The sequence below is a fragment of the Rahnella sp. WP5 genome (genome assembly GCF_000745615.1).
GTDB classification, from domain to species: domain Bacteria; phylum Pseudomonadota; class Gammaproteobacteria; order Enterobacterales; family Enterobacteriaceae; genus Rahnella; species Rahnella aceris.
Window position 1 is genome coordinate 57,672 of record NZ_JQJR01000011.1, and the last position, 57,671, is coordinate 115,342.

At 54.2% G+C, this 57,671-nt stretch carries 46 protein-coding genes and 2 pseudogenes (1 of these 48 only partly in view); 31 read left to right on the forward strand and 17 right to left on the reverse strand.

Annotation, left to right across the window (positions count from 1 at the left end):
• Positions 1-78 carry the start of a hypothetical protein gene (locus EX31_RS10700; RefSeq protein ID WP_037034705.1) on the reverse strand. It extends 249 nt beyond the left edge of the window, so the window shows 78 of its 327 coding nt (coding positions 1-78); the start codon lies at positions 76-78; its stop codon lies off the left edge, out of view.
• A gap of 330 nt (positions 79-408) precedes the next feature.
• On the opposite strand from EX31_RS10700, the gene EX31_RS10705 reads away from it, so the two are divergent.
• The 4 genes from EX31_RS10705 to wrbA all read left to right on the forward strand — a co-directional run bounded on the left by EX31_RS10705 (position 409) and on the right by wrbA (position 3,138).
• Positions 409-1,545, forward strand: coding sequence for a YadA C-terminal domain-containing protein (locus EX31_RS10705; protein ID WP_037034708.1), 1,137 nt, complete (start codon positions 409-411; stop codon positions 1,543-1,545).
• Positions 1,546-1,594: 49 nt separating this feature from the next.
• Positions 1,595-2,011, forward strand: coding sequence for a hypothetical protein (locus EX31_RS10710; protein ID WP_013575299.1), 417 nt, complete (start codon positions 1,595-1,597; stop codon positions 2,009-2,011).
• Positions 2,008-2,232, forward strand: coding sequence for a hypothetical protein (locus EX31_RS10715; RefSeq protein ID WP_013575298.1), 225 nt, complete (start codon positions 2,008-2,010; stop codon positions 2,230-2,232). Before EX31_RS10710 ends, EX31_RS10715 begins: the two co-directional genes overlap by 4 nt.
• 306 nt (positions 2,233-2,538) lie before the next feature.
• On the forward strand, positions 2,539-3,138 hold the full coding sequence (gene wrbA, locus EX31_RS10720) for an NAD(P)H:quinone oxidoreductase (protein WP_037034914.1): 600 nt from the start codon (positions 2,539-2,541) through the stop codon (positions 3,136-3,138).
• 55 nt (positions 3,139-3,193) lie between these two features.
• Here the strand turns inward: wrbA and EX31_RS10725 are convergent, their stop codons facing one another.
• Positions 3,194-3,382: a type II toxin-antitoxin system CcdA family antitoxin gene (locus EX31_RS10725; protein ID WP_013575291.1), complete on the reverse strand. Its 189-nt coding sequence runs from the start codon at positions 3,380-3,382 to the stop codon at positions 3,194-3,196.
• 98 nt (positions 3,383-3,480) lie between these two features.
• Positions 3,481-5,586 (reverse strand): elongation factor G, encoded by a 2,106-nt coding sequence (fusA, locus tag EX31_RS10730; RefSeq protein ID WP_037034710.1) that lies wholly within the window; start codon positions 5,584-5,586, stop codon positions 3,481-3,483.
• A gap of 237 nt (positions 5,587-5,823) precedes the next feature.
• Between fusA and EX31_RS10735 the strand changes: the two genes are divergently transcribed.
• Positions 5,824-6,177, forward strand: coding sequence for an ArsR/SmtB family transcription factor (locus EX31_RS10735; RefSeq protein WP_013575288.1), 354 nt, complete (start codon positions 5,824-5,826; stop codon positions 6,175-6,177).
• Here the strand turns inward: EX31_RS10735 and EX31_RS10740 are convergent.
• Positions 6,174-7,099: pseudogene (locus EX31_RS10740) on the reverse strand (LysR family transcriptional regulator). The gene EX31_RS10735 and the pseudogene EX31_RS10740 overlap by 4 nt on opposite strands.
• Positions 7,100-7,247: 148 nt before the next feature.
• Between EX31_RS10740 and EX31_RS10745 the strand changes: the two are divergent.
• The 3 genes from EX31_RS10745 (at position 7,248) to EX31_RS10755 (ending at position 10,379) form a co-directional block, all read left to right on the forward strand.
• Positions 7,248-7,805: a chromate transporter gene (locus EX31_RS10745; RefSeq protein ID WP_173362069.1), complete on the forward strand. Its 558-nt coding sequence runs from the start codon at positions 7,248-7,250 to the stop codon at positions 7,803-7,805.
• A complete protein-coding gene (locus EX31_RS10750; protein WP_013575285.1) occupies positions 7,805-8,323 on the forward strand; it encodes a chromate transporter in 519 nt (172 codons plus the stop codon). The genes EX31_RS10745 and EX31_RS10750 overlap by 1 nt, the downstream gene beginning before the upstream one ends.
• A gap of 94 nt (positions 8,324-8,417) precedes the next feature.
• The gene (locus EX31_RS10755; protein WP_037034713.1) at positions 8,418-10,379 is read left to right on the forward strand and encodes a glycoside hydrolase family 3 protein; all 1,962 of its coding nucleotides are present in this window, start codon (positions 8,418-8,420) and stop codon (positions 10,377-10,379) included.
• Positions 10,380-10,385: 6 nt separating this feature from the next.
• Here EX31_RS10755 and EX31_RS25320 read toward each other — a convergent pair.
• Positions 10,386-10,565 (reverse strand): annotated as a pseudogene (locus EX31_RS25320) (methyltransferase); the annotation flags it as partial.
• Between the two features lie 407 nt (positions 10,566-10,972).
• Between EX31_RS25320 and EX31_RS10760 the strand changes: the two are divergent.
• Positions 10,973-13,084 (forward strand): TonB-dependent siderophore receptor, encoded by a 2,112-nt coding sequence (locus tag EX31_RS10760; protein ID WP_037034916.1) that lies wholly within the window; start codon positions 10,973-10,975, stop codon positions 13,082-13,084.
• A gap of 152 nt (positions 13,085-13,236) precedes the next feature.
• Here EX31_RS10760 and EX31_RS10765 read toward each other — a convergent pair whose 3' ends face one another.
• Positions 13,237-13,827, reverse strand: a complete 591-nt coding sequence (locus tag EX31_RS10765) for a TetR/AcrR family transcriptional regulator (RefSeq protein WP_037034716.1) — start codon at positions 13,825-13,827, stop codon at positions 13,237-13,239.
• Positions 13,828-13,864: 37 nt separating this feature from the next.
• Positions 13,865-14,989, reverse strand: a complete 1,125-nt coding sequence (locus EX31_RS10770) for an HlyD family secretion protein (protein WP_037034719.1) — start codon at positions 14,987-14,989, stop codon at positions 13,865-13,867.
• An 80-nt stretch (positions 14,990-15,069) separates the two neighbouring features.
• Between EX31_RS10770 and EX31_RS10775 the strand changes: the two genes are divergently transcribed.
• The 3 genes from EX31_RS10775 to phoA all read left to right on the forward strand — a co-directional run bounded on the left by EX31_RS10775 (position 15,070) and on the right by phoA (position 20,069).
• Positions 15,070-16,623: a DHA2 family efflux MFS transporter permease subunit gene (locus EX31_RS10775; protein ID WP_037034720.1), complete on the forward strand. Its 1,554-nt coding sequence runs from the start codon at positions 15,070-15,072 to the stop codon at positions 16,621-16,623.
• 261 nt (positions 16,624-16,884) lie between these two features.
• Positions 16,885-17,805, forward strand: coding sequence for a L,D-transpeptidase family protein (locus tag EX31_RS10780; protein WP_015689872.1), 921 nt, complete (start codon positions 16,885-16,887; stop codon positions 17,803-17,805).
• 833 nt (positions 17,806-18,638) lie between these two features.
• Complete coding sequence (phoA, locus tag EX31_RS10785) at positions 18,639-20,069, forward strand: alkaline phosphatase (RefSeq protein ID WP_037034722.1); 1,431 nt, start codon at positions 18,639-18,641, stop codon at positions 20,067-20,069.
• Between the two features lie 170 nt (positions 20,070-20,239).
• On the opposite strand, the gene EX31_RS10790 is transcribed toward phoA, so the two are convergent.
• A complete protein-coding gene (locus EX31_RS10790; protein WP_037034724.1) occupies positions 20,240-21,151 on the reverse strand; it encodes a cation diffusion facilitator family transporter in 912 nt (303 codons plus the stop codon).
• Between the two features lie 279 nt (positions 21,152-21,430).
• On the opposite strand from EX31_RS10790, the gene EX31_RS10795 reads away from it, so the two are divergent.
• Genes EX31_RS10795 through EX31_RS10805 form a run of 3 tightly spaced genes read left to right on the forward strand, consistent with a single transcriptional unit; the run spans position 21,431 to position 25,852 of the window.
• The gene (locus EX31_RS10795) at positions 21,431-22,621 is read left to right on the forward strand and encodes an HlyD family secretion protein (protein WP_013575275.1); all 1,191 of its coding nucleotides are present in this window, start codon (positions 21,431-21,433) and stop codon (positions 22,619-22,621) included.
• The gene (locus tag EX31_RS10800; protein ID WP_037034726.1) at positions 22,618-24,186 is read left to right on the forward strand and encodes a DHA2 family efflux MFS transporter permease subunit; all 1,569 of its coding nucleotides are present in this window, start codon (positions 22,618-22,620) and stop codon (positions 24,184-24,186) included. The genes EX31_RS10795 and EX31_RS10800 overlap by 4 nt, the downstream gene beginning before the upstream one ends.
• A complete protein-coding gene (locus tag EX31_RS10805; RefSeq protein WP_037034728.1) occupies positions 24,170-25,852 on the forward strand; it encodes an efflux transporter outer membrane subunit in 1,683 nt (560 codons plus the stop codon). Before EX31_RS10800 ends, EX31_RS10805 begins: the two co-directional genes overlap by 17 nt.
• A 7-nt stretch (positions 25,853-25,859) precedes the next feature.
• Here the strand turns inward: EX31_RS10805 and EX31_RS10810 are convergent, their stop codons facing one another.
• Complete coding sequence (locus EX31_RS10810) at positions 25,860-26,801, reverse strand: AraC family transcriptional regulator (RefSeq protein ID WP_037034730.1); 942 nt, start codon at positions 26,799-26,801, stop codon at positions 25,860-25,862.
• Positions 26,802-26,964: 163 nt separating this feature from the next.
• Between EX31_RS10810 and EX31_RS10815 the strand changes: the two genes are divergently transcribed.
• The 7 genes from EX31_RS10815 (at position 26,965) to EX31_RS10845 (ending at position 35,599) form a co-directional block, all read left to right on the forward strand.
• A complete protein-coding gene (locus tag EX31_RS10815) occupies positions 26,965-27,798 on the forward strand; it encodes an oxidoreductase (protein ID WP_037034731.1) in 834 nt (277 codons plus the stop codon).
• A 118-nt stretch (positions 27,799-27,916) separates the two neighbouring features.
• Complete coding sequence (corA, locus tag EX31_RS10820) at positions 27,917-28,924, forward strand: magnesium/cobalt transporter CorA (protein WP_013575270.1); 1,008 nt, start codon at positions 27,917-27,919, stop codon at positions 28,922-28,924.
• A 177-nt stretch (positions 28,925-29,101) separates the two neighbouring features.
• Positions 29,102-29,521, forward strand: coding sequence for a hypothetical protein (locus tag EX31_RS10825; protein WP_037034733.1), 420 nt, complete (start codon positions 29,102-29,104; stop codon positions 29,519-29,521).
• 177 nt (positions 29,522-29,698) lie between these two features.
• Positions 29,699-29,959, forward strand: a complete 261-nt coding sequence (locus EX31_RS10830) for a copper-binding protein (protein WP_231576048.1) — start codon at positions 29,699-29,701, stop codon at positions 29,957-29,959.
• A gap of 14 nt (positions 29,960-29,973) precedes the next feature.
• Positions 29,974-31,227 carry a TolC family protein gene (locus tag EX31_RS10835; RefSeq protein WP_037034737.1) on the forward strand — a complete coding sequence of 418 codons (1,254 nt, stop codon included), beginning with the start codon at positions 29,974-29,976 and terminating at the stop codon, positions 31,225-31,227.
• The gene (locus EX31_RS10840) at positions 31,227-32,471 is read left to right on the forward strand and encodes an efflux RND transporter periplasmic adaptor subunit (protein ID WP_037034741.1); all 1,245 of its coding nucleotides are present in this window, start codon (positions 31,227-31,229) and stop codon (positions 32,469-32,471) included. Before EX31_RS10835 ends, EX31_RS10840 begins: the two co-directional genes overlap by 1 nt.
• A complete protein-coding gene (locus EX31_RS10845) occupies positions 32,468-35,599 on the forward strand; it encodes an efflux RND transporter permease subunit (protein WP_037034742.1) in 3,132 nt (1,043 codons plus the stop codon). The genes EX31_RS10840 and EX31_RS10845 overlap by 4 nt, the downstream gene beginning before the upstream one ends.
• Before the next feature lie 212 nt (positions 35,600-35,811).
• Here EX31_RS10845 and EX31_RS10850 read toward each other — a convergent pair whose 3' ends face one another.
• The 4 genes from EX31_RS10850 to EX31_RS10865 all read right to left on the reverse strand — a co-directional run bounded on the left by EX31_RS10850 (position 35,812) and on the right by EX31_RS10865 (position 41,291).
• Positions 35,812-38,238 carry a DUF3772 domain-containing protein gene (locus tag EX31_RS10850; protein WP_013575264.1) on the reverse strand — a complete coding sequence of 809 codons (2,427 nt, stop codon included), beginning with the start codon at positions 38,236-38,238 and terminating at the stop codon, positions 35,812-35,814.
• A gap of 232 nt (positions 38,239-38,470) precedes the next feature.
• A complete protein-coding gene (locus tag EX31_RS10855; protein WP_037034743.1) occupies positions 38,471-39,286 on the reverse strand; it encodes a hypothetical protein in 816 nt (271 codons plus the stop codon).
• 24 nt (positions 39,287-39,310) lie between these two features.
• Positions 39,311-40,972, reverse strand: a complete 1,662-nt coding sequence (locus tag EX31_RS10860; RefSeq protein ID WP_037034745.1) for a multidrug ABC transporter permease/ATP-binding protein — start codon at positions 40,970-40,972, stop codon at positions 39,311-39,313.
• 79 nt (positions 40,973-41,051) lie between these two features.
• Positions 41,052-41,291 (reverse strand): hypothetical protein, encoded by a 240-nt coding sequence (locus EX31_RS10865; protein WP_037034746.1) that lies wholly within the window; start codon positions 41,289-41,291, stop codon positions 41,052-41,054.
• A 13-nt stretch (positions 41,292-41,304) separates the two neighbouring features.
• Between EX31_RS10865 and EX31_RS10870 the strand changes: the two genes are divergently transcribed.
• Both EX31_RS10870 and EX31_RS10875 read left to right on the forward strand, forming a co-directional pair.
• Complete coding sequence (locus tag EX31_RS10870) at positions 41,305-41,886, forward strand: LysR substrate-binding domain-containing protein (protein ID WP_037034747.1); 582 nt, start codon at positions 41,305-41,307, stop codon at positions 41,884-41,886.
• Complete coding sequence (locus EX31_RS10875) at positions 41,886-43,172, forward strand: DUF445 domain-containing protein (RefSeq protein ID WP_037034748.1); 1,287 nt, start codon at positions 41,886-41,888, stop codon at positions 43,170-43,172. Before EX31_RS10870 ends, EX31_RS10875 begins: the two co-directional genes overlap by 1 nt.
• A 224-nt stretch (positions 43,173-43,396) precedes the next feature.
• On the opposite strand, the gene EX31_RS10880 is transcribed toward EX31_RS10875, so the two are convergent.
• Complete coding sequence (locus EX31_RS10880; protein ID WP_013575258.1) at positions 43,397-44,494, reverse strand: glycerol dehydrogenase; 1,098 nt, start codon at positions 44,492-44,494, stop codon at positions 43,397-43,399.
• Between the two features lie 390 nt (positions 44,495-44,884).
• Here EX31_RS10880 and EX31_RS10885 point away from each other — a divergent pair, with 390 nt between their 5' ends.
• On the forward strand, positions 44,885-45,067 hold the full coding sequence (locus EX31_RS10885) for a hypothetical protein (RefSeq protein WP_037034750.1): 183 nt from the start codon (positions 44,885-44,887) through the stop codon (positions 45,065-45,067).
• Between the two features lie 283 nt (positions 45,068-45,350).
• On the opposite strand, the gene EX31_RS10890 is transcribed toward EX31_RS10885, so the two are convergent.
• Positions 45,351-47,009, reverse strand: coding sequence for a glucan biosynthesis protein D (locus EX31_RS10890; protein WP_037034752.1), 1,659 nt, complete (start codon positions 47,007-47,009; stop codon positions 45,351-45,353).
• A 418-nt stretch (positions 47,010-47,427) separates the two neighbouring features.
• Here EX31_RS10890 and EX31_RS10895 point away from each other — a divergent pair, with 418 nt between their 5' ends.
• Positions 47,428-48,810: a CoA transferase gene (locus tag EX31_RS10895; protein ID WP_051931016.1), complete on the forward strand. Its 1,383-nt coding sequence runs from the start codon at positions 47,428-47,430 to the stop codon at positions 48,808-48,810.
• Here EX31_RS10895 and EX31_RS10900 read toward each other — a convergent pair.
• A complete protein-coding gene (locus EX31_RS10900) occupies positions 48,807-49,658 on the reverse strand; it encodes an AraC family transcriptional regulator (protein ID WP_037034755.1) in 852 nt (283 codons plus the stop codon). The genes EX31_RS10895 and EX31_RS10900 overlap by 4 nt on opposite strands.
• Before the next feature lie 260 nt (positions 49,659-49,918).
• On the opposite strand from EX31_RS10900, the gene EX31_RS10905 reads away from it, so the two are divergent.
• The 5 genes from EX31_RS10905 to EX31_RS10925 all read left to right on the forward strand — a co-directional run bounded on the left by EX31_RS10905 (position 49,919) and on the right by EX31_RS10925 (position 57,215).
• Positions 49,919-51,757, forward strand: coding sequence for a DUF2264 domain-containing protein (locus tag EX31_RS10905; protein WP_037034756.1), 1,839 nt, complete (start codon positions 49,919-49,921; stop codon positions 51,755-51,757).
• Positions 51,758-51,784: 27 nt separating this feature from the next.
• Positions 51,785-53,074, forward strand: a complete 1,290-nt coding sequence (locus tag EX31_RS10910) for an oligosaccharide MFS transporter (protein ID WP_013575252.1) — start codon at positions 51,785-51,787, stop codon at positions 53,072-53,074.
• A complete protein-coding gene (locus EX31_RS10915) occupies positions 53,071-54,261 on the forward strand; it encodes a glycoside hydrolase family 88 protein (protein ID WP_037034758.1) in 1,191 nt (396 codons plus the stop codon). Before EX31_RS10910 ends, EX31_RS10915 begins: the two co-directional genes overlap by 4 nt.
• Before the next feature lie 389 nt (positions 54,262-54,650).
• The gene (rcsA, locus tag EX31_RS10920; RefSeq protein WP_015689856.1) at positions 54,651-55,265 is read left to right on the forward strand and encodes a transcriptional regulator RcsA; all 615 of its coding nucleotides are present in this window, start codon (positions 54,651-54,653) and stop codon (positions 55,263-55,265) included.
• 249 nt (positions 55,266-55,514) lie between these two features.
• The gene (locus EX31_RS10925; RefSeq protein ID WP_037034760.1) at positions 55,515-57,215 is read left to right on the forward strand and encodes a methyl-accepting chemotaxis protein; all 1,701 of its coding nucleotides are present in this window, start codon (positions 55,515-55,517) and stop codon (positions 57,213-57,215) included.
• A gap of 102 nt (positions 57,216-57,317) precedes the next feature.
• On the opposite strand, the gene dsrB is transcribed toward EX31_RS10925, so the two are convergent.
• Entirely contained in the window at positions 57,318-57,515 is a 198-nt protein-coding gene (dsrB, locus tag EX31_RS10930) for a protein DsrB (RefSeq protein WP_013575248.1), read from the reverse strand.
• Positions 57,516-57,671 lie beyond the last annotated feature (156 nt).

The window sequence follows — 57,671 nt, forward strand, 5'->3', positions numbered from 1 at the left end:
CAACAGGATACACAACGCGGGCTGGTCGATATCCAGCCTCCGGACATAGTCCAGGAACTCATTTGCGTTATCTGCCATAAACTTATCTCCAATTTATATAACCCTGCTCATTGTACAGGAATCTCATAGAGATTCCATCCCGTCGCTATTCGCTACGAAAATTACTGATTTTCAGTGTCACTGACACAAAGATTAGTGTCTGCTAGCTACAAACAAACAAGCTAAGTGAAACAAATTCATGTAGCGCTATAACTTTACGTTTCTTGACATAAGTCAAACGTTCGTTGAATGCGTGAAGCAAGTCACATTCACCGCATGTATGATTTTCGTAAAGAGACAGAAAGAGCGTTCTGATAATGCTTCTTATTTGTCGCTAACAGATACTTATTTCAATATCGGAAAAAACAAATGACTGCACAAGTTTCAGAACGAATTCAACATAGCGCCGCTGCAAATCGCAAAGTTAATCGCGAGAATAAGATCCTCACGAAGCCATTTGGAATCTCTGCTGCTACGTTTTGCAGGATGCTTGCAGGGTCGTTACTGATGGTTAGTTCTGTAACTTTCATACAATCAGCCAGTGCGGCCTTCACATCGCAAGAAACGGATGCAGTTAATCAGTATCTTTCTGCGCATCAGAGTTACCCAAATTACATAAAACAGGGAATTGAAAGCGCCACCAGTTTCCAGCAGGTACACGACTACCTGTTGAACAATACTTACTACAACGGAACCTCGACAGTTCCGGTAGACCAAATTTCGATGGCTGAGCCAATAAAAACAGAAACCGTGCCGTTAATTACTTTAACCCCCGCAGAACCCGCTAAAGATGGCGTTGTTATAAATGACCCTACCGGGAACCCTGTGCTGATCACTCCGCCTAAAAATGACCCTACCGGGAATCCTGTACTGATCACTCCGGCCAAAAATGACCCTACCGGGAATCCTGTACTGATTACTCCGGTCAAAAATGACCCTACCGGGAATCCTGTGCTGATCACTCCGGCCAAAAATGACCCTACCGGGAATCCCGTTAGTGTTAACACGACAGAGCGGCAGAATCCTGTTATTCCCAAAAAACAGGGGATTACATCGCAGCCCGGCTCCTCCCCCTATTCACAAGATATAAGGGTTCGTTCAAGCTATTACGACCAACAGATCACTGCCCTGAATGCCGAAGCTGAACAAAATCACGCCGAAATTCTCTCTGAATCTCACAGCCGTGCTGCCGCAGATGCTCAGGTGTTGCAGAAGTCTCAGGACTACACCAACTCAAAATTCTCCGCGTTAAAATCTGAGGTTGATGACAACAAAAAAGAAGCCGCTGCCGGATCGGCTTCCGCTATGGCGCAGGCCAATATCCCTCAGGTGCAGGAATCCCAACAGTTCGCGGTGGGTGCCGGTGTCGGCGGTTATGATTCGCAAAACGCCCTGTCCATTGGCGCTTCATTCCATGCCAGCAGACCCACCATTGTCAAAATGTCAGTCTCCGACGACACGCAAAGTAACTTTGGTTATGGCACTGGCGTGAGCGTTGGCTGGTAAATCGTTCCGGGGGCTCCGTCCCCCGTTCTTCCCTTTCAGGTAAATCTCAATGAAAAAATTTATCGTTTTTGCAGCCATTATCCTGCTTTCCGGTTGCTCTACTCAGGCTTCAAGAATGGCTGACTGCCAGTCACAGGGCGTCTCCAAAGATACCTGTTATATGGCTGAACAAAATCGTCAGACCGCCATTCAGAGTGTTGCCCTTAAGCAGGCAATGGAAAATGCCTCCACGCAATATGCCCAGGCCGCTAAAAAGATCGTGCATGCGCGCATTAAAGGTATCGACGTCAAAATCTTTCCTGCGGATAAACAGGGATATATCGAAGGGACCGCCGCATATCTTGATGAAGATAACGCAGATGCTCAGGTCTATCGCAAAGGCGTTTTCACAGCGATTTATTACAAGCGCACGCACAAGCTGGTTCTGATGCGTGACGGGCAAATTTATGGAAGGACGCCGATATGAAAAAGCACCACACCGATCAGTTCAGACATCTGCCACCGGGGCAGCAATATACCTGCCTGAAAATGTTACAGCGCGTCGAGGAAACCCCGCTGACCGACGGGGTGACCGGCGTCGCGGTATCGGTCATGATGAAAGACGGTCATACTGCCACACTCAGTAAATTCATCGCGCAACCTGATGAAATCTCAATTCTGGTCAGTTGGGAAAAAGAAAGAGAATAATGCACTCTGACTACGTTTTTATATCTCCTGCCCTTCTCTCCCGCCAGTCCCGCACTTCTGTTCTAGTATATAGAGGTGCGAAACCCACCTTCTCTGCACCTTTGCCCTAATTAATTGATGAGTCTGTTCAAAAATTTGCGTTTGTAACTCAGTGCTGATGCGCGGACGATGGACTCTCTTGCTCATGACTAACGCCTTACAGGCGCAGGAGTAAACGTGGGATTTTTAAGCGAATTTTTCGCCCGTATTACCGGCTCTAAAACCGGGCAGGATACGGTAAAAACATCACCTCAACAGGAGTTAAAGATGGCAAAAGTACTGGTTCTCTATCATTCCATGTATGGTCATATTGAAACGATGGCGCAAAGTGTTGCAGAAGGGGCACGCAGCGTTCCAGGTGTTGAAGTCACAATAAAACGCGTCCCTGAAACCATGCCTGAAGAAGCCTTTAAGGCTGCCGGTGGTAAAACCGGTCAGACGGCAGAAATCGCTTCCCCCGCAGAACTCGCTGATTACGATGCCATCATCTTCGGCACACCGACCCGATTCGGTAACATGACTGGCCAGATGCGCACTTTCCTTGATCAGACCGGCGGCCTGTGGGCCAAAGGCGCACTGGCAGGCAAAGTCGCCAGTGTATTCAGCTCAACCGGCACCGGCGGCGGTCAGGAAATGACCATTACGTCAACCTGGACCACCCTCGCCCACCACGGCATGATTATCGTTCCAATCGGTTACACCACACCTGAACTGTTCGATATTTCTCAGGTTCGCGGCGGTACGCCTTACGGTGCCACCACCATCGCCGGTGGCGACGGCTCGCGCCAGCCGAGCGCAGAAGAGCTGCGCATTGCCGTACATCAGGGCAAACATGTGGCGACCATCGTCAGTAAACTGGTCAGCTAAATAACCGCGAAAAATAAGGCGCAGAATTCTGCGCCTTAAATTCCTTACAGGCCTGTTAAAGCACGCCACGCCCCTCTGAAAACAGCCCTGCTCTACTTGTAAATTCATTACAAGTATCAATAGCTTCTGCGTTTTCTGATTGTTCCCAGGAATCAGTTTGGAGACTTTGGTTTGTTTCTAAACTGTTAGCGTCTTTTACAAAAATCGCCGGGTTTTCTTTAATTCCTTTTACTAAGCACGTCATCACAAGTTCCTTTAGTAATTTCAGCTGTCTTTTCTACGACCAAAAAAAACGGCCCTTGCGGACCGTTTTGTCTCTGACGGAGATTACGCCGGTTTTGCTTATTTACCACGCGACGCAATAATGTTTTCGGCCACATTGCGCGGTGCCTCGGCATAGTGATTGAACTCCATGCTGTAGGTTGCACGACCTTGCGACATCGACCGCAAAACGGTGGAATAACCGAACATTTCAGACAGCGGCACTTCGGCTTTGATAATTTTACCGCCACCGCCCGCGATTTCTTCCATGCCCTGCACCGTACCGCGACGCGACGATAAATCGCCCATCACGCCACCGGCATACTCTTCCGGCGTTTCCACTTCCACTTTCATCATCGGTTCCAGAATCACCGGATCGGCACGTTTCGCCGCTTCTTTGAAACCAAAGATCGCCGCCATTTTGAACGCCATTTCCGAGGAATCGACCTCGTGATAGGAACCAAAGGTCAGCGTCACTTTCACATCGACCACCGGATAACCGGCCAGAATGCCGTTGTTCAGCGCTTCCGTGACCCCTTTTTCAACCGCAGGGATATAGTCGCGCGGCACCACGCCACCTTTGGTCGCATCCACAAACTCAAAACCTGTGCCTGCCGGCAATGGTTCGAGCGTGAAGACCACGTGGCCGTACTGACCTTTACCGCCGGACTGACGCACAAACTTGCCTTCGACATCTTTCACCGTTTTGCGCACCGTTTCACGGTACGTGACCTGCGGTTTACCGATGTTGGCTTCCACACCGAACTCCCGTTTCATACGGTCGACGATGATTTCCAGATGCAATTCGCCCATACCGGAAATGATCGTCTGGCCGGATTCCTCATCGGTGCGGATACGGAACGACGGGTCTTCTGACGCCAGCCGTGACAGCGCGATGCCCATTTTCTCCTGATCGGCTTTAGTCTTTGGCTCGATGGCCTGCGAAATCACCGGATCCGGGAACTCCATGCGCACCAGCGTAATGATGTCCGAAGGATCACACAGTGTTTCACCCGTCGTCACATCTTTCAGCCCCACACAGGCGGCGATATCACCAGCACGAATTTCGTCAATCTCGATACGGTCATTGGCATGCATCTGCACGATACGGCCAATACGTTCCTTCTTGCCGCGCACCGGGTTATACACGCTGTCGCCTTTTTTCAGCACGCCGGAATAAACACGGACAAACGTCAGCTGGCCGACATACGGGTCAGTCATCAGTTTGAATGCCAGCGCCGAAAACTTCTCGTTGTCATCAGAGTGACGGAAAACGTCGTTACCGTCTTCGTCTGTACCCGCCACCGGTGGAATATCCAGCGGAGAAGGCATCAGTTCGATCACGGCATCGAGCATACGCTGCACGCCTTTATTCTTGAACGCACTGCCGCACAGCATCGGCTGGATTTCACCGGCGATAGTGCGCAGACGCAGCCCTTCGGTAATTTCATCCTCAGTCAGCCTGCCTTCTTCGAGATATTTATCCATCAGCGCGTCATTAGCTTCAGCGGCTGCCGACACCATTTTCTCGCGCCATTCTTCTGCCAGCGCCTGCAATTCTGCCGGGATGGCTTCATAGGTAAAGGTCATACCTTGTGTCGCGTCATCCCATAAAATGGCGCGCATTTTGCGCAAATCCACCACGCCGGTGAAATGCTCTTCTTTACCGATCGGAATGACAATCGGCACCGGATTGGCTTTCAGCCGGTCCACCATCATCTGGCGGACACGGAAGAAATCTGCGCCCTGACGGTCCATTTTGTTGACGAACGCCAGACGCGGCACTTTGTATTTATTGGCCTGACGCCAGACGGTTTCAGACTGTGGCTGCACGCCGCCCACGGCGTCGTACACCATCACCGCACCGTCGAGAACGCGCATGGAACGCTCCACCTCAATGGTGAAATCCACGTGCCCCGGGGTGTCGATAATATTAATGCGGTGCTCATCGAAGGAGTGATCCATCCCGCGCCAGAAACAGGTCACGGCGGCTGACGTAATGGTAATGCCGCGTTCCTGTTCCTGAGCCATCCAGTCTGTGGTCGCACCGCCGTCATGCACTTCTCCCAGCTTATGATTCATGCCGGTATAGAAAAGAATACGCTCGGTGGTGGTGGTTTTACCTGCGTCGATGTGTGCTGAGATACCGATATTGCGGTAGCGCTCGATTGGCGTTTTGCGAGCCATATAACGTCCTTACTGGTTGATGGCTAAGTTGGCGGAGAGTGGTTTTCACGTCCCGTCACAAAGTAATGAGTACTAAACTTCTTAATGCGGAGAGTATACTACAATTGTACGTGTATATTCGTACAACAAATTTATTCTATCGATGAAATTGGTCAGACGCCGTCGCGTTGTACAGCAGCAGAGGGATAGGCTATATTGCGCGGCCGCCGATGAGCGTCGTTAAAGTAAAGGAACAATATGATAGCCAACCATCCTGAGCGCGAGCAGATCCGCCTCGAAAATGTTCTGACTGCGCTGGGTAATCCGTTACGTCTGGCCGTGGTGCGTACCCTGGCAAAAGGTGGCGAGCATCCTTGCGGAACCTTATTACAGGGCCTGTCAAAATCGACGCTGACGCACCACTGGCGCGTATTGCGTGACAGCGGCGTGATCTGGCAGCGCCCTGACGGTCGTGCCAATTTGCTTTCGCTGCGCCGCGAAGATCTGGATGCCCGCTTCCCCGGCCTGCTCGATTCCCTGCTCAGCGCCATCGAATCCGACGGCATTACACTGGAATCCACCCAGAAACACATTTCCGAGCAGCACCTTTAATGAGCCGTCAGTTGCGATTTTACAAGATCGCAAAACGTATTGATTATAGCCGATGAATGGCTGTCTTCACGCCGCGCGAGATATAACGGTGCGCTGAGTTGTGTGGCGGCGTCCAGCGGCAAAAATATCACCCCGTCCCCGCCCAGCCGGGTCATGGATTCCGGCACAATAGAAATCCCCAGTCCGGCGCCGACCAGGCTCAGACAAGAGGTTAAACGTGGCGCTTCCTGCACGATATGCGGGCTGAAACCGGCGCGCACATACGCTGCCAGTATGGCATCGTACAATCCCTGACCGGCGCGACGGCGGTATAATACAAAAGGCTCGTTACTCAGATCTTCGAGTCTGAGTGGCTGACTGGCTGACTGGCTGGTTGCGACGCCAGTTTGTGTCCGGCCGGAACCGCCACCCACATCGGTTCCTCCAGCACCTTTTCCATCTCTAATTCCGGCATATCTTTGACCCGCATGCGCACAAAGGCGACATCCAGCTCGCCCGCCACCACGGCGGCCAGCAATTCTCCACTGCCACTTTCCTCAAGCTGAGTGCTGACGGCCGGATAAATTTCCCGATAACGGCGCAACAGCGCGGGCACAAAAGTATGCAGCGCGGCGGAACTGGTGAAACCGATGCGGATCCGACCCTGTTCGCCCTGCGCGGCACGGTGCATGGCAGCGCTGAGCTGAGCAGCCCGTGCCAGCACAGCACGGGCTTCCTGCACTAACACTTCGCCCGCTTCGGTCGGGATCACCCCGCGCGGCAAGCGTTGTAATAAAGGGATGCCAAATTCCTGCTCCAGTCCCTGTAACAGGCGCGTCAGCGGCGGCTGTTGAATAAAAAGCAGTTCTGCGGCGCGGGTAATGCTGCCCGCTTCCACCACGGTAACAAACGCATTCAGACGTTTCAGTTCAATCATAACCATACCTTCAGGGTATCTTTAGCCATTAATAAATGCATTAGACATCATGGCACATCCACGCGCATGATCCTTAACAGAATTTACGCCTCTGCGGCTTTGGATTATTTTGAGGGAGAGTGTGAAAATGTCAGCGCAAACGCAGGAAAAATTAATGCCTGAGACAGAAGAAAATACCGCGCCACAACCCGATTGCAGGCAACTGTTTATGGGCTTTTTCGTCCTTGGCCTGACCGGTTTCGGTGGCGTGCTGCCGATGGCGCGACACATGCTGGTGGATAAACGCCACTGGCTGACCGCCGCTCAGTTCACCGAGTTGCTCGGGTTGTGCCAGTTTTTACCCGGCGGCAACATCATTAACCTGTCGGTCGCGCTGGGGATGGAGTTCCGCGGATTACGCGGCGCATTATCGGCGCTACTCGGGCTTATTCTCGCGCCGACGATTTGTGTGGTGCTGCTCGGCCTGGTGTATGCACGTTATCAGAATGAACCACTGGTGGAACATCTGTTCGCCGGAATGGCGGCGGCGGCGGCCGGTTTACTGCTCTCGACCGGCATCAAAATGCTCGCTCCTTTGCGGGGGAAATGGCTGCAACTTTTGCTGGTTGCCGTCGGCGTAATGGCAATTGCCGTGTTCCGGATCCCGATGCTGCCGGTCATGCTCGTGCTGGCCCCGGTCAGTATTTTCATCTGTGCGAGGAGTAAATTCTGATGCCGGTTTTACTTTCTCTTGCCCTGTTATTTACCGAACTTTCCGTGCTGGCATTTGGTGGCGGAAATACCATTCTGCCCGAGATGCAACGTGCAGTGGTGCAGGTGCATCACTGGATGAGTGCGCAGGAGTTCAGTGCGCTGTTCGCCCTGGCACAGGCCGCTCCCGGCCCGAATATGATGATCGTGCCGCTGATTGGCTGGCAGGTTGCCGGATGGTCAGGATTGCTGGTGTCTTCTCTGGCAAAATTTGGTCCGTCGTCAATCATTACACTTGTCGTGATGGGCGGCTGGAAACGTTACAAAGACCGTCCGTGGCGGCAGATAGTGCAACGCGGGCTGGTGCCGGTGACGGTCGGGCTGGTGGTGTCGAGCGGATTACTGATCGCCAAAGCCTCAGCCACCACGCTGACGCTTGCGGGGGTGATCGCCTTGTGTACCCTGCTGGCGCTCAGTAAGCGTATCCACCCGTTATGGGTACTGGCCGTTGGCGCGGTGCTCGGACTGGCATTCGGCTGACATCATTGCGAAGCAGATCGCAACATTCAACAGGCAAATAGGTTATTGATTGGGAATTGAGTTCTTCTATAGTTATCAACCATTAAGGACGATGATGAAAATCAAACCTCTGAGCCTTGCTGTCGCTGCCCTGCTGCTTTCCTCACCTTCTGTTTTTGCCGCCGATAATCAACCGGAACTTAGCCAGCGCGAAGTGACGCTGCTGACTGTCGACGGCTTACAGTTCAAAGATCTCGATCATTCCGGGAAACTGGAACCTTATGAAGACTGGCGACTGACGCCGGAAGAACGTGCAGCGGATCTGGTGAAACGCATGACGCTGGAGGAAAAAGCCGGGGTGATGATGCATGGCTCGGCACCGACGGCCAACAGCCCGATCGGCGCAGGCACGCATTATGACATGGCAGCGGCGGAAAAGATGATTACCGGCGCGAAGGTCAACAGCCTGATCACCCGGCTTTCGGCGAACGACCCCGCCATGATGGCGGAAGAAAACAATAAACTGCAGCAGATTGCCGAAAAGACGCGCCTGGGTATTCCGGTCACCGTCAGCAGCGACCCGCGTAACTCATTCGAGTATCTGGTCGGTGCGAGTACCTCTTCCGGTAAATTCACCCAGTGGCCGGAAACCTTAGGACTGGCGGCGATTGGCAATGAGAAACTCACCCGCCGTTACGCCGATATCGTCCGTCAGGAATATCTGGCCGTCGGTATCCGTGAGGCACTTTCACCGCAAGCCGATCTGGCAACAGAGCCGCGCTGGGCGCGTATCAGTGGCACCTTCGGCGAAGATCCGACACGGGTGCATAACATGGTGCGCGGGTATATCGAAGGGATGCAAAACGGTCCTGACGGGTTAAATCAGGGCAGCGTGATTTCCGTGGTCAAACACTGGGTCGGCTATGGCGCGGCTGAGAACGGTTTTGACAGCCATAACGTCTACGGCAAAAACGCGGTCTTCCCCGGCAATAATCTCAAAGAACACATCTATCCGTTTACCGGCGCGTTTGAAGCCAAGGTCGCCAGCGTCATGCCGACATATTCAATCCTGAAAAATGTTTCCGTGGACGGCAAACCGCTCGAACAGGTCGGTGCCGGATTCAGTCATCAGTTGCTGACCGACATTCTGCGCGGACAATACGGTTTCAAAGGCGTCATTCTCAGCGACTGGCTGATCACCAGCAATTGCGAAAACGAATGCCTGAACGGTTCGCCGGAAGGTAAAGAACCGGTGCCCGGTGGCATGTCCTGGGGTGTCGAAAATCTGACGCCGCAGCAGCGTTTCGTGAAGGCCGTGCTGGCGGGTGTCGATCAGTTTGGCGGCGTGACCGACTCACAGTTGCTGGTCAGCGCAGTGCATGAAAAGCAACTGACTGAACAGCGCCTGGATGAATCTGTTGTGCGTATTCTTGAGCAAAAATTCCAGACCGGACTGTTTGAAAATCCGTATGTCGATGTGCAGAAAGCCACCCAAACCGTCGGGCGCGCAGACTGGCAAAAAGAAGCCAATTCGGCGCAGGGACATTCACTGGTATTGCTGCAAAACACCGATGATGTGTTACCGCTGAAAAAAGGCAAAAAGATCTGGCTGTACGGTATAGCACCGCAGGCCGCGACGGCGGCCGGTTTTACCGTGGTGGATGCGCCGGAGAAAGCCGATATTGCGCTGATCCGCGCCCATGCCCCGTACGAGCAACCGCATAAAGCCTGGTTCTTTGGCAAGCGCCATCACGAAGGCTCACTGGCCTTTACCGGTGACAACGCGGATTATCAGGCGATCGTGAAAGCCAGCAAAGCAGTGCCGACAATCGTCACCGTTTATCTCGACCGTCCGGCGATCCTGACCAACGTGAAGGACAAAGCGAAAGCGATTATCGGCAATTTCGGTGTCAGCGATACCGTTTTGTTTACGCGCCTGACCAGCACCGAAGCCTATACCGGTAAGCTGCCGTTTGAACTGCCATCGTCTGAAGAAGCCGTGCTCAAACAACAGTCCGATATGCCACATGACAGCGAAAATCCGCTGTTTGATATTGGCTTTGGTCTGGCGCGTTAAGCCCTGTTAACCGGTGACCCGCGCCAGCACAAAACCGTCCCAGCCTTTGCTGCCGACGGTTTGCAGCGCGGTCGCTGATAAACGCGGTTCCTGTTCAATCATCTCAATAAAGCGACGCACACCCTGCACCCGGGCGTCGTCGCTGTACGGATCCACCACCGCGCCGTCCCTCACTGCATTATTTCCCGATCTCCGTCGTGAACTTTTTCGATTTTAAAAAACTCATTCTTAAAGCTAATCCGTAACTGCGATTTTGTCTGCGTTTTCAAGGGAATTCTTCAGATTTCACGATGCGGTAATCACATCCGATATCCATTGCCTGAGTAGGGTTGTTCGTAAAACAATCAAAAAGACCCTGTTTTTCATCATGATAAACATGCGTCACTTCACAATTTTCGAAGAAAACCCCCTTGAATTTGTAAAATAATAATGATAACAATTATCATTAAGTTTAACATTCGTCACGTTTCGGTTAAGTGACTGCCCTTCGCGCGTCACGCTTTTGTGCGGAACACATGTTGGCTTTTGGGTTTATTACACACGCATCAATTAATCACTCAATCATTATTGAGTTATTTATAGGGATTATGAATATGTTGTTGGCTTTCCCCCTCAAACGCTCGGTGCTCATGTGCGCGCTGGCAATGCCGGTTGCCTCAATGGCTGCTGAAGACACCGTCATTGTCAAAGCCGCGCCTGCGGATACCGCCGATGCTCCGACGCAGGGTTACAGCGCGAAAACCAGTAAAAGTGCGACCAAAACCGATCAGCCGCTGATCACCACCGGTCAGGCCGTTTCTGTTGTGACCCGTCAGCAAATGACTGACCAGAACGCCACCACGGTTAACGCTGCACTGAACTACACGCCGGGCGTCTTCACCAACTTTGCCGGCGGCGCAACGCGTTATGACACCATTTCCCTGCGCGGTTTCCACGGCGGTGACGTCAACAACACCTTCCTCGATGGCCTGCGTATTCTCAGCGATGGCGCGACCTACAACTCCATTCAGGTTGATCCGTGGTTCCTGGAACGTATTGATGTGGTGAAAGGACCGTCTTCTGCGCTTTACGGCCAGAGCATTCCCGGCGGTGTGGTAGTGGAATCCACCAAGCGCCCGCAGTTTGCTGAAGAAGGTCATTTCCAGCTTTCCGGTGGCACGCAAAATACCAAAGGTGGTGCGTTCGATTACACCAACGCCATCAACGATCAGCTGGCATTCCGTCTGACCGGGATGACCCGCAGCAGCGATACGCAGTACGATCACCAGCGTGAAGAGCGTTACGCGATTTCGCCACAGTTGCTGTGGACGCCGGATGAAAATACCTCGCTTTTACTGCGCGCATATCTGCAAAAAGATCCGTCCGGTGGCTACCACGCCGCGGTTCCGGCTGACGGCAGCCTCTACGGGCAGAAACTGAGCCGGGGTTTCTTCGATGGCGAAAGCACCCGCAATCAGTTCAAACGCTGGGAGCAAATCTACAGCTACGAATTCCAGCACGCATTTAACGATGTCTGGTCATTCCGCCAGAACGCCAACTACACCCATTCCAACACCGAACTGGATCAGGTGTATCAGGCGGGCTGGAATGCGGACCGTACCGAGATGAGCCGTTACTATTCCGGTGAAAAATCGTCTCTGGATACCTTCGCGATTGATAACCAGCTCGAAGCGGATTTCGCGACCGGCGAACTGGCACATAAAGTGGTGATCGGTTTCGATTACTCCCACTTTATCAATGACGTGAAATCTGACGGTGCCTACGCAGAAAACCTCAACCCGTATACCGGTGTGGGCGGTGATGCTCTGGATTATTACAGCCTTAAGCGCGGTAAAAACCGTTATGAGCAGATGGGCACCTATCTGCAAGATGAGATGAACTGGAACAAATGGTATCTGACTCTGTCAGGCCGTTACGACACGCTAAAAACCTCCAGCCGCAGTTACGAAAGCATCTACGGCACCACCAGCAACAGCGAACGTAAAGACAGTCATTTCAACAGCCGCGCTTCCCTGCTGTACGCCTTCGACAGCGGCATTTCACCGTACGTCAGCTACAGCCAGGCGATGACGCCATCTGCCCTGCCAGGCGCTGACGGCACGCTGCTGAAACCGATGCAGAGTGAGCAATACGAAGCCGGGATCAAATACCAGCCGGTCGGCACTTCCGATATGTACACCGCAGCGCTGTATGATCTGACGCAAAAAGACGTGGGTAACCGCGTGGTGGTCGGCAGCTACTACGAGCCGGCAGGTAAAATCCGCTCACAGGGTCTGGAGCTGGAAGCTAAGAAACAGGTTACTGAACGCTTTAACGTGATGGCCGGTTACACCTACAACAAAGTGCGTATCCGTGATGCGGCTGAGAACAACGGCAACACGCCGTATGTGACGCCAAAACAAATGGCTTCCATCTGGGGTCAGTACAACACGCCGATTGGGGTGGATATGGGTGCAGGTGTGCGTTACATCGGCACACAATGGGCGGATAACGAAAACACCCGCCACATGCCTTCTGCCACGCTGGTTGATGCGTCACTGCGTATGAATCTGGTGCAGTTCAATCCGCAACTGAAAGGCGCGTATGTGCAGCTGAATGCTAACAACCTGTTCGACAAGAAATATGTCGCAGCCTGTTACGGCACCAGCTACTGCTACTGGGGTCAGGAACGTACCGTGGTTGCTACGGTAGGGTATGATTTCTGATAGATTTTTCAGCGCCTCCCCCTGAGAAGGGGGAGGCTGGGAGGGGGTTTTAAGGGCTAACACCTTGTTTAAGAAAACCTTAACTTTTGATTTAGAACTTAATACCCCACCCCAACCCTCCCCTTCGCAGGGGAGGGAGCGATTCTGAGAGTTTATTCTTCTGCAAGATTCAGCCGCGCCTTCAGCGCTTTCTTCGCACTTTCCAGCAACGCATCTGAAACTTCACGATCAGGCTCACAACGTGCCAGCGACAAACTGCCCATCAGTTCCGCACTGACCGATATCGCCTGCGTTTGCGGGTCGTCCACGCCCATCTCTGTCAGCTGGCGGATAATCATCCCACGGATACGTTCGATGCCGCGCGCGAACTCTGCCTGACAGGGCACGGACAAGCGTGGCGTTTCAGAGGCCAGCGCCGACACCGGACAGCCCTGCGCCCGGTTATCGCGGTGCCCGGGCGACAGGTAGAAATCGATATACCCTGCCAGTTGCTGCTGCGCCGTCAGCCCCTGATTTTCTTTATCCCAGCGGGCCATAACCTGATTAAACATCTGTTCGATCGCCGCTTCGATCAGTGCCTCTTTTGAGGCAAAGTGCGCATAAAACCCACCGTGCGTCAGGCCAGCTTTGCTCATTACACCTGCCACGCTGACCTGCAATGGCCCTTTGGTACGGATGTCTTTCGCCGCCTCCTTCAGGATCCGCTCGCGGATTTTAGGTTTATGTTCACTCTCATAGCGCATAATAACACCCTGATAATCAGAAAATTGCTGTCATAGCTTACCTGACCGCATCGGTTAACGAAACGCGCGCGTCCACGGATAATCCGGGGCGCAGCGCCGCTAAATCTGGCTGACCGGCGTCAAGCCGGATCCGCACCGGCACCCGCTGAACAATTTTGGTGAAATTACCCGTGCCCGGCTCAAATGGCAGCAATGCAAACGTCGAACCTGATCCCGGCGCAAGGCTGTCGACTTCACCGCGAAACGTCACGCCCGGCAGCGCATCCACATGCACGTCCGCACGTTGTCCCGGCTGCATTCTGCCGGTCTGCGTCTCTTTGAAATTGGCCGTCACATAAATGCCCTGTTCCGGTACCAGCGTCATCAGCCGCTGACCGGGTGTAACGTAATCGCCAACCTGTACCTGCCGGTTTCCCGCTATGCCATCGATGGCAGCAACAATAGTGGTGTGATTGAGATCCTGCTGTGCCAGCGCTTGTGCCGCCTGCGCTTTCACCACAGCGGCCTTCGCCAGTGCCAGCGCCGCCTGAATTTCTGCCCGCCGGGCGTGTGTCACCGCCGCCTGATTTTGGGCAACATCCAGCATTGCCGCGGCGTGTGCCGAGGTTTGTTCTGCCGTCACCGCCACCGTTTTATACCGGTCAGCATCATTACGTGATGTGGCACCGCTGACCGCCAGCGACTGATAACGCTGCTGCTCGGCTTCAGCATGTTGCTGTTCCGCACGCGACGAACGGATCGCCGTGCGCGCGGCTTCGATTTGGGTGAGTGCCAGTTGTTCCTGCGCCTGCTGGCTCAGCAACGCCGCTTCCTGTTGCGCCACCTGCGCGCGGGCATCTTCAAGTTCTCCCTGCGCAGACGCCAGACGAGCCGTAAACTCTTCGCTGTCGATCAGCACCAGTTTATCGCCGGCATGTACCCGCTGGTTATGACGCACCAGCACCGTCGAAACGAAGCCTTTTACTTTTGGCGCAACGCTGGTGGTATCTGCCGTCAGATAGGCATCATCCGTGGATTCTGACGCGGGCGCAGCCAGTAACCATGCCGCACCACTCAGGGCTACCACCAGCGCAATACCGCTGACCACAAAGATCCGCTTTGACCGTTTAGTGGCTTTTACTGCCGGGGACGGGCTCCCTTCATCTGCTGTTGCTTCACTCATTTTTAATTTCACTCATTGTATGATGGTCATCATATTAATATGATGACCATCATATAAACAAGCCCCGGGATCTCACAACCATGTCTGTCACCCTGACTCCAGCCGCGACGCTTTCGCCTGCGGATTATCCGACATCACGTAAGTTTTTGATTTTCAGCATTATGGCGTTCGGTATGTTTCTGGCGCTGATCGACATTCAGATTGTCGCCGCCTCGTTAAACGATGTGCAGGCCGGGCTTTCCGCCGGACCGGATGAAATCAGCTGGGTACAAACCTCGTATCTGATCGCCGAACTGGTGATGATCCCGTTCTCGGCTTTTCTGACGCAGGCACTTTCCACCCGCTGGCTGTTCAGCGCATCGGCGGCGCTGTTCACTCTCAGCAGCATCGGATGCGGATTGTCGTGGAATATCGAGTCAATGATCTTCTTTCGCGCGTTGCAGGGTTTTACCGGCGGCGCGATGGTACCGACAGTATTCGCGACCGGCTTCGCCATGTTTCAGGGCAAACAGCAGGCGCTGATCCCGGCGATCCTCGGCATGGTCAGCGTGCTGGCCCCCACGCTTGGGCCGACTGTGGGTGGCATAGTCACGCAGTTACTCGACTGGCGCTGGATTTTCTTCATCAACATTCTGCCCGGCGCTCTGGTTGCCACCGGTGCCGTGCTGTTTATTCATGTGGATAAAGCGGATTATCCGATGCTTAAACGTATCGACTGGATACATTTATTGTCGATGGCGATAGCGCTCGGTTGTCTGGAATATGTGCTGGAAGAAGGCCCGCGCAAGAACTGGTTCAGCGATCCGCAAATCCAGATTTCGGCGTGGTTCTCACTGGTGGCCTTTGTGCTGTTTCTCGAACGATCCTTTTATTCGAAAAGCCCGATCGTACGCCTGACGCCCTTCCGTGACCCGACATTCACCTTCGCCTGCCTGTTCAATCTGGTGGTTGGATTTGGTCTTTATGCCTCTACATATCTGACGCCGGTTTTCCTCGGCCGCATCCGCGATTTCAACAGCCTGCAAATCGGTACAACGGTGTTTGTGGTGGGTGTCGGGCAATTCTTCAGCACGATTATTGCCGCCAGATTAATCAGCCGCGTTGACCGGCGGATACTGATCACCGTGGGTTTATCCGGTTTCGCACTGAGTTTATGGCTGACGACCGCCGTGACCCCCTACTGGGGAGCAGAACAGTTTTTCTGGCCGCAGGTGGTGCGCGGCCTGTTCATTATGTTGTGCATCGTGCCGAGTGTGAACATGGCGCTGACCGCGTTTCAGGGGCCGGAACTGCGCTACGCCTCCGGGCTGTTTAACCTGATGCGTAATCTCGGGGGCGCGATTGGCATTGCCACGGTGAATACCTGGTTGCAGGACTGGACCCGCGTTCATGCGGCACGTTTCGGCGAATCGCTGGGGCAATACGGGGATCATGCGCAGGAGGTGATGGGATCGCTGGCGCAAAAAATCGGTCACCTGACGCCTGATACCGCTCAGGCATTGCTGATGGCGAAAGGCGTGTTTGGGGCGAAAGTCGCAGCGCAATCGCTGACGCTGGCGTTCAACGACATCTTTCAGGTCATGGCCTGGATGTTTATTGCCGCACTGGTTATGGTGCCGTTTTGCCGTAAATAAGGTCAGGAATGTGAAGGAAATGTGCAGGCTGCCGCAAAAAATGCGGTTGTGGCAGGGAACTTTTCTAACAAGGTGAGAAAGCTTTGGCCTGTTTGAAATAAATCCTTATAATTAGCGGCCCTGAAATGCGATTCGTTACACATACCGGATCCCTTTCAAGTGCTATGTGCAAGTACACTATTCCTCCGGCCGGTTTCTATCGGATCGGGGGGAATCAACATCCTGACAACTGCCAGTGTGGCATTAACGACCAACGAAAATATGAAAATGAGCATTCGCGCAATCCTTACCCTGGTTTTGGCAGTTGCTGCATATAGCCAGGCGTCTTTTGCTGTGGTCTACCCTCTTCCGGCCAATAATGGTCGTCTGGTCGGTGAAAACATCACAGTTACTGTTCCGCAGGGCAGCAGCCTGCCACTGGAACATTTTGCAGCGCAATACCAGATGGGTTTGAGCAACATGCTCGAAGCTAACCCTGGCGTTGACCCGTACCTGCCAACCCCGGGCACCGTGCTGACCATTCCTCAGCAGTTGATCCTGCCGGAAACCCCGCACGAAGGCATCGTGATCAACAGTGCTGAAATGCGTCTGTATTACTACCCGAAAGGCACCAATACTGTGGTCGTGCTGCCGATCGGTATCGGTGAGCTGGGCAAAGACACCCCGATGAACTGGGTGACTACCGTTCAGCGTAAAAAAGCCGGTCCGACCTGGACCCCGACGGCGAAAATGCATGAAGAATATGCTTCTCGTGGCGAATTCCTGCCAGCCGTCTTCCCTGCGGGTCCGGACAACCCGATGGGGCTGTACGCGCTGTATGTCGGGCGTCTGTATGCGGTCCACGGCACCAACGCCAATTTCGGTATCGGTTTGCGCGTGAGCCACGGTTGTGTGCGTCTGCGTGACGCTGACATCAAATGGTTGTTCGACAACGTCCCGCAAGGCACCCGCGTTCAGTTCATCAACGAGCCGGTGAAAGCCACCGTGGAACCAGACGGCAAACGTTATATTGAGATCCACAACCCGCTGTCCTCTAACCAGGAAGAGTTTGATTCTCAGCAGCCACTGCCAATCACTCTGGCAGGCAGCGCAAGCAGCGTATCGATGGATCCGGCGGTCAACCAGACTGTTGTTCAGCGCGCTATCGAGATGCGTTCCGGTATGCCCGTTCAGATCAACTGATAACGTCTTTGACGTTGTTGTGAAAAAGCCCCGTTCATCGGGGCTTTTTTTTTGCATAGTGCCGATGCAAAGGGTGGCGGCTCAGTTGAACTGAAAAGCTGACGGAGAAAGTTTCGGTTTCTCAATTGCACTGAAAGCTGTGCCGAGAAAGTTTCGGTTTCTCAGTTGCGGTGATCACTTATCGGGCAGCGCCGAAACCGCCCAAGAGGGAAACGTGCTTTTTCCCTCTTGGATCTCCCTTCGCTTTTTCAACAAGCGCTTCCGCTCGCTGGCTATGTTTCATCAGCCGCAGTGATAGCCGCAAAATCCCGCCGCTGCACGGTTCCCTTCGTTCGGGTTACAACCCGCGCAAAAAAGACGCGCGGTTTTCCACCTCTCCTCAGGCGATATTTTGGAACCGGCCTCAGGCTTTTACTTCACAACCTCACTTACTTCATTCTTTAAAAAGTCGCGGGCGATTCAGAAAGCTTGCTGAACGGAGCGGCCTGGAGACCAGAGGCTCCAGGACCGAGTGAAGGAACCGCAAAGCGGCAAGATTTCCAGCCTGTCGCCGTGCTACCTGAAACATAGCCAGCGAGCGGAGCGCGCAGTAAAAGAGCCGGAGATTCTTAAGAGGCGCGGCGATAGGCGCCTCTTAAGGCCAGTTTGGGTGGCAACCCAAGGTCTTGACCTTGAAGTTGAAGTTGAAGTTAAAGTTAAAGTTAAAACCCAGTCTCACGGCCAGTCCGGCGCCTGTCATTAAAACGTCACAAGTCTCCCTTAACCTTCCGGTAACAAAAAATATCGATATGTATATTTTTATTTCCGATGGTTTATAAAAAGGAGTTTTGATAATGCAACAATCCGTATCTCTGGTCGCCCGCGCAGTCACTGCCGCCCTGCTGCTTTCCGCTTCTGTCTCCACCCTCGCCGCTGAAACCGACACGCTGACCGACCGGGCGGCAAAAGGCGTGCTGACGGAACCGGGCGGTGCCCGCCGTCTGAGCGGTGATCAGACAGCAGCGCTGAAAGCCTCGTTGTCAGACAAAACGGTGAAAAACGTGATTTTGCTGATTGGCGACGGCATGGGTGATTCTGAAATCACGTCTGCACGTAACTATGCAGAAGGCGCAGGCGGCTATTTCAAAGGCATTGATGCCCTGCCGCTGACCGGTCAGTACACGCATTATTCTCTGGATAAGAAAACGCAAAAACCAAGTTACGTGACCGATTCCGCCGCATCAGCCACCGCCTGGACGACTGGTGTTAAAAGCTATAACGGCGCGATTGGTGTGGATGTAAACGGTAAAGATCACCAGACCATTCTTGAGATCGCCAAAGCCGCAGGTAAGGCCACCGGCAACGTCTCCACCGCAGAATTGCAGGATGCGACGCCGGCTGCACAGATTGCCCATGTGACCTCACGCAAGTGCTACGGCCCGCAAGAAACCGCAGAGAAATGCGCCAGCAACGCGCTGGAAAACGGCGGACGCGGTTCGATCACAGAACAGTTGTTGCAGGCTCGCGCTGATGTCACGCTGGGCGGCGGCAGAAAATCGTTCAGCCAGCTGGCGAAAGCCGGTGAATTTAAGGATAAATCCCTCAAAGAACAGGCGCTGACACAGGGTTATGTCTGGGTGGAAAACGCAGAACAGCTCAGTGCCATCACGCAGGCAGACCAGAAGAAACCGGTTCTTGGCCTGTTCTCCGAAGGCAACATGCCGGTGCGCTGGCAGGGTCCGAAAGCCACTTATCACGGCAACATTGATAAACCGGCTGTCACCTGTGAAGCCAATCCGCAGCGCACCGCCGACATCCCGACGCTTGCCGCCATGACTGAAAAAGCCATCGACTTGCTGAAAGCTAATCAGAACGGTTTCTTCCTGCAGGTTGAAGGCGCATCGATTGATAAACAGGATCACGCCGCTAATCCGTGCGGACAATTCGGTGAAACGGTGGATCTGGATGAGGCCGTGCAAAAAGCGCTGGAGTTCGCCCGTCAGGACGGCAACACGCTGGTTATCGTCACCGCCGACCACGCCCATTCCAGCCAGATTATCGAATCCGATGCCAAAGCCCCCGGTCTGACCCAGACGCTGACCACCAGGGACGGCGCACCGATGACCATCAGTTACGGCAACTCAGAAGATGACTCACAGGGACACACCGGGACGCAGCTGCGTATTGCCGCGTTTGGCCCGCATGCGGCGAATGTGGTGGGTCTGACGGATCAGACGGATTTGTTCTATACCATGCGGGATGCCATGGCGATTAAAGCGCAATAATTTTGAAAATGAGGGTTTCGCTTTGCTCCTCCCCCGGCGGAGGGGGAGGACGGGAGGGGGTTTTAAGGGTAAATACTGACACTAAAAAAATTTAACTCGTTGATTTTTATTTAATACCCCCCCCCAACCCTCCCCTTCGCAGGGGAGGGTGCAAACCCACAACCTTGACCTTAGTGCAATAAATTATCCAGTCTGTCGTCATCAATCCCGTCCGGCTCCAGATGAGCCGTCACATCCGCAGACTTAAACAACTTGCTCACCGCCATTTCAGCCGCATCACCGATATCGTGCCCGATATCCACCGTCAGATTGCCATCAACCTCGACGTGAAACTCGACAAATACGCGGTCGCCGCCGTTGCGGGTGCGAATGTCATGTACGCCGCGCACGCCTTCAACACTTAATACTGCCGCTTTCACGCGCTTGCGGTCATCTGCACTCAGTTCGCGATCGAGCAACTGGGTCAGTGCATCTGCCGCCATACCGCGCGCATTCCAGATCATATAGAAGGAAATCAACAGCGCGCCGATGGAGTCGGAACGCGTCCAGCCGAAGTAACGCTCGAAAATCAGCGCCAGCAGTACGGCAATATTCACCGCGACGTCCGTAATGTAGTGCGCGCGGTCAGCCGCGATGGCCGTTGATCCGGTACGTTTCACCACATAGGTTTGCATCAGCACCAGTCCGGTGGCAGCCAGCGAACTGCCGATGATCACCCAGATACCAAGACCGAGCTGCGCCAGGGGTTCCGGATTAATGATGCGCCCGATGGATTCACCGCCGAGCACCAGCCCCGCGCCGCCCAGTAACAGCGCCTGTACAAACGCGGCCACAGCTTCGGCTTTGCCGTGGCCGTAACGGTGGCCTTTATCCGCCGGACGGATGGCATAACGCACGCCGATCAGCGTCACCATCGAGGCCAGTACATCGACCAGACCATCGGCGGCGGAGGTCAGCAGCGCAATCGAACCGGTGGCGGTCCATGCCCAGACTTTGACGCAAACCAGGATCAGCGCGACGCACAGCGACACCAGCGAGGCAATACGTGTCAGGCCTTTATAGGAAGGCGCGGGACGGGTCATGGGTTGACCCACAAGAATGGTTGTTGTTGGGAATGTTTCACAAAAATGTCCTGAAGCAGAGAATCAACTTTATTTGAAAAATACAAATACCAGCCCGGCATTATAACCCATTTCCAACTTTTAAGACGTTCCCTATGGTTTGGATCTTTGTGCTTTCCCTAAGGTTAATTGACATGGATTTACTTGCATTTACATCAATACGTTCTAGCTTAAAACAAGATTTCTTTGTTCCGGCGCGTGGCGGCCGATAATCAGAAGAGCACTATTCAGAAGAGCATTATGACAAACGATAACAAGACACAGCCCTCCGCGTCCGGCGACGCAAATACTGAACTCGATTCCAGCCAGGTAAAATCAGGAGGAGGTCACACTCAGGATCCCAAAGACCAGAAAAATCCCGATGACAGTAAGCAGGATAACGATGAAAAGCGTAAAGGCCCCGGCAAGAAACCCCTGATCATCCTTGGGATTGTGGTAGTGGTGATGGTGGTCGTGGCACTGGTCTGGTGGCTGATGACCAAAGATCAGGTCAGCACCGATGACGCCTTTACCGAAGGTGATGCCGTCACCATCGCGCCGAAAATTGCCGGTTATGTCACTCATCTTGCGGTGAAAGATAACCAGTTCGTGAAGAAAGGCGACTTACTGGTGGAAATCGATCCGCGTGACGCGACCGCGCAACGCGATCAGGCACAGGCTCAGCTCGGTCTGGCTGTCGCGCAGTTGCATCAGGCGCAGGCGCAATACGATCTGGCGAAAGTGCAATATCCGGCGCAGCTAGCTCAGGCGAAAGCCCAGCAGACGCGGGCGGAAGCCAATTTGCTGAATGCCACTGCCGATTTCCGTCGTCAGCGCGGCGTAGACCCGCGCGCCACCACGCAACAAAATATTGATACGTCCAACGCGCAGGTGCGTTCTGCAGCCGCTGATCTGGAAAATGCCAAAGCGCAGGTGCAGGTTGCCGCGCAGGTACAGCTGAATATCCGTCAGGCTGAAACCAACGTCGAAGCTCGTCAGCAGCAGGTTGAACAGGCGAAAGCCCAGCTGGAAACGGCGACGCTCAACCTCTCCTATGCGCAGGTGCGCGCACCGTTCGACGGCTACGTCACCAAGCGTAATGTGCAGCTCGGTACGCTGGTTCAGGCTGGCACCTCGCTGTTCTCAGTGGTTTCAAAAGATATCTGGATCGCCGCAAACTACAAAGAATCGCAGCTCGAACGCATGCGCCCCGGCAACAAGGTGGAAATTACCGTCGATGCCTTCCCGGACATCAAACTTCACGGCCACGTTGACAGTATTCAACAAGGCACCGGTTCGCGCTTCTCGGCCTTCCCGGCTGAAAACGCCACCGGCAACTACGTGAAAATCGTTCAGCGCGTACCGGTGAAAATCGTCATCGACAGCGGTCTTGATGAGAATCACCCTCTGCCACTTGGCCTGTCTGTCGAACCGACGGTGACCGTCGAATGAATGAAGATCGCAGCTACTGGAAACCCAAGGCCAATCCGTGGGCAGTTGCCGCCGTCGTGACCATTGCGGTGTTCATGGAAATCCTGGACACCACTATCGTTAACGTGGCGCTGCCGCACGTCGCCGGTTCATTGTCTTCCAGTTATGACGAATCGACCTGGGTGCTGACGTCCTATCTGGTGGCGAACGGTATCGTGCTGCCGATTTCGGCGTTTCTCAGCCGCGTGATGGGCCGCAAAACTTACTTCCTGATCTGTATCGGCATGTTCACCGTTTGCTCCTTCCTGTGCGGCATCGCCACCGAACTGTGGCAGATGATCTTATTCCGCATTCTGCAGGGCTTTTTCGGCGGCGGTTTGCAGCCGATCCAGCAATCGGTATTGCTCGATTACTTTAAACCGGAAGATCGCGGCAAAGCGTTTGGCCTTTCATCGATTGCCATTATTGTCGCGCCGGTCGTCGGCCCGACACTTGGCGGTTACATCACGGATAACTTCAGCTGGCGCTGGGTATTCCTGATCAATATTCCGGTCGGGATTATTGCCCTGCTGGCGATTTATCAGCTGCTGGAAGATCCGCCGTGGGAGCGCAAGGCCAAAGGCAAACTCAGTATTGATTACATCGGTATCGGGCTGATTGCGCTGGGCCTGGGCTGCTTACAGGTGATGATGGATCGCGGCGAAGATGATGACTGGTTCCAGTCCGGCTTTATTGTCACCTTTGCTGTGCTGGCGGCCACCGGGATTGTCGGCGCGGTTTACTGGTTACTGTACGCCAAAAAACCGGTGGTCGATTTGCGCTGTATGAAGGATAAAAACTTTGCCGTCGCGGGCTTACTGATGGCCGGTATGGCGATGATTCTGTACGGCAGTTCGGTGGTTATTCCGCAACTGGCGCAGCAGCAACTGGGTTACACCGCCACGCTGTCGGGGCTGGTGATGTCGCCGGGAGCGATACTGATCGTGCTGTCGATCCCGCTGGTGCTGAAGCTGATGCCCGTTGTACAAACGCGTTACATCATTGCCTTCGGTTTCTTCCTGCTGGCGGCCTCGTTTATTTATTCGGCAACGCTGACACCTGATGTCGATTTTGAAACGCTGGTGCTGTACCGCAGCGCGCAGTCGATAGGGCTCGGTTTCCTGTTTGTGCCGCTGACCACTATCGCATTTATTACCATCCCGCAAAAAATGAACGCCGACGCTGCCGCGCTGTTTACCATGTTCCGTAACGTCGCGGGGTCGATTGGTATTTCGCTGGCGACAGCCGGTGTCACCGAGCGAACGCAGGCACACAGTGCGCATATGGCGCACAACATGTCGCCACTTAATGAACAGTTTAATCAGGCGGTGAGCAAAAGCGCTGAGGCGATCCGTGATTTTGCCCACGTGGTCGGCGACCCGATGCAACTGGCGACCGTGCGCATGTATCAGGAGATGATTTCGCAATCGCGCATTCTGGCCTACATCGACGTATTCGGTTATTGCGCCATCGTCGCCGTTATTTTGATCCCGTTTTGTTTCCTGCTTTCGCCAGTTAAGAGCGAAGGTAATGCCGGAGCACATTAAGTTGAACAAGAAAAGCTCTACTCTGAGAAATCAGCCATCCGTGATGCCGTCCTGCTCCCCCCTCTGCGAAGGCCGGGGCCGGAAGGGGGTTTTACATACAGGCCCCCGTTTCCTGACTCTCTCGACATTAACGCTGGTATTAGCAGCGTGCTCCGTTGGCCCGGATTATCAGAAGCCGAATCCGGTGACACCCTCGGCCTATAACGATATGACCCAGCCGAAAGACAAAGACGGCGCATCGATTGCCCTGCCCTCGGAGCCAAATCCGCTGTGGTGGAAAGCCTTTAATGACCCGCGACTCGACAGCCTGATCACCCGTGCGATTGCCGGGAATATTTCCCTGCAACAGGCAGTACTGCGTATCGCCGGTGCCCGCGAGCAGGTGAAACAGGCCGAAGGCGCCTGGCTGCCATCGGTGCAGGGCAGCGCGAAAATGACCCGTCAGCAGCTCGGTCTGAAAGGTATTCTCGATTCCAGCGGCGCCTCGCAACAACTTGACGATCTCGGACCGGAAGCCTCCGGCGCGATCAGCACGGCTACGCGGCCGGTGAATTTGTATCAGGGCAATTTCGATGCCAGCTGGGAGCTGGATTTGTTCGGCGGCACACGACGTCAGGTCGAAGCCGCCAATGCCCAGACGCAATCGTCCATAGAACAACGCAACGATGCATTAGTTTCGCTGGAAGCTGAGGTCGCCCGTGCCTATCTGCAACTGCGTGGCGCGCAAAGCGTGACGGAAGCGATACAGACGCAAATCGATGTCGCGCAGCAAACCTTAGATCTGACACAAAACCGTCAGCAAAACGGGCTGTCACCGCAGCTTGATGTGGAAAATGCCCGCGCACAGTTGGGTTCCCTGCGCGCCCAGTTGCCGCAATATCAGGCGCAGGAACGTCAGGCAATGAACGGACTGGCCGTGTTGCTCGGTCAGACGCCTGGCTCGCTGGATGCTGAACTTTCTGCCCCTAAACCGATGCCTGCCCTGCCCGCAGCCGTGCCGGTCGATGTGCCTTCACAGCTGGCACGCCGTCGTCCGGACGTGCGCAAAGCCGAGGCTGATCTCCACGCGGCAACCGCCAATATTGGTGTATCCGTCGCGCAGATGTTCCCGAGTATTTCGCTCACCGGCCAGTTCGGCATGCGTAACACAGACGTCAGTTATCTCGACAACTGGAGCAGCCATTTCTACTCCTTTGGCCCGCAGATTTCCCTGCCGATTTTCCAGGGCGGACGTCTGGTGTCCAGCGTGCATCTTTCCCGTGCGCAACAGGCGAATGCGGCGCTGAATTATCGCCAGACCGTGCTGACAGCGTTGCAGGATGTCGATAATGCGCTGGTGAATTACCGCACCGATCAGGATCAGGTCAGCGGTTTAGACCAGACGACCGAAGCGCTACAGACCGCGTTTGATCTGGCGAGCGACAGCTACCGCCAGGGGCTTTCTACCTTTATCAACGTGCTTGATGCCCAGCGCCAGCTGGCACAGGCGCATCAGCAATCCGCTGAAGCGAAAGTGAAAACCAGCACCGATCTGGTCTCGCTGTATAAAGCGTTAGGCGGCGGCTGGGAGCCGTATCAGAACGTCGATTTGCCGACCTACACCGTCTTTGGTCCGGCAGCCACGCCGGATGTGAAGGTACAAACCACGCCTGGCGTGACACGGTAACGCCTTATTAATGTGAAGAGATAAAATCCGACGGCGTGGACGGGGCAGGCAATGAAAAATTCTGCCTCATCCGTGCCACTTCTCTCGCCGGCGTCAGCCCGAATAAGCGTTTAAATTCGCGGCTGAACTGCGACACACTTTCATAGCCTACCTGTGCGCTGGCCGCCGAGGCGGTCAGGTTATTGCGCAACATCAGTAATCTGGCCTGATGCAAACGGGTGGACTTGAGATACTGCATCGGCGACGTGTCCGTGACGGTTTTAAAGTGACTGTGAAACGTCGGCAGGCTCATCCCCGCTTCTTTTGCCAGCGCATTCACATCCAGATGCGAGTGGTATTCTGCGTGCAGTTTTCGCAGGGCTTTTACCACTTTGCCAAATTGCCCTTGCAGGGTCAGTGCGCTGCGCAGCGTGCCGCCCTGAGCACCAGTCAGCACGCGGTAATACAACTCACGCATCATCGCCCTGCCCAGAATTTTTGCATCCAGCGGAGATGCCATCACCTGCAAAAAACGTAATACGCAAGCCCGCATCGCGTCATCCATCAGGCTCGACACCATACTTTTCGGCGATTCCGGCTGCGGGGCGTCATAAGTATCGAGCTGCAACATCAGTTCTGCCGCCAGACTGAAATCGAGCCGCAGGTAAATTGCCAGCATCGGTTCACTGGCGGTGGCGTCAGTTTCCATGGTGAAAGGCACCGGCACCGATACGGTCAGATAATGCTGTGCATCATACAAATAGACATCATTACCTAAGAATCCGCGTTTTCTCCCCTGCACCACAATCACGATCCCCGGCTCATACAAAACCGGCGTGCGCAGCAGCGGACGGTTTGAACGTAAAAAACGCACATCTGCCAGCGTCGTCAGGTTGTAGCCTTCATGGGGCGTAAGCTGGTCCAAAAGCGCGATCATTTGCTCAGTCACTGTCAAAGATGGAAACGTCATATGAACCTGAAAATATGCAGCGGAAAGTGAATGAAGTGTCGCACCGGGAATCAGTCGCGTCCAGACGCCTCAGAGGAACAGGCAAACATCAGAGAGGATCGGGGCTACGGATTTGCTGCTGTCCCCCCTATTCTGCAAGTCCGCTTTTTACCGAGGAGTTTGTATGAGTCAGTCAAAATTACTATTCATCACCGGCGTCAGCAGCGGATTTGGCCGTGCACTGGCTGAAGAAGCCCTGAAAGCAGGACATCGCGTGGTCGGCACGCTGCGTAATGCACAAGCCTGCGCAGAATTTGACGCGCTGGCCCCCGGCCGTAGTTTTGGTCGCATGCTGGATGTCACTGATTTCGAGGCTATCGCCCCGCTCGCGGCCGCCGTGGAACAGGAAATCGGCGCCGTTGACGTGCTGGTCAACAATGCCGGTTACGGACATGAAGGTATTATGGAAGAGTCGCCGTTAAGCGAGGCGCTGCATCAGTTTGACGTCAATGTTTTTGGCGCGGTTGCGGTCATCAAAGCCTTCCTGCCGTATTTTCGTCAGCGTCGTAGTGGACATATTCTTAACATCACGTCGATGGGGGGCTTTATTACCCTGCCGGGCATCAGCTATTACTGCGGCAGTAAATTCGCCTTGCAGGGGATCTCTGAAACACTGACCAAAGAACTCAAACCGTTCAATATTGCCGTCACGGCCATTCAGCCCGGGTCTTTTCGTACCGACTGGGCGGGACGTTCGATGGTGCGCTCACCGCGTGCCATCAGTGATTACGATGCCAGTTTCGACCCCGTGCGGGAAACGCGGGAAAAACGCAGCGGTCATCAGCCGGGCGACCCGCTAAAAGCCGCACAAGCGATGTTGCAGTTGCTCGATGCGCCTGAGCCGCCAGCCTCGCTGTTACTCGGCAGTGACGCCGTTAAATTTGTCAGGGAAAAGATGCAACAAATGCGTGAGGATATCGATATCTGGGAAACGGTCAGCCGGTCTGCCGATGGCTGAAACATTCTTTTAAAGATCCCGTCAGCGCATTTCCCGGAGACTGCGCTATTCTGTTCAGACACTGAAATCATCCTGCCTGCGGGCAGGATTTTCGTCTGAATAACAATCGGGTAAAACAATGAATTCCATTTCCAACGAAGATAAAAAACCCAGCTGTGATTCAGTGATTAACAGCGTGGCTTACCGCGACGGTAAACGATTGCAGGATGTGACGGTCGAAGACATCAGCGAAGTCCTGAAAGAGCCCGATACCTTTGTCTGGCTCGGACTGTGGCAGCCGGAAGATGCCTATATGCGCAGCATTCAGGAAGAATTCGGTCTGCACGACCTGGCGATTGAAGATGCACTGACCGCCCATCAGCGACCGAAAATTGAGCAGTACGGCGAATCGCTGTTTATCGTTACGCACACTGCGCAGAAAGTGAATGAAACCATCGAGTACGGCGAAACACACCTGTTTCTCGGCAAAAACTTTCTGATCACCGTGCGTCACGGTGCGTCATCCAGCTATAAAGAAATCCGTAAACACGCCGAAGAACGCCCGGAAATGTTGAGTAAAGGGCCAGCTTATGCACTGTATTGCGTACTCGATTCCATCGTGGATAACTATCTGGAAATCCTGCATCAGTACACCGAACAGTTTGATGCCATCGAAAAACTGATGTTCCGCAATACCTTTAATCAGCAGGCGGTGCAGCAGGTTTATAGTCTGCGGCGGGATCTGCTCTCGCTGCGCAACGCCGCGGTACCGATGGAAGATATCTGTAATCAGCTCAGCCATCACTACGAAGAACTGATGCCTAAGAGCCTGCGGGCTTATGTGCGTGATGTGCAGGACCACGCTAATCAGGTGATCCGCACGACGGACGATGTGCGCGAAATGCTGTCGAACGCCATGCATGTGAATCTGGCGCTGGTGTCGGTGCATCAGAACGAAGTGGTACAGCGACTGGCGGGCTGGGGCGCGATTCTGGCGATCCCGACAGTGATTTTCAGTCTGTACGGCATGAACTTCAAAAACATGCCGGAGCTGGATGACTGGTGGGGATATCCGGTAACGCTGGGCGTCACTGTCGCCGGTTGTGTGTGGTTATACTGGAAGCTTAAAAAATCAGGCTGGCTGTAAGTTAATTATCACCTGAAAACACACGTTAATTAACATGCGAATAACAGAAACCGCTGTTATTCGCGTTCTTTAATTATCCTGACAATTTTAATTCTGACTTATTCTGTTTGTCCTTTCCTCTCCGCCTTATTTCCTTATATACTCGGTCGCATCTTCCTTACGGAAATAATATTCATCATGTCAGTCCGTTTCGCGATTTCACAGTTCATGCATTCGCTGCGCTTGCCCGGCAAGCGGGTCAGTGCGTTGCTGTTCGCGTTATGCTGGCTTGTCCTGAATGCCCAACTGGCGCTCGCCAGCCATCAGTGCGATATGCGCCCGCCGGTGGAAAACACCGCCATGGCACATAACATCACCATGCAAATGCCTGATTCTCCAGAGCACATGCAGAGTCAGTCGGTGTTGTGTGAGAAGCACTGTGCCCCTGAAAGAACCCAGTCTGACAGTGGTTCCGTGCCGCTGGTGGCATTGCCCGTCGCTCCGGCATTAGCCATGCTCACCGTCGATGCCAGCACAGCGGTCACCACCGAGGACTGGATTGCGCCAACCGTCACTCCGCCTCCCGCTGAAGTTCAGTTCTGCCGATACAGAGAATAGCCCCTGCTGTCCTGAGTGTTTTTCCGCACTCAATATTAAATGAAATTGTTTTGCCAGATTAATGGCCAGTTTTTATCTAATGACAGTATTGGAGTATTTCCCATGCGTGCAATTTTAAATGTATTTACCGCAAGTCTTTTCTTTATTTCAGCTTATTCTTTTGCCGATGCTATGCCAATGAATCACGATACTATGGCGATGCAGCATAATATGCAGGCCTATGAATCCGAAGGCGTGATCACGCAGTGGCAGTCTGATCGCGTGGGGATTTCCCATCACGCCATTCCTGCGCTGAAATGGCCGGCCATGACCATGAATTTCCGTCTGCCGCCGGAGATCGCCGCCAACTCCCTGCCCGCCGGTACGCCGGTCACCTTTAGCTTTGTCAAAACTGAGTCCGCTTATCAGTTGCAGACACTGACACCGCTGAAACGCTGACCGGGAGATTCACCATGTTGACTTTACCGCGCCATCACCGGATGACGTGGCAATGGCTGCTGGCTTTTGTGCCGGTCAGCGCGTTTGCCACACCCGTTACCCTGCCGCAGGCGCTGGTCGCTGCACAGGATTATTCCGCCGAGCTTTCTGCCAGTCGTCACCAGATCAATGCGCTGGATAACCGTGCCGATTCGGCCATGCAACTGCCGGATCCGAAGCTGAAATTCGGTATCGAAAACCTGCCGGTCAGCGGCGGCAACACCGACCGGTTTACCCGTGAAGGGATGACGATGGAACGGATCGGCATCATGCAGGATTACATCAGCAGCGATAAGCGCCAGCGCAAAGCCGACACGCTGCGTGCAGAATCCCGGGAAGTGGCGGCTATCCGCCAGAGTATCCGGGCACGTTTGCAACGCGATGCGGCGCTGGCCTGGATGGAACTGGCCATCGGCGGGCAAACCGTCTCGCAATTACAAAAACTGGTGGATGAAAGTCAGCGCCAGATTGGGGTTCAGCGGGGCGGTGTCAGCAGCGGCAGTTCGCTGCCCGCCTCGGTGCTGGACGCGCACCTGACGCTCATCAGCATGCAAGACAAACTGACCGAAGCCGAACGGGATGTTCAACTGGCGCGCACCCGCTTAAGCCAGCTGACCGGCATCGATCAGCCTGAAATTAACGGTGCCATTCCGCCTTTCACCGAACTTCCTCCACAGGCATTACAGGCGACAAGTGTCGAACAACATCCTGAAATTATTCAGGCAAGGCGTGAAGCCGATGTGGCGCAGGCGAAATCCTCGCAGTCAGCCATTGCGGCGCTGCCGGATGTCGGCGTGGAAGTCTATTACGCCCATCGTGCCGACAGTTATGAAGATCTGGCGGGGGTGATGTTTACCGTCGATCTGCCGCTGTTTACCGCTTCGCGTCAGGATAAAGATCACGCCGCCGATCAGTCGATGGCAATGGAAAGCAATGACCGGCTGGCGCAACTGATGCGCGACCATCAGGCGCAGCTGACCAGTTTGCTGGCGCAATATCAGGCCGCCGCCACGTTATGGCAGCGGCAAAAAAACGACGTTATTCCCCTGCAACAGCAACGCATCAGCGTGATTCAGGCACAGTATCGCGCCGGAAAAAGCAGCCTGAATGACGTTCTCGACGCCCGCCGCAACCTGATCGACAGCCAGATTTCCGAACGCAATGCCGGGCTGGAAGTGGCCCGCTATTGGGTCGCCCTGCGCTATCTGGCCCCCCAGGAGATTCATTAATGACTTCCGCTAAAACTTACAGCCTGCTGGCCGTCGCCATCATGGCCGCACTCGCCGCCGGTTACGTGGCTGGCCGTCACAGCCCTGCGGCGCAAACGCAGGCTTCTGCTGCTCCGGCCGAACGCAAAGTGCTGTACTGGTATGACCCGATGACGCCCGGCCAGCGTTTCGATAAACCGGGCAAATCGCCCTTTATGGATATGGATCTGATGCCGCGTTACGCCGATGAAGTCACGGATGACGGCGGTGTGACGGTCAGCGCCCGTCAGCAGCAAAATCTCGGTATGCGCAGTGAAAAGGTACAGCGACGGATGATTTCCGCACCGCTTAATGTGTATGGCACGGTCAGCGCCGATGAACGCAGCCTGCGCACGGTCGCCGCCCGTGCGAATGGTTTAGTCGAAAAACTTTACGTCGCTGCCAGCCAGCAGCCTGTGAAAAAAGGTCAGAAACTGGCCACACTGTGGATCCCCGACTGGACCGCCGCGCAGCAGGAATATCTGGCCGTGCGTCAGCTTGGCGATCGCAGCCTGACCGCTGCCGCCCGTCAGCGGCTGGCTTTGCAGTTTATGCCGGAAGACATTCTGCGCCACGTCGATAAAACCGGTCAGCCGCAAACCCGCATCGACGTGGTCGCGCCGGAAGACGGTTATATCAGCCTGCTTTCCGTGCGTGAAGGGGCGCAGGTCAGCGCCACACAGCCGCTGTTCGAACTGACCAGTCTGAAACAGGTTTGGATTGTGATGGATTATCCGCCTTCTGCCGCCAGTCAGATCCAGATCGGCGGCAAAATTACGGCCAGTGCCGACAGTCAGCCGGGCGAGATATTTCACGGTACGGTCAGCGAATTGCTGCCGGATGTGGATGCCGTCAGCCGTACGCTGAAAGCCCGCGTGGTGATTGATAATCCGCAGGAAAAACTGCGTCCCGGCATGTACCTGAATTTATCGCCGGATGTCAGTGCGCAGACGGCGGTTCTGGCCATTGCGCAGGAAGCGCTGATCCAGACCGGCAGCCGCAATACCGTGCTGCTCGACGACGGCAACGGACATTTCACCCCGCAGAAGGTCACCATCGGCGTGACGCGTGATGGCTGGACGCAGGTACTTTCAGGCCTGGAAGAAGGTCAGTCTGTTGTCACCTCCGGGCAGTTCCTGATCGACTCCGAAGCCAGCCTGCGCAGCGCACTGCCTGCCACCGACGCCCCCGCGCCGGACACGCACCAGCACGGAGGTGATTTATGATTGCCGCTGTGATCCGCTGGTCGCTGAAGAACCGGCTGCTGGTGTTACTCGCCGCGCTGATGATGGCGGGCTGGGGCATCTGGTCATTGCAGAAAGCGCCGCTCGACGCCCTGCCGGATCTCTCCGATGTGCAGGTGATCGTGCGCGTAAGTTATCCGGGCAAGGCACCGCAAATCATCGAAGATCAGGTGACCTATCCGCTGACCACCACTCTGCTGTCAGTGCCCGGCGCGAAAACCGTGCGCGGCTTTTCGATGTTCGGTGATGCCTATGTTTATGTGTTGTTCGATGATGGTACCGATCCTTACTGGGCGCGCTCCCGCGTGCTGGAATACCTGAGTCAGGTTCAATCCTCACTGCCCGCAGGAGCCAAAGCCTCGCTGGGGCCGGATGCCACCGGCGTCGGCTGGATCTATGAATACGCGCTGATCGACAAAACCGGCAAACACAGCCTCGAACAACTTCGTGCCCTGCAGGACTGGACGCTGCGTTATGACCTGAAAACCGTACCGAATGTCTCTGAGGTCGCCAGCATCGGCGGCATGGTGCGTCAGTATCAGGTAGTGGCCGATCCGCAACGGATGCGCGCCCGGGGCGTGACGCATCAGCAACTGGTGACCGCGCTGCAAAACGCTAATCAGGAAAGCAGTGGCTCGCTGCTGGAAATGGGCGAGGCCGAATACATGGTGCGCACCTCCGGCTATCTGAAAAGTCTGGATGATTTCAACAATGTGGTCGTGACAGTCAACAGCGGTATTCCGGTGCTGCTGGCGGATGTCGCCACCGTCCGCACCGGCCCTGAACTGCGGCGCGGCGTGGCGGAACTTAACGGTGAAGGTGAAGTGGCGGGCGGCGTGATTGTTATGCGCTCGGGCAAAAATGCACTGGAAACCCTGAAGGCGGTGAAAGAGCGGCTACATGCCCTCGCCCGCACGCTGCCTGCGGGGGTGGAAATCGTGCCGGTCTACGATCGCCAGCCGCTGATTGAAAACGCCGTCGAAACGCTGTCGCATAAACTGCTGGAGGAATTCGCGGTAGTCGCGGTGGTCTGTGCGCTGTTTCTGTTCCATTTCCGCTCGGCGCTGGTGGCGATCATCACCCTGCCGCTCGGCATTCTCGGCGCGTTTATCGTCATGCATTATCAGGGGGTCAGCGCCAATATTATGTCGCTCGGCGGTATCGCGATTGCCATCGGCGCCATGGTCGATGCGGCGATTGTGATGATCGAGAATATGCATAAGGTGCTGGAGCAATGGCGGCACGATCATCCCGGCCAGCAGCCTGCGTCGGCGGATTACTGGAAAGTGTCTGAGCGTGCCGCCACGGAAGTGGGTCCGGCGCTGTTTTGCAGTTTGCTGATCATCACCCTGTCGTTTATTCCGGTGTTTTCGCTGGAAGCACAGGAGGGCCGGATGTTCTCCCCGCTGGCATTCACCAAAACCTACGCGATGGCGGTGTCTGCCGGGCTGGGCATCACCCTGGTGCCGGTGCTGATGGGCTATTTTATTCGTGGCAAAATTCCTGATGAAAATGCCAGCCCGATCAACCGCTGGCTGATTGCCGCCTATCAGCCGGTGCTTTCTGCCGTGCTGAAACGTCCGAAAACCACGCTGTTATTCAGCGGCCTGTTCCTGCTGGTGTCTCTGTATCCGCTGGCAAAACTGGGCAGTGAATTTATGCCGCCGCTCGATGAAGGCGACCTGCTGTATATGCCGTCGACGCTGCCGGGGATTTCAGCCCGCGAAGCCGCACGGTTGTTGCAGCAAACGGATCGGTTAATCAAAACTGTGCCCGAAGTCGCCAGTGTATTTGGCAAGGCCGGACGCGCCGACAGCGCCACCGACCCGGCGCCGCTGACCATGATCGAAACGACCATCCGCTTTAAACCGAGGGACCAGTGGCGACCGGGCATGACGCCGGACAAACTGGTGACAGAACTCGACAACGCGGTGAAATTGCCCGGCATCGCCAACGTCTGGGTACCGCCTATCCGCAACCGTCTCGACATGCTGGCCACCGGCATCAAAAGCCCGGTGGGCATCAAGGTGAACGGCAATAACGTTGCACAAATCGAGCAGATCGCCCAGCAGATCGAGCATATCGTGAAACAGGTGCCGGGCGTGACCTCGGCACTGGCCGAAAGGCTGGAAGGTGGCCGTTACGTCGATATTGATATTAACCGGCGTGAAGCGGCACGTTACGGTGTCACGGTAGCTGAATTACAGTCGCTGGTCTCAACGCTGGTCGGCGGGGAAAATATCGGCGAAACGCTGGAAGGCCGCGAGCGTTATCCCATCAACCTGCGTTATCCGCGTGAGCTGCGCGACAACGTGCAGGCGCTGCGGGATTTACCGGTGCTGACCGCCTCCGGCGCACAGGTGCCGCTGTCGGCGCTGGCATCCGTCAACGTCACCGATGGCCCGCCGATGCTGAAAAGTGAGAACGCCCGTCTTTCAGACTGGATCTATGTGGATTTACGCGGACGAGATTTGAAATCTGCCGTCGAAGACATGCAACAGGCGGTCAGCCAGCAGGTAACATTGCCGGAAGGGGTGACGGTCAGTTGGTCGGGGCAATTCGAGTATCTTGAACGCGCCACGGCAAAACTGAAAATCGTGCTACCGGTGACACTTATGATCATCTTCGTCCTGTTATACGTGACGTTCAGCAGCGTGCGCGACGCCCTGCTGATCATGGCGACACTGCCGTTTGCCCTGACCGGTGGCGTCTGGCTGTTGTACCTGCTGAGTTTCAATCTGTCGGTCGCCGCCGCCGTCGGGTTTATCGCCCTGGCCGGGGTTGCCGCCGAGTTCGGGGTGATCATGGTGCTGTATCTGAATCAGGCAGTGCAACGTCAGCAAAAAGCCGGCGGGGATATGAGTGAGGCAGAACTGTGCGACGCCATTCACCACGGTGCGGTGTTGCGCGTCCGGCCAAAAGCCATGACTGTTGCCACTATCATGGCGGGTTTACTGCCGATCATGTGGGGCGGCGGAACCGGTTCAGAAGTGATGCAGCGTATTGCCGCGCCGATGATCGGCGGCATGGTGAGTGCCCCGTTGTTGTCGATGCTGGTGATCCCGGCGGTGTATTTGCTGATGCATCGGAGAAGGAATAAAAAAGTTTAAGGGAAAGCCCCTCCTCTTCACAGCGGGGAGCCGAACGGATCATTCTTAGGGTTTTGTCCTGGCTCCTCCCCCTGCGAAGGGGGAGGTCGGGAGGGGGTTTTAAGGGCTAACATCTTGTCAAGGTATACTTCAACTTATTGATTTTTCTTTAATACCCCACCCCAACCCTCCCCTTCGCAGGGGAGGGAGTCGACCGGATCATGCTTTGGATTTTACTCCTCAACCGGAACGATCCTCTCTGCCGGTTTCTCCAGAATCATCGTCTGCGTCTGACTCAGACTGATCCCCGCGGCCCGCAGCATTTTCAGGATTTCGTAAAGCAAATCACTGCGCGTACCGCTGACCATGCGCGGGCTGTTCACAAAACCTGTCACACTCAGCACAATCCCGGTCGGTCCCAGTTCTTTAAAGCTGACCGAAGCCGGTGGGTTTTCCAGAATGGATTCGTGCAAGTTGTAGGCTTCCAGCAGCAATGTCTTAACCTGTTCCGGGTCGATATCCAGCGGGAAGGTCAACGTGATAGTCGCCACGCCCTGCGCGTTACCCATGGTGGCGTTACGCACGTTCTGCGAAATCAATTGTGAGTTCGGCACAATCACGGTGGATTTATCGCTTAGCTGAATTTCAGTTGCACGGACATTGATACGGCGGATATCCCCTTCCACACCGCTGATGCTGATCAAATCCCCCACTTTCACCGGACGTTCGGTCAGCAGGATCAGACCGGAGATGAAGTTCTTCACAATCTCCTGCAAACCAAAACCGATACCGACCGACAAGGCACTGACGATCCACGCCAGTTTGTTCCATTCGATGCCCAGCGAAGACAGCGTCAGCAGGATGATCAGCACGTAGCCGACGTTGGTGAACAGCGTCACCAGCGAGGCACGCATACCGCGATCCATCATGGTTTTTGGCAGGAAATCGTTATCCAGCCACCTGCGTGCGGAACGCAGAATATACCAGCCGACCACCAGACACAGCACCGCGTTGACCGCGTGCGCCGGAATGATGTTCATGCTTTCGAGACCTTTACCGCCCCAGATATCGACGATTTTTGCCAGCAGCTCCAGCGGCGTTGTCGTGCCGAAAGTACCGTTAAGCAGCGCGACGGCGGCCATCAGCAGCAGTCCGGTTTTACCGATTGCCGAGAATAACGTGGCAGCCAGTGACAGGTGACGGTCATTGACGCTCAGCGTGCTTTTGAGGATTTTGCCGCTGTGCGTGGTCGGCGCAAACAGACTCTCACACAGGTCCACGACAAAGTGGATCAGCAGATACAGGCAACTGACTACCAGCCCGATCCACAGCAGTTCGAAGGTCACAAAACGCGCCAGCGGAATATAACCAATCAGCAGCGCCATCAGGATGACAAACGCCGTCAGGCTTATCACCAGATGGATAAGCCCGGCCAGCGTGGAACGTGCTTCGGTCTGTTCCCCTTCGGCCTTCATCTTGCGACGCATACGGTTGATACGCACTGGCGCGATCAGGCAGTTGAGCGCCACGAGTAACGCCGCCAGTCCGTTGCCAAATAACGTTGCTGAGACGCTGGCACCGACCAGGTTATTCAGCTGTTCGATGATACCGAACAGGAAAATAAAGCCTGCCAGCAGCACCGGGAATGATGCCAGTGTTTTTGCCAGCGGATCGGCTATGCCCGGCAGACGCCACGACGGATGGTTATTGGAAAGTAATGCAATCCCCAGACCGGCGATCACGGCGGAGAAATAGGTCAGTTCAACCAGTTGTCCGGCAAATTCCGTCACCCACGGCGAGGTATCCGGCAGACGGGTGAAAATATACCCGAGCAACTGAACGCTGATGCCAAGCGTCAGGGTGGTGCTCAGCGTAGTGAAACAGGCCAGAAAACTGCGACGGAAACGCCCCTGCGGCAACCAGCGCGGCAGGATCCAGTTCATCGGTCTGTCCAGCACGCGGCGACCGGCCAGGCCAATCACCAGCGCCAGTAACAGATAAATCGCGGTGCCGATGCGCCATTCCTCGCTCCACGCCTGCATCCACGCGTCTTTAACCTGCGAACCGAAGTCATCAAAACGCGCCGCATCATCATCGTTTGGCGTAATAAGCGGTGCCCAGAAATTCCCTCCGAGAATGCTGCCGGTATTGAGCGCAATCTGGGTTTTCAGTGCATCACGACGTAATCCGGCGATTTGCGAAGACAGGTTTTGCGCGCCAAGGGAGATGGCTTTGGTCTGCTCGATTTGCGTGGTCAGCAGCGTTTTGCTGTTGTTGAGCTTATTACGCTGGCTGATCACTTGCGGCGTTTCCGTGATCGTGCCCGGTGCAGGTGCCGGCCCCAGCACGTCGAGCTGTGCCTGCACCTGCGCCAGATCCGGCGTCAGCGCACCCGTCAGCTTGTCGGCATCTTCGGCCAGTTTCTGCGCAGCATCAGTCAGGCCGGTAAATTTCTTGTCGGTTTTCGCCGAAGAGACCTGCTGTTTCAGCTGATCCAGACGCTTTTGTAATGCCGGTAACGCGGTCGTGACGTTCACTTTAACCGGTTGTTCCGCCGTGGCAGGCTGGCCTGTACTTTCGTCGGCCTGACTCAGCACCGGCGTTATCAGCAGACATGACAACAATGCCAGCAACAACGGCACTCTTAACATTTTTTGCATAGAAGGATGATTCCGGGAGTTCGGGAAATTATTGTTTGAAAAATCCGGCTAAGGATACGCTTTCTCATGCCAAAAGGAGTAGGGATTTTCTGCTTCTCAGGCTGCGGTGCATAACCCTAAATCATTCGGGGTGCATCAGGGCAGCGACTGAGCAAATCCCCGGCAGCATACATAAGTATGTGACCAGGGTTTGCGAACGAAGCTAACGCAGAGGCAGCCTGAGGGATGACGGTTAGTGCTGACCGAGCATCTGGCGAAGTATAGCCGCAGACTCCGCAGGCTGGAGCGCCAGAATGCCGGAGTACAGGCTGATGGAAATCTCGCACACTTTTTCGCGATCGACATCCGGTTTGGTCAGGTCATTAAACATCTGCAACTGTTCTCCGTACATACTGGCCAGGGCTTCACGCACCGGCACCATCATCTGCACCACTTTTTCCGTGCTCACAGGGGCAGGCATAACCGTTTGCCCGCTGCCGGTCGCCAGCAGTAAATCATTCATGGTGTCGAGATCTTTGCGGAACAGTTCCGGCGGCAGCACCTGTGCGGTATTCACGCCGCCGCTGACCTGCGGATAAAGGAATTTAAAGCAACTGCCGTCTTTGCGTGCCTGCAGCGTCTGCATTTCTTCCAGATTTACCTGCATCGCCTGGTTCACATTGGCGTCCGGTGCGTGGCTGATGCGTTGCGAGAGTAACAATGACACCATCGGTTTGACGGTATCAATGGCTTCCTGCTGCGGTTTACCCTCTTTCTTCATATTCAGGATATTGCTGCGGATCTGCGCATACAGTGCCGGTTCCTGCATTCTGATGGTGTTGTACAGCGGCAATTCGGCCAGCGCCTGATCGATTTTCTGCTCTTCACTGTTACCGGCAAGACGCGGTTTGATGACGCCCCCCCACAGCAGGTTACCGCCGATGATCAACACCAGAAATAAGATCACCGCAGGTACCCGGCCAATTTTGCCTTTTTTGTGTAATGCTCCGATCAGCGAGCCAATGACCGCACCGCTGATGCCCCACACCATCACTTCATTCCAGTTCATTTTCCTTTGCCTTCAGTAAACAATTTAGTGACTTCCAATCTGTGCGACCGCATCGCGGCTGGCGTCAATACGCGCCTGCCCGTGCAGTTCGTGCAATTTGCCCTGTCGCATTTCCAGCAGACGATCGGCGTGTTCAAAATAGTGATCATCATGGCTGATTGCCAGCACGGTTTTACCCATATCACGCAATTGTGGCAACAGCTCGCGGTAGAAGGTACGGCGGAACTGGGGATCCTGATCGGCCGCCCATTCGTCGAGCAGCAGGAAATCACGCCCTTCGGCAGCGGCCAGCAACAGTGCCACCCGTTTACGCTGTCCGGCGGACAGTTGCAGATTGGTCACTTCATTGCCGTTGAACTGGAGTTTTTCTTTCATTTTCAGGCGTTGCAGCCAGTCTTCCACCAGCAGCGGATCCGGCATCTCGCCTTGCGGACCCATGAGCTGACCGAACAGGTGGAAGTCGGTGAACACCGCCGAGAAAATCTGCCGGTATTGTTCGGCGTTTTCGGCGGTGACCGGCACGCCGTCGAGCAGGATTTGCCCGGAACGCGGCTGATACAGGCCGGTCAGCAACATCGCCATTGTCGATTTTCCGCTGCCGTTGCCGCCAATCAAAAATACCAGCTCGCCACGGGTGATCGTCAGGTTCAGCGGGCCGACGCCAAAACCAGCGCCCTCTTCTTTGCCTGCGTAACTGAAGGTCAGGTCGCGCAGTTCAAGGGTTTGCCACTTTTTCGCGACAATGGCGGGGGTAAAGGCTGCGTTATATTCCGCCAGTTTCAATGCTTTCAGTTTGCCAAAAGCCACCTGCGCGCTGAGCAGCGTCGGCAGCGCACCCACAGCCTGTAACATTGGCGTGCGCAGGAACAACAGTGTCAGGGAATAAGTAGCGGCAACGTCGGTATCCGACCAGCCGAGCGTATTCGCCATGAAGAACACCAGGCCAATCGCGCCCAGCATCATGATATTCGACCAGTTCACGGCGCTCAGGTGGAAGGTGTCGGCGCGGATGATGTGGTGACGATATTCTTCGGCATCTTTACGGTATACATCATCAAACAGATGGCGCGCACGCTCGCGGTTCAGCGCCAGCTCTTTGCGCCCCTCGATCACTTTCTGATAATCGGTTTGCAGTTTGTCTTCCGCATCACGCACTTTCGCCAGATGACGGTAAACATGCGACACCAGTTTGAAACCGCCGAAAATAGTGATCAACAGCCAGATGACCGTCACCAGCAGCATTTCCGGTGACAGCCAGGCCAGATATCCCGCACAGCCAAGGGTCAGGATAATCCCCTGCACCAGCTCCGGCAGGCGCACAAACGCCAGTGTGATGTTACGGATGTCGCTGCCCAGGCTGGCAAGCAGTTGCGCATTACCGATTTGCTCGATGCGTTCGATATCGGTATCGAGAATACGTTTAATGAACTGGCCGCGCAGACGGTAAATGAAGTGATGACCGAGCACGGTCAGCGCCAGCTGAGAGCCTAACGTGACCGCCATCAGCAACAGAAGTAATCCGAGGAATTGCGGAAGAACCATCAGCGAGCCTTGGGTGGTTTCAATCAGTTTCAGATTGATAAACGCGATCAGCCCGATGCCCAGAACGGCGCTGAGCAGGCTCAGCGCCATCACCCCTAAAAACGGCCAGCGATATTGCTTAAAGACAACACGTAACAACTCCATGAATTTTTCTCATTCTGAATGCAGGAAAATGATGCTGCACGCAGTTTAATGACACGCATTGTCATATCAAGAACAATTCTCATTTTACCCGCGTATGCTGGCGGATCACCATGCGCTCGAACTTACCGGCGACCACCAGATAGCCAAACATGCCGAGCAAACCGTGCGCGCCGACAAACCACAGCGCGAGGTTAAAGGAGCCGGTTGCCGCGACGATATAACCGATCACTACGGGCGTAATAATCCCCGCAACGTTACCCGGGCAGTTAAACACCCCGCCGCTCAGGCCGATCATTTTCTCCGGCGCGGTATCTGACATCACTGCCCAGCCGATGGCCGATAAACCTTTGCCAAAAACGCCAGCGTCATCAACGCAATCACCGCCGCATCAGTGGAAACAAAGTTACTGGCAAATCCCGCAGATTATCGCGCTGGCAGCTCAGGAATTGCCGGAAATCACGCTGGTAATGAAGGAAATGGTGTCGTCAGCCCAGCTTCAGGCACTGGCGGCGCGCACGCTGGATATCGGCTTTGTGCGCCAGCCGGTGACGTTATTTCCGCTGGCCTATCATTGCGTACTGCGTGAGCCTTTATGCGTTGCGTTGCCTGCTTCATCCGCGCTGACCGCCAAACCCCGCCTCCGTCTGCGGGACTTTGCCGGACAACCTTTCATCATGTATTCCGCAAGCGAAGGAAAATACTTTTACGACTGTATCGCCGGGCTGTTTGCACAGGCCAACGTCGTGCCGCATTACGTGCAACATTGCAGCCAGACTCACACTATTCTCGGGCTGGTGCGCGCCGGTGTCGGGCTGGCGGCATTCCGGCAACTGGTTATCGCGCACTGCATGGCAAGTGGCGCAATCGCAAGAAAAAAGCTGACAGTCCGCCGCTCGCTTCCTAAACTGAGGTAATGGATAAAGAACAAGAACTTCGCCGAAGTAAACGTAACGCGCTGGGGTTGCTGCTGGTTGCCGCCGCCCTGTTTGTCATCACCCTTTTCCTGCCGCCCAACTTCTGGGTGTCCGGTCTGAAAGCCATTTCCGAGGCCGCGATGGTCGGGGCAATGGCTGACTGGTTTGCCGTCGTGGCACTGTTCCGCCGCGTGCCGGTGCCGTTTGTCGCCTCGCATACGGCGATCATCCCTAAAAACAAAGACAAGATTGCCGATAATCTGGCGGTGTTCGTGCAGGAGAAATTCCTCGCGCCCGCCACACTTATCACACTGATCCGCCAGCATGACCCGGCGCGGATGCTGACAGACTGGCTGAACGCGCCCGACAACGCACAACGGTTTGCCAACTATGCGGTGAAGATGATCCGCGGTTTTCTGGACGTCACTGACGATCAGCGCATCGCCCAGCTTATCCGCCGTGCGCTGTACCGGGTGATCGACAAAATCGACCTGTCGGCGTCGATTGCCACCTTGCTGGAAAGCCTGACCAAAAACGGCCGCCATCAGGAGCTGCTGGATCAGGCGATGGATCAGCTGGAAATCCTGCTGGCAAAAGACAGCACGCGGCAGTTTATCTCCGCGCAGATTGTCGGCTGGATGAAACGCGAACATCCGCTGACCGCCAAATTACTGCCCACCGGCTGGCTGGGGCGCAACGGCGCGGATATGGTCTCCAATGCCGTGAATTCCGTGCTCGACGATATGGGCAACGATAAAACCCACGCTTTCCGCAAAGGCTTCGATCGCTCGGTGCAAAGCTTTATCTGGAAGCTGCAAAATGACCCGGCGACCGCGCAGAAAGCTGAAGAGATCAAACAGTATCTGAAAGATGACGAAAAGCTGAATACGTATGTTTTGCAGCTGTGGGGCGATATGCGTAACTGGCTGAAAGAAGATTTAGAAAGCGAGGATTCGCGGGTGTTCGCCAAAGTCACCGAATCCGGGCAATGGCTGGGTAATGCGCTGGCGCAGGACGAAAAGCTGCGCCTTTCGCTGAATCAGCAGATGGAAAGTATTGCAGAAAAAGTCGCGCCGGAGTTCGCCGGATTCCTGACCCGCCACATCAGCGACACAGTGAAAGGCTGGGACGCGCGCGATATGTCGCGGCAAATAGAACTGAATATCGGTAAGGATTTGCAGTTTATCCGCATCAACGGCACGCTGGTCGGTGCCTTTATCGGCCTGGTGCTTTACCTGCTGTCACAACTGCCGGTGGCGATTCCCTGGGTGATGGCGCGGATTTAAGGAGCCTGAACAACCTGTATTTTACCCCGGTTCTGGTCCTTAAAACCTCTTCTCAGACTCCCCCTTTGCAGGGGGAGTAGCAAAAAGCCAGGCCGGAAATGGCACGACCGGCGCCCTCTCCTGCGAAGGGGAGGGTTGGGGTATTAAAGACAAATGAATGAGTTAACGTGTGCATTCGCCTTACCCCCGCATGCCTCACTTTTTCCGAAGGCACAAGCCGATAATTACTTCACAGTTTTACTGAACGCATCCACCGCCAGAATAGCATTCGCCACATCTTCGGCGGACAGGTTGTGGTTCAGATTGCCCAGCGTATCGCCCTCGCCGCCTGCCAGCGCGCCCACTTTCACCAGATTGGCGAAAGATTCGTTTTCCAGATGCATTTCTTTCAGCGTGGTTGGCATTTTGATGGCGCGGTAGAAGCGCACGTATTTCGCGATTTCTTCGTCCGGACGTTGTTCCAGCACCATCTGCGTCAATGTACCGTATGCCACTTTTTCACCGTGCGTCAGGTGGTGAATATCACCAGAGATCGCAGTAAAACCATTGTGGATGGCATGCGCCCCCGCCAGACCGGCATTTTCAAAGCCCAGACCGGAAAGCAATGTGTTGGCTTCCACCACGGCTTCAACCGCTGGCGTCACCAGTTTCTGCTCAACTGCGGTGTAAGCACTGTAGCCGTAAGTCAGCAGCGTTTTTTCACAGGCTTCGGCAATGGCCATTCCGGCGATAGTCGGGTCGCCGCCTACCATAGACTGGGAATGGGAACGCAATACCGCCTGCGCTTCAACAAAGGTCGCCAGGCCGTCAGCGATACCGGAGGCGAACAGGCGTACCGGTGCCTGTGCGCAAACATGGGTATCCACCAGCACCAGATCCGGGTTTTTATTGTAGAAACGGTAGGATTCGAAAACGCCTTCATCGGTGTAGATCACCGACAGCGCACTGCAAGGCGCATCGGTAGAGGCCACGGTCGGCACAATCACTACGTTTTGTTTCAGTTCATCTGCAATGGCTTTAACCGTGTCGAGCGTCTTACCGCCACCGAGCCCAACCACTACCTGTGTTCCCGCATCACGGGCGATACCTGCCAGACGGGTGATTTCGCTGGCAGAGGCTTCACCGTTAAAGCGCTCGTAGTGGAATTCTACGCCCGCTTTTTTCAATGATTTCTGTACGCGGTCGCCGATAATTCCCCAAACAACATCATCAGCAATCAGGAATGATTTTCCCCCCAGGTCGGGCAGATAATCCCCTAACTCATCCAGTACACCGCTGCCCTGAACGTATTTTCTTGGCGAAGAGAAGATAAATTTACTCATGATAAAAACCTCTTTTCGTTGATAATGTGAAAGTGAATAACTCTCCGAGGGTAACGCAGCATGACAGGAAGCCCAACCCTTTTAATTCACATTAACAGCATGACTCGCAAAGAATTTCTTCAATTAATGCGGAAGTTTAAAATAATGAGGTAATTCATATTTGAACGATTTAATACCTCTTAATGATTATTAAAATTCGCATGATTCATCGCTGATAGATAAAGCGCAGTCTGTTAGCTTTTAACTATTGAATGCATCAATAAAAGCGACTTTCCCTTATCAGTAAACCCCGTAGAATTCATCGCATTGGCAGCACGTCGTAAGCAGTGGTCATTAGCCAGCTCGCTGTTAGCCATTCCATTAATATTTCTGAAATTAATAAGGAACAGCATGTACAACTTTCAGCGCTATAACGCCAAAGAACTGGCGCTTGCCTATATGAGCAGCAAACCACACGACTTTTCGCCGAACGAATTTTTACAACAGTTGAAAGAGGTCGAGAAATCTTTCGACATGGCGCTGCGAAATCCGCAGCAGCAGCCACAGAACGGAATGTTGGTGAAGGCGTTTTGATTGCCATCTTGCCCTTCATCAGTTAAGTGCCGTGCGTTACCCTTGCTTTACCCGTGGAAGTATTTTGCACGTGCCTGTATTGGGTTCATCTGCAAAAATAAAATAGAAAAAAAGCAAAAGCCCCGAATATTCGGGGCTTTTTGTATTTATTAATGACGACTCCCCTAAATCATTCAAGTTGCAGGAAGGCGGCAAACGAACGAATCCCGATAAGCTGACTAAAGTCAGTGATTCGGGTGAGCGAATGCAGCCAACGCACCTGCGGCTTGAAGGATGACGGGGACTACTTCGTCATCTGACGGTCATCAATGTACTTGCGTTTATCCGGCGCTGGCGGGAAATACTGATACAGCCAGGTTTCAGACAGCGCAGTCTGGCCGTTGCGCAGGAACATACGCAGCTCGACCGGCGCGACTGAATCGCTGTCCGGATACCAGTCAAACAGGATGCGATAACCGTCGAACGGCTGCACATACAAAATTTCGATGTTTTTGATTTTACCCGCCGAGACGTTGATCACCGGCTCGATCCCTTTATCAGCAAAGGCTTTCAGCTCACCACCAACAAAATCGATAGCAAAACGGCGCGCCCAGACTTGCGGATAGTTCTCACCCGGCGCCCACCCTTCCGGGAAACCGCCCATACCGGTGCGGGTCGCCAGCACATTCGCCAGCGGGCTGCGGTGAGGGGGTACGGAACTCCAGTACAGCTTGTAGCTGAAACTAAATTCAGCACCGGACTTCACCGGTTTTTCCGGTTGCCAGAAGCACACCACGTTATCCAGCGTTTCCCCCGTAGTCGGGATTTCCATCAGATTGACGGCGCCCTTCCCCCAGTCCCCGACCGGTTCTACCCACAGGCTCGGACGCTTGTTGTACCAGCCAATCACGTCCTGATAATTATTGAATTCATGGTCAAGTTGCAACAGACCAAAACCTTTCGGGCTGTTGTCGCTGAAGGCGTTGAACTGCAATCGCTGCGGGTTGTTCAACGGGCGACAAATCCACTCGCCGGTACCGGTCCACATTTCCAGGCGATCAGAGTCGTGGATTTGCGGGTGGATGGTGTCGCAACGGCCACGTTCACTGGTGCCACAACTGAACATACTGGTCATCGGAGAAATGCCCAGTTGTTTGATATCTTCGCGGGCATGCAGATGGTTTTCAATTTCCATCACCACACGGGTTGGTTCGCAGTGGATCACGAATTTATACGCGCCGGTAATGCTCATGCCGTCCAGCAAGGCGTAAACCGTAAAAGTCGTGTCGCCAGGTTTTGGCGTATCAAACCAGAATGCGGTGAAATCAGGGAATTCTTCCGGCTGATCGGTAAAGGTATCGACCGCCACACCACGGGCTGACAGGCCATATTGGTAGGTATCATCTACTGCACGGAAATAGCTGGCACCGAGGAAGGAAACCACGTCGCGGCGCGTCAGTTCAGGGGCTTTATTGACTTTAAAACCGGCGAAACCAAGATTTGAGAAGCCTTCCAGTTGTTTGGTATCCACACCGGCATCGTGATAGTTAAACAATTCAGGGCGGAAATGGATTTCGCGCGCCATGTGTTTCACCGGATCTACAGAATACATGCGCACGCGGCGTTTGAAGCCCATGCCGACGTGAAACAGCTCCACATCAAGCTGACGGTCAGGCAGACCATTCCACAGCGAATGTGCATGATCATACTGAATCGCGTTGTAGGCCTGTGGCGTGAGCTCAGCCAGCGTCTTCGGCAACGGCTGCGGCGCGCCACCGTAGGGCTTGTCCGCCAAATCTTTCGCCATTTTTTTCAGCGCGTTGAAATCAAACGGCAATTCGCCGCCGTCTGCCACATTCGCCTCTGCCGCTTCTGCGGAACGGGTGAACAGTGTGGACATAGCCGGCACACCACACCAGGCGGCGAATGCCATAGATGCTTTAATAAATGCTCTTCGTTCCATGCCAGAATCGTTTCCTGTACTGGGCAAAAAAATCCGGGGGCTTCGTCACAAAAACGTAGTCCCCGCGTATTCAGAATTTTCGACCCTAAGGCTAACGTAAAATTCACAAGCCGAGTACAAGAAATTGAATGCATTCAGCTAATATTTTGCTTGAAAAAGTTAGCGCTTATGACAGTGCTCATCCCCCGTATGGCAGGGGATGAGCCGGTTTTCAGAAACGCCGGTTTTAGCCGTAATTCCTGCCCTGTTGAGGTGCACACCCCCCGGGTGACTTTAGGAACATTCTGTTACCGGAAGGTTACTATCACTCATGATTCAGCGTGTTATCCGCGCCGGGTTAGCATGCCTTTGTGCCCGCCCTGCTATGCTGAAATCTTATCGCTTTGTGATTTTTTGTTTTACTGCATGAGGTTTCAGCATGTCCGATGCACTGATTCAGGAGAAAGCCCGTGCGCTATACGCGCAGTTAACCGGCAAAATTTCACTCCCCTGCACGCTCCATGTCAGCGGTTCCGGAAATCTTCCCTCTTATTATCCGGTGACCCCGCTGATTGCCGCCTCTGTTGCGCTGGCAGGAATCGCAGTGTCGCAACTGGTCGCCCTCAGAAACGGCAAACACGATGCCGTAACCGTGGATCGCCGTCTGGCCTCGCTGTGGTGTAAAACCAGTATCCGGCCTGACGGCTGGGAAATACCGCCAGCCTGGGACAGTCTGGCGGGTGATTACGCCACGGCGGACGGCTGGATCCGTTTGCATACCAATGCCCCCGCGCACCGTAAGGTAGTTGAAACACTGCTCGGCAAAGCGGAAAACCGCGAGGCGCTGGCGCTGCGGGTGGTGATGTGGAAAAAAGCAGCACTGGAACACGCCGTGGTGCGGGCGGGTGGATGTGCCGCGCAGATGCTCAGCCCGGAAGAATGGCAGCAGCATGTTCAGGGAAAATCGCTGATCGCGGAACCTCTTTTTCAGCATGCGTTGTCCGTTAAAGTGGCACCGCCGCATTGGGAATTATCCCCGCAACAGCCGCTGGCGGGCGTGAAAGTACTCGATCTGACACGGATTATCGCCGGGCCGGTGGCGACGCGTTTTCTCGCAGGACTGGGTGCGGATGTATTACGCATTGATCCCTTTGGCTGGGATGAACCCAGTCAGGAAGCGGATGTCACGCTGGGTAAACACTGTGCGCGGCTGAACCTGCATAACCCGCAGGACCGGCACCGTTTCGAAGAATTACTGCGGGACGCGGATGTGATTGTGCATGGCTATCGCGCAGGCGCGCTGCACAAACTGGGTTACGGCAGTGAACAACGTCGCGCGATTGCGCCAGGGCTGGTGGATGTGTGCCTGAATGCCTATGGCTGGAGCGGACCATGGCGCGAACGGCGCGGGTTTGACAGTCTGGTGCAAATGAGCTGCGGGATCGCTGAACAGGGAATGCAGCGTTCCGGTCGTCACAAGCCTGTTCCGCTGCCGGTTCAGGCGCTGGATCACACTACCGGTTATCTGATGGCTGCGGCAGTGCTGCACGGTTTGACGCAACGTATGGAAACCGGTCAGGGCAGCGAATGCCGCCTTTCACTGGCACGTACCGCCCGCGAACTGATGGAAAATGGCACCTTAGCAGAAAGCGGCGAACCACTGATTGAATCCGCGGTTCCGGCCGACTTTTTGCCCGAACAGGAACGTACGGTCTGGGGCCATGCCCGGCGTTTGCTTCCTCCTGTTCGTCTGGAAAATACGACATTACACTGGCGCTTCCCGGCTTCACCGCTCGGCTCTGCCCCCGCCATCTGGCGTTAAGTCGTCAGCGAAAATGCCGCCTTGCGATACTGCAACGGCGTCTTGCCGATCATCTTTTTAAAACGGGTAATAAAATACGGCGCGTCAGTAAATCCGCATTGCAGTCCGATTTCTTCGACCGAACGGTCGGTGGAACGCAGTAATTCACATGCCCTTTTAACCCGCCGGGTGGAAAGGTAATCCTGAATGGAGCCCCCGGTTTCCTGCCCGAAAACCCGCGAGATATAACTTTCTGACAACCCGATGGCCGCTGAGAGCTGCGCCAGAGAAAACTTCTGCACGTAATTTTCTTCAATCCACTGCATCACTTTAGAGACCGTTGTCCGGCTGACGGTTTTCGGCAATGCGTCCTCTGCGGGCATAAAGGCCATCAGTTGCAAAATCAGCAGGGTAATTTCTTCCCACTGATCGGCCTGTGCTTCAGACAACTGATTGAACTGCTCGAGAATGACTTCTATATGGCTGGCATGTTCGCTGAGATCATAAATGTGTGCCGCGCGGTCGGCATCCCACAAACTTGCGAACCGTGCCCGGCGTTGCGGGAACGATTGCAGGCAGCCATCCAGCAACTGGTGGTCCAGATGAATGGTGGTGCGCAAATACAGGTTCTTTTCACCGGATTCGACAAACACTTTGTGCAGTTTAAAAGGCGGAAAGACAAACAACCGCCCCGGGCGCAACGTGTATTGCTGATTATCCACAATGACAATGCCGTAACCCTGACTGACGAAAAGTAACTCCAGACACTGATGCCAGTGGAAATAATTAGCACTCCCACGGTTCATCCGGTTAAAAGAAACCTGACGTTCATTAAGGGCAATGCGTTCCAGATAATCAGATACCGGCATTCCTGTTTTCCTCAGTTCATTTTTACGTCATTAACGGCCAGGACAACAAAACACAATTTTCAGTCAGTTTTTTATAATTTAAGCCGTTTTAATCGTGGTTTGGTAATCACAATTTCAAAATTCACGCCATTCTGTGAAGCACGTAACAATCAGCGATTTTCAGTTCTCTATATTTCACTCGCAGCACAGAGAATTGAAATAATATTTCAAATTAATAAACTCTTATTTTCTGCTTCCCTCACGTCACCGGGAGAGTTTTTATGACGCCGAAAAAAGTGAACATCAATAATCCGTTACAGACCCGCGATGATGTGCAGCATCTGCTGAAAGAATTGCTCGCGGCGGTGTCGCCTTATACGGAAGAAGGCAAAAGCGGAATCAGTCTGGGCAATTCCACCACCCATTACGGCAAAGAGATTGCCAAAATGGAAGCACTGTCACGCATGTTGTGGGGAATATTCCCGCTGCTGGCAGGTGGTGGTGAATGTGAAGATTTGCCTTTTTATCTGAATGCCATTCGTTTCGGCACCGATCCGCAGCATCCGCAATACTGGGGAAAAATCCGTGATTTTGATCAGCGCTGCGTAGAAATGGCCGCGTTTGGCGTCGGGCTGACGCTGCTGAACAAGCAATTGTTGCAGCATTTCAGCGCGCAGGAGCAACAGAATCTGGCTGACTGGCTGAATCAGGGACGCGATGCCACCATCCCGAATAATAACTGGAATTTCTTCCCGGTCATGGTGCAGATGGGTTTTAAAGTCTCCGGATTACCCTGGGATCAGGAAGCCGTGGCGGCCCGATTTGCGCTGATGGAAGAATATTATCTGGGCGATGGCTGGTATTCCGACGGTCCCGGCAGGCCGCGTGATTACTACATTTCGATGGCGTTTCATTATTACGGGCTGCTGTATGCACAGAATATGGCCGATGTGGATGCGCCGCGTGCGGCCATGTTACGTGAACGCGCACAACGTTTCGCGCAGGATTTCATTACGATGTTTTCAGCAGGCGGCGCGGCGGTGCCTTTCGGACGTAGCCTGGCTTATCGTTTTGCCGAAGCGGCGTTCTGGAGTGCGGCGGCGTACAGCAAACTGGAGGTGTTCAGCCCGGGTATTATCAAGGGGCTGATTTTGCGTCATTTGCGTCACTGGCTAAAAGAGCCGATTTTCGACCGCGACGGCGTGCTCAGCATTGGTTACCACACACCGAATCTGGTGATGGCTGAAGACTATAACGCGCCGGGTTCACCTTACTGGGCATGCAAACTGTTCCTGGTGCTGGCATTGCCGCCGGACGATGCCTTCTGGCAGGCAGAAGAAGCCCCGCTTCCCGCACTCCCCGCAGCTTACTGTATTCCTCATGCCAGTCAGATCCTGACCCGCGATGCCGAAGGCCAGCATGTCGTGATGCTGACATCCGGGCAGCTTGAGCTGAATAACTTTGTGAATACCGAAGCCAAATACACCAAATTCGCCTATTCCAGCCAGTTCGGATTCACTTTAGATCGTGGCCGGTACGGGCTGAATCATGCCGGTTGCGATTCGATGCTGATGTTCTCGGAAAGTGACGGTTATTTCCGCGGACGCCGGGACTGTGAAGAGACCCGGATCACCGGCGAGATGATTTACTCCCGCTGGCTGCCGTGGCACGACGTTGCCGTGCGTACCTGGCTGATCCCCTGCGGTGACTGGCATCTGCGGGTTCATCACATCGAGAATCAGCGTCCGCTGGAGACGGCCGAAGGCGGTTTTGCGGTAATGCAGGAGCCTTCAACGCAAACACAGCTGTCGGCAGAAAAACGTGGTGTGACGATCACGGCACGCAACGGCGTCAGCCGGATTGTCGCACTTGAAGAAAGCGAACCACGCGAAGCCTCCGCTGTTATCACCCCGCCCAACAGCAGCATTATGTTCGCCGAAACCGCCGCCATTCCGGTGCTGAAATCGTCACTGCCTGCCGGTTCTCACTGGCTGATATGCGCCGTATGTGCGTCTGCTACCCGTGATATCAACGCGCTGGCCGGGCCGGAAGTCAGTCGTCAGGGGCAACAATTGCGCTGGCAATATCAGGGTAACAGCGGACACATCACGTTAGTTTAATCCTCAGGATCCGTTTCAGGAGTCACTATGAAAGCCATAAAAACAGCCAGTAAAACGGCTTACTACAAAATGAGCAGCTTTATATTCCTGTATTTCTTCACCTGGTCTTCAAGCTTCGGGCTATATGCCTTGTGGCTGGGGCAAAAAGCCGGACTCGACAGTGTCAGTATCGGTACCGTGTTTGCCGTTAACGGCGTGTTCGCGGTGATCATGAAGCCGGTTTACGGCTATATCATGGACAAAATCGGCATGAGCAAATCTCTGCTGTACTTTGTCGTGCTGGTTTCTGCCCTGATGGCACCGTTCTTTATTTTCGTTTATCAGCCCCTGCTGGACAGCCATCTGATGCTCGGGATTATCGTCGGTGCGTTGTATCTGAGCCTCGGCTGGTACGCCGGTGTCGCAGCATCCGAATCTTACGCCGACCGCTTCAGCCGCCTGTATCACATGGAGTTCGGGCAGGTCCGCATGTGGGGTTCGCTGGGCTGGGCGCTGGCCGCGTCGTTCTCCGGCGTGCTGTTTAATCTCTCCCCGGCCTGGAACTTCGGGCTGAGCAGCGCCACCTCGCTGGTTATGCTGGCGGTGCTGTTGTCGCTGAAAATCGGTGATGAAGAACTCAAAGATAACGACGTGATTTCACAACAAAAGATCGTGTTCAGCGATGTGATTTTACTGCTCAAAAACCGCAAGTTCTGGATGTTCTCGCTCTATGTCGCCGGAGTGGCGTGGATGATGTTTGTCGCCGAACAGCAATTTTCACGTTATTTCGTCACCTTCTTCGACACTAAAGAGCAAGGCAACGCCTGGTACGGTTATCTGAGCACCGTGCAGTCCGGCCTCGAATTCCTGATGATGATGGTGATCCCTTTCCTGGTGAATTATTTCGGCGCCAAGAAAAGCCTGCTGCTGGTCGGTGCACTGGTGGGATTACGCCTGATTGCCTCCGGGCTGACCAACGATCCGCTGCTGATTTCTATTATCAAGCCGTTCTACGGGCTGGAAATCGCGCTGCTGCTGGTGTCGGTATTCAAGTACATCGCCGAGCATTTCAGCAAACGCGTCAACGCCACCATGTATCTGCTGGGCTATCAGGCCATGATTTATGTCGGCTCGATTGTGGTCGCTCCCCCTGCTGGTTACTTCTACGACCGCATCGGTTTTGAACACACTTATCTGATTATGGGCGGTATCGCACTGTGCTTTACGCTGATTTCCGCCTTCACGTTATCGGCCTGCCACAGCCTGCGCTCAGGCACACCCGTACCGGCTGAACAGGTTGAAGTTGAAACTATTGGAATGGAAAGGGAGAAGGTATGACTATCACCATCGCGAAAGAGACGTTGTTACCCGTGGAACTGAATCAGCTGGATAAGATCGCCTTTGCACAAAAAATGCAGCGCGCGCGCCAGACGGTGCTCAGCAAAATTTCCCGCAATCTGGAGAAGTTCGGCAATAAGTTCCCGGCGGAAACCTGCGAAAACGGCCATTACCCGCTGACAGAGAATGTGGAGTGGACCACCAGTTTCTGGACCGGTCAGCTATGGCTGGCATGGGAAATGACCGGCGATGACCGTTACCGGCTGGCGGCAGAAAAACAGGTCACGTCGTTTGGTAACCGTATCGCCAACCGCATTGATACCGCGACGCATGACCTCGGTTTTCTCTACAGCCTCTCATGCGTCAGCGCGTATAAACTGACCGGCAACCGGCAGGCGCGCGGTTTTGCACTACTCGCCGCTGAAGCGCTGATGGAACGTTTTAATACCCGGGCGAAAATCATTCAGGCGTGGGGCGATTTAAATGACCCGGAACAGGCTGGCCGCATGATTATCGACTGCAATATGAATCTGCCTTTATTGTACTGGGCGAGTGAGCAAACCGGTGAACCGCGCTTCGCCGAGGCTGCCCGCGCCCATGCAGAACAGGCGGCGAAATATATTGTCCGCCCGGACGCCTCGACCTATCACACCTATTACATGGATACCGTGACCGGCGAGCCGCGTTTTGGTAATACGCATCAGGGATATGCTGATGACTCCTGCTGGTCACGGGGTCAGGCCTGGGGCATCTACGGTTTTCTGCTCAGCTATCGTTATACCGGCGATGCAGATCAGGTTGAGCTGTCACGGCGTCTTGCGCATTATTTCCTTAACCGCTTACCGGAAGACGATGTCTGCCACTGGGATCTGGCACTGCTCGGCACCAATGCCGTTCGCGACAGTTCGGCTGCGGCTATTGCGGTCTGCGGCCTGCTGAGTCTGGCCACCGCGCTGCCAGCCACCGATGATAAACGTGCGTGCTATGAAGAAATGGCGCTGCGTATGATGGACTCACTGACTGAGAATTATCTTACCGGTGATCAGGAGGATTGTGACGGTTTGCTTAAGCATTCTGTCTATCACATGGCGAGCGGTAAAGGCGTAGATGAGTGTTGCAGCTGGGGGGACTATTTTTATGTCGAAGCGCTGACACGCGTGACGCAATGCTGGCAGTCCTACTGGTAATCTCTGTGACGCAGTGTTTACGCACTGCGTCCGCTTTTCCTGCCATTTTCATTCGTGAATTGTTTTTAAGCATACGCAGGGTTATCAGCATATTGTTATGTCTTCCAGAGTGTTACTGTAACATCATAATCAATTAGCTTTTCTTCTATGTCCTTACATCCATTAAGAATAGTCTTAATTCGAGTCATTTTTTTGTTCAGTCACAAAATAAATTGTGACATAAACCAAATTTACCAAACCCCTTCCTGCCTCTTACGGGGTAAAAAAATCACTTCCAACCGGACAGATTTCATGCAAAAAGTAGAGTCAGCATGCAGTTTGTGCCTTTTGTGCTGACACCAAAGAATCCAATCATTATGCAGAACAGGGATGTCCTATGGGGACTTACTATGCAAACGATAATCTTGGATCCATGCCGGTATACGCGTCTCGGATTGCAACAATTTCTCGCCAGTGAACAAGACATCAGTTATGTCAGCCATTTTGAGCAGCTTCTCAATGGTTGCAGCAAACTGAATCCTTCCCTTGTTTTTATTAACGAGGATTGCATATCGCCTCATTCAGGTAATAAAGAGCGTCTGGGAGAACTGATCACCGAATACCCTGATACGCTGTTTTTTATTTTTATGTCCCGTACACGTATTCATTTCGAAGAGTATATTTTCGTGCGTAAGAACGTGATTATCACGTCGAAATCCATTAAGGCCGATACCCTTAAGCAGTTAATCAATCATCCGTTATTGCCGCAGTCGCAGGATCCTGCCAGCAGCGGAATGCTCGATACCCGGCCTGTGATGCTCAGCCGTTCTGAATCAGCGATGCTCAAGATGTGGATGTCCGGCAACGGCACCATTGAAATATCCGATAAATTACAAATTAAAACCAAAACGGTGTCTTCCTATAAGGGAAATATTAAAAGGAAAATAAAATCACCGAATAAACATATTATTTATCACGTCGTCCGTTTATGTGATCAGCTTACCAACGGCATCTACGTCAATTAACCTCCGCCCTTCTTTTTCGGCCTCCTGCTACAGGCTACGCAACGGTGTGGCCTGTAGAAATCGTCGTTAATCTCTGAAAATGAGATCTCCGCCACAAATATAAACTGAATCCCTGCGCCGGAATGCCGATGACACCCTATGGCGTTTTTTTCGTCAAGGCCGGACTTGCCCGCTGGCAATGCCTTTATCGCTGTCACTGACCGCCCGGAACAGGCGGTATACAGGATCAATTGAGCGGAACAAAATAAAATGGATACTCCTACACAGTTAACGACCAGAACCTCCTTTATCAGCAATATTCGCCTTGTTACCCTGATTAGCCTGATTCTTACCGGGATCCTTTTCCTTTTTGCTGTGTCCATCGGCACCTCCGGTTTCTTTCTGAAGCAAAGTAATGCCGCGCTGGCAAACGCCACCCAGGAGCTGCAAATCCGTCTGGCGCTTTCCAACAGTTCAAACCATCTGCGTACCGCACGTTTGCTGTTGATTCAGGCCGCGGCAGCCGCGCGTATTGGCGATCAGGATGTGTTTAGCCAAAACCTGAAGGACGCTGCCAGCCGCATTAAACAGTCACAAACCTCGTTTGATTCGTATATCAACCGGCCAAATAAAACCGATAAAGATCGGGCGCTCGATGAACCGCTGAAAAAAGCCTACGACGCCTATCTGACTCAGGGCATGGCGCCGATGCTGGAATCGGCCAAACAGGCACATTTCGAAGAAGTGATTTCTCAGGAAGCAGAAACAGTACGTGGCCTGGATCTCGCCAATAACGTCCCGCTGCTGGCGGCGATTGCCTATCGCACCCAAACCGCTAACACCATCAATGATAAAGCGCAGCGCAATGCCGTGCTCGGTTATACCCTGATGGGCGGCGGGTTCCTGCTGGCGCTGGTCCTGACTTTCATCACTTATCTGGTCATGCGCAAAGTGATTATTCATCCGCTGAACCGGATGGTGATGCGCATTCAGAAAATTGCCGAGGGAGACCTGACGCAGCCCACCCGGGCACATGGTCGGAATGAAATCGGCGTACTGAGCAACAACGTAGATCAAATGCAACGCTCGCTGGCGTCAACGGTGCTGACCGTACGTGAAGGCGCGGTGTCTATTTATCAGGGGTCGACAGAAATTGCTTCGGGCAATACCGATTTATCATCGCGAACCGAACAACAGGCGGCGGCACTGGAAGAAACGGCTGCCAGCATGGAACAGCTGACGGCGACGGTGAAACAGAACTCCGAAAACGCCCACCACGCCAGCAAACTGGCCGCCGACGCCTCCAATAAAGCGCAAAAAGGCGGGAATATTGTGGCGGAGGTTGTCAGTACCATGGATAAGATTTCCCGCAGTTCGACCAAAATTGCTGAAATCACCAATGTGATCAACAGTATCGCTTTCCAGACAAACATTCTGGCGCTCAATGCCGCCGTGGAAGCGGCACGCGCTGGTGAACAGGGGCGTGGATTTGCGGTGGTGGCCAGCGAAGTGCGCAGCCTGGCACAACGAAGTGCACAGGCAGCGAAAGAAATCGAAGCGCTGATTGAAGAATCCGTCGATTACGTCGGCGAAGGCAGCATTCTGGTGGGCGATGCGGGTGACACGATGTCAGAAATTGTCACCGCGGTCAGCCATGTGACGGACATCATGGGTGAAATCGCTTCCGCATCGGATGAACAAAGTCGTGGGATCAGTCAGGTCAGCCAGGCGGTGTCGGAAATGGATGGTGTCACGCAGCAAAACGCCTCACTGGTGCAGGAAGCCTCAGCGGCGGCCGCGTCACTGGAAGAACAGGCCGCGCGCCTGACACAGGCTGTCGCGGTGTTCCGTCTGGATGGCAACACACGCAGTGCGCAGCCACAGTCCCCGGCATCATCCCGCGCCCTGCCCGGCCCGGCTTCCCGTTCGTCAAAAGGGGTGAACGATGAGCCGAACTGGGAAACGTTCTGATCGTCGCGTCAGCGTTATTCCTGACGGGCAATAAGTAAAAAAATACCGGTGGCAAATCTTCTGCCCCGGTATTTTTTTATTCGTAACGGATGTAGCGTAACGTTATTCAGAACCTTCACGTGGTTCGACAAACGTGCCGTCTTTGGTGTCGCCTTCATTGAAGAACCAGATGCCCGCCGGATATTCCTCCAGCGAAACCAGATACATGACGCCTTCGTAAAACTCCTCTACGGCTAATACTTTACCTTCGCGGCGCGGCCCGCCGTCGGTTTTCACTGTCACAAGATCATTAACTTTCATCAGGTTATCCCATGGTTTTCAATTATGATTATTGTAGTACAGACCACCGCACAAAGGCATGGCATGAAAGGAAAGATAATGCGAAACGGTAAAATACCCCTGCGGGACTCCTTTTCATTTTCTTAACGAATTGAAGCAAGAATCCTGACTTTCATT

Coding starts and splice junctions, on each gene's coding strand:
- EX31_RS10705 (WP_037034708.1), top strand. CDS start 409: ATGACTGCACAAGTTTCAGAACGAATTCAACATAGCGCCGCTGCAAAT.
- EX31_RS10710 (WP_013575299.1), top strand. CDS start 1,595: ATGAAAAAATTTATCGTTTTTGCAGCCATTATCCTGCTTTCCGGTTGC.
- EX31_RS10715 (WP_013575298.1), top strand. CDS start 2,008: ATGAAAAAGCACCACACCGATCAGTTCAGACATCTGCCACCGGGGCAG.
- wrbA (WP_037034914.1), top strand. CDS start 2,539: ATGGCAAAAGTACTGGTTCTCTATCATTCCATGTATGGTCATATTGAA.
- EX31_RS10725 (WP_013575291.1), bottom strand. CDS start 3,382: ATGACGTGCTTAGTAAAAGGAATTAAAGAAAACCCGGCGATTTTTGTA.
- fusA (WP_037034710.1), bottom strand. CDS start 5,586: ATGGCTCGCAAAACGCCAATCGAGCGCTACCGCAATATCGGTATCTCA.
- EX31_RS10735 (WP_013575288.1), top strand. CDS start 5,824: ATGATAGCCAACCATCCTGAGCGCGAGCAGATCCGCCTCGAAAATGTT.
- EX31_RS10745 (WP_173362069.1), top strand. CDS start 7,248: ATGCCTGAGACAGAAGAAAATACCGCGCCACAACCCGATTGCAGGCAA.
- EX31_RS10750 (WP_013575285.1), top strand. CDS start 7,805: ATGCCGGTTTTACTTTCTCTTGCCCTGTTATTTACCGAACTTTCCGTG.
- EX31_RS10755 (WP_037034713.1), top strand. CDS start 8,418: ATGAAAATCAAACCTCTGAGCCTTGCTGTCGCTGCCCTGCTGCTTTCC.
- EX31_RS10760 (WP_037034916.1), top strand. CDS start 10,973: ATGTTGTTGGCTTTCCCCCTCAAACGCTCGGTGCTCATGTGCGCGCTG.
- EX31_RS10765 (WP_037034716.1), bottom strand. CDS start 13,827: ATGCGCTATGAGAGTGAACATAAACCTAAAATCCGCGAGCGGATCCTG.
- EX31_RS10770 (WP_037034719.1), bottom strand. CDS start 14,989: ATGAGTGAAGCAACAGCAGATGAAGGGAGCCCGTCCCCGGCAGTAAAA.
- EX31_RS10775 (WP_037034720.1), top strand. CDS start 15,070: ATGTCTGTCACCCTGACTCCAGCCGCGACGCTTTCGCCTGCGGATTAT.
- EX31_RS10780 (WP_015689872.1), top strand. CDS start 16,885: ATGAAAATGAGCATTCGCGCAATCCTTACCCTGGTTTTGGCAGTTGCT.
- phoA (WP_037034722.1), top strand. CDS start 18,639: ATGCAACAATCCGTATCTCTGGTCGCCCGCGCAGTCACTGCCGCCCTG.
- EX31_RS10790 (WP_037034724.1), bottom strand. CDS start 21,151: ATGACCCGTCCCGCGCCTTCCTATAAAGGCCTGACACGTATTGCCTCG.
- EX31_RS10795 (WP_013575275.1), top strand. CDS start 21,431: ATGACAAACGATAACAAGACACAGCCCTCCGCGTCCGGCGACGCAAAT.
- EX31_RS10800 (WP_037034726.1), top strand. CDS start 22,618: ATGAATGAAGATCGCAGCTACTGGAAACCCAAGGCCAATCCGTGGGCA.
- EX31_RS10805 (WP_037034728.1), top strand. CDS start 24,170: ATGCCGGAGCACATTAAGTTGAACAAGAAAAGCTCTACTCTGAGAAAT.
- EX31_RS10810 (WP_037034730.1), bottom strand. CDS start 26,801: ATGACGTTTCCATCTTTGACAGTGACTGAGCAAATGATCGCGCTTTTG.
- EX31_RS10815 (WP_037034731.1), top strand. CDS start 26,965: ATGAGTCAGTCAAAATTACTATTCATCACCGGCGTCAGCAGCGGATTT.
- corA (WP_013575270.1), top strand. CDS start 27,917: ATGAATTCCATTTCCAACGAAGATAAAAAACCCAGCTGTGATTCAGTG.
- EX31_RS10825 (WP_037034733.1), top strand. CDS start 29,102: ATGTCAGTCCGTTTCGCGATTTCACAGTTCATGCATTCGCTGCGCTTG.
- EX31_RS10830 (WP_231576048.1), top strand. CDS start 29,699: ATGAATCACGATACTATGGCGATGCAGCATAATATGCAGGCCTATGAA.
- EX31_RS10835 (WP_037034737.1), top strand. CDS start 29,974: ATGTTGACTTTACCGCGCCATCACCGGATGACGTGGCAATGGCTGCTG.
- EX31_RS10840 (WP_037034741.1), top strand. CDS start 31,227: ATGACTTCCGCTAAAACTTACAGCCTGCTGGCCGTCGCCATCATGGCC.
- EX31_RS10845 (WP_037034742.1), top strand. CDS start 32,468: ATGATTGCCGCTGTGATCCGCTGGTCGCTGAAGAACCGGCTGCTGGTG.
- EX31_RS10850 (WP_013575264.1), bottom strand. CDS start 38,238: ATGCAAAAAATGTTAAGAGTGCCGTTGTTGCTGGCATTGTTGTCATGT.
- EX31_RS10855 (WP_037034743.1), bottom strand. CDS start 39,286: ATGAACTGGAATGAAGTGATGGTGTGGGGCATCAGCGGTGCGGTCATT.
- EX31_RS10860 (WP_037034745.1), bottom strand. CDS start 40,972: ATGGAGTTGTTACGTGTTGTCTTTAAGCAATATCGCTGGCCGTTTTTA.
- EX31_RS10865 (WP_037034746.1), bottom strand. CDS start 41,291: ATGTCAGATACCGCGCCGGAGAAAATGATCGGCCTGAGCGGCGGGGTG.
- EX31_RS10870 (WP_037034747.1), top strand. CDS start 41,305: ATGGCCGATAAACCTTTGCCAAAAACGCCAGCGTCATCAACGCAATCA.
- EX31_RS10875 (WP_037034748.1), top strand. CDS start 41,886: ATGGATAAAGAACAAGAACTTCGCCGAAGTAAACGTAACGCGCTGGGG.
- EX31_RS10880 (WP_013575258.1), bottom strand. CDS start 44,494: ATGAGTAAATTTATCTTCTCTTCGCCAAGAAAATACGTTCAGGGCAGC.
- EX31_RS10885 (WP_037034750.1), top strand. CDS start 44,885: ATGTACAACTTTCAGCGCTATAACGCCAAAGAACTGGCGCTTGCCTAT.
- EX31_RS10890 (WP_037034752.1), bottom strand. CDS start 47,009: ATGGAACGAAGAGCATTTATTAAAGCATCTATGGCATTCGCCGCCTGG.
- EX31_RS10895 (WP_051931016.1), top strand. CDS start 47,428: ATGTCCGATGCACTGATTCAGGAGAAAGCCCGTGCGCTATACGCGCAG.
- EX31_RS10900 (WP_037034755.1), bottom strand. CDS start 49,658: ATGCCGGTATCTGATTATCTGGAACGCATTGCCCTTAATGAACGTCAG.
- EX31_RS10905 (WP_037034756.1), top strand. CDS start 49,919: ATGACGCCGAAAAAAGTGAACATCAATAATCCGTTACAGACCCGCGAT.
- EX31_RS10910 (WP_013575252.1), top strand. CDS start 51,785: ATGAAAGCCATAAAAACAGCCAGTAAAACGGCTTACTACAAAATGAGC.
- EX31_RS10915 (WP_037034758.1), top strand. CDS start 53,071: ATGACTATCACCATCGCGAAAGAGACGTTGTTACCCGTGGAACTGAAT.
- rcsA (WP_015689856.1), top strand. CDS start 54,651: ATGCAAACGATAATCTTGGATCCATGCCGGTATACGCGTCTCGGATTG.
- EX31_RS10925 (WP_037034760.1), top strand. CDS start 55,515: ATGGATACTCCTACACAGTTAACGACCAGAACCTCCTTTATCAGCAAT.
- dsrB (WP_013575248.1), bottom strand. CDS start 57,515: ATGAAAGTTAATGATCTTGTGACAGTGAAAACCGACGGCGGGCCGCGC.